This is a genomic window from Micromonospora sp. NPDC051141 (assembly GCF_044455765.1).
GTDB lineage: Bacteria > Actinomycetota > Actinomycetes > Mycobacteriales > Micromonosporaceae > Micromonospora.
In genome coordinates, this window is record NZ_JBITFD010000001.1 from 283269 (window position 1) to 340939 (window position 57671).

At 76.2% G+C, this 57671-nt stretch carries 9 protein-coding genes (2 of these 9 cut by a window edge); 8 read left to right on the forward strand and 1 reads right to left on the reverse strand.

Annotated elements, in window-relative coordinates; translation table 11 throughout:
* The 3 genes in view from ACIA6B_RS01370 to ACIA6B_RS01380 are tightly spaced (at most 30 nt apart) and all read left to right on the forward strand, a layout consistent with a single transcriptional unit that may run on beyond the window.
* Window positions 1-145, forward strand: partial view of an SDR family NAD(P)-dependent oxidoreductase gene (locus ACIA6B_RS01370; protein ID WP_396769790.1) — the final stretch only. The gene continues 14456 nt to the left of window position 1, outside the view; the window shows 145 of its 14601 coding nt (coding positions 14457-14601); its start codon lies beyond the left edge, outside the window; it ends in the stop codon at window positions 143-145.
* A gap of 29 nt (window positions 146-174) precedes the next feature.
* Entirely contained in the window at window positions 175-1737 is a 1563-nt protein-coding gene (locus ACIA6B_RS01375) for a bifunctional 3-(3-hydroxy-phenyl)propionate/3-hydroxycinnamic acid hydroxylase (RefSeq protein ID WP_396769792.1), read from the forward strand.
* 30 nt (window positions 1738-1767) lie between these two features.
* Window positions 1768-2655 carry a class I SAM-dependent methyltransferase gene (locus tag ACIA6B_RS01380; protein ID WP_396769794.1) on the forward strand — a complete coding sequence of 296 codons (888 nt, stop codon included), beginning with the start codon at window positions 1768-1770 and terminating at the stop codon, window positions 2653-2655.
* Between the two features lie 54 nt (window positions 2656-2709).
* Here the strand turns inward: ACIA6B_RS01380 and ACIA6B_RS01385 are convergent, their stop codons facing one another.
* Window positions 2710-3465 carry a thioesterase II family protein gene (locus ACIA6B_RS01385; protein WP_396769796.1) on the reverse strand — a complete coding sequence of 252 codons (756 nt, stop codon included), beginning with the start codon at window positions 3463-3465 and terminating at the stop codon, window positions 2710-2712.
* A gap of 232 nt (window positions 3466-3697) precedes the next feature.
* On the opposite strand from ACIA6B_RS01385, the gene ACIA6B_RS01390 reads away from it, so the two are divergent.
* From ACIA6B_RS01390 to ACIA6B_RS01410, 5 genes are all read left to right on the forward strand, one after another.
* Window positions 3698-9133 carry an SDR family NAD(P)-dependent oxidoreductase gene (locus ACIA6B_RS01390; RefSeq protein WP_396769798.1) on the forward strand — a complete coding sequence of 1812 codons (5436 nt, stop codon included), beginning with the start codon at window positions 3698-3700 and terminating at the stop codon, window positions 9131-9133.
* Window positions 9134-9154: 21 nt separating this feature from the next.
* Entirely contained in the window at window positions 9155-23125 is a 13971-nt protein-coding gene (locus tag ACIA6B_RS01395) for a type I polyketide synthase (RefSeq protein ID WP_396769800.1), read from the forward strand.
* Entirely contained in the window at window positions 23122-24003 is an 882-nt protein-coding gene (locus ACIA6B_RS01400; RefSeq protein WP_396769802.1) for a metallophosphoesterase family protein, read from the forward strand. Before ACIA6B_RS01395 ends, ACIA6B_RS01400 begins: the two co-directional genes overlap by 4 nt.
* Before the next feature lie 194 nt (window positions 24004-24197).
* Window positions 24198-47870, forward strand: coding sequence for a type I polyketide synthase (locus ACIA6B_RS01405; RefSeq protein WP_396769804.1), 23673 nt, complete (start codon window positions 24198-24200; stop codon window positions 47868-47870).
* 21 nt (window positions 47871-47891) lie between these two features.
* Window positions 47892-57671: the 5' end (the start) of a type I polyketide synthase gene (locus ACIA6B_RS01410; RefSeq protein ID WP_396769806.1), read on the forward strand. The gene runs 19890 nt beyond the window's last position; the window shows 9780 of its 29670 coding nt (coding positions 1-9780); the start codon lies at window positions 47892-47894; the stop codon falls past the right edge of the window.

The window sequence follows — 57671 nt, forward strand, 5'->3', positions numbered from 1 at the left end:
CACCCAGGTGGCGGCGCGGCTGGAGGTGCTGGTCGCCAAGTGGCGGACCATGCGCGGCGCCTCCGCCACCGACGACGACCTGGACCTCGACCGGGCCAGCGACGACGAGATCTTCAGCCTGATCGACACGGAACTCGGGCTGTGACGGCCCAGGCGGACGAACGAGGGACGGCGATGACCGACGTACTGATCGTGGGCTACGGCCCGGTGGGCCAGGTGGCCGCGATCCTGCTGGCGCAGCGCGGCTTCACCGTGCGGGTGCTGGAGAAGTGGACCACCCCGTACAGCATGCCGCGCGCCGTCTCCTACGACGGCGAGGCCAGCCGGATCCTCGCCGCCTGCGGTGTGGCCGACCGGCTCGGCGACGTGACCGAGCTGTCCGGCGAGTACACCTGGAAGAACGGCTTCGGCCGGACGCTGCTGCACGTGCGCGCCGCGCCGGACGGCCCGTCCGGGTGGCCCGACTCCACGTCGTTCTACCAGCCCGGCGTGGAGGAACGACTCGCCGAACGCGGCGCGGAACTGCCCGGCGTGCAGGTGCGGCGGGGCGTCGAGGTGACCGGCCTGACCGATCACGGCGACCGGGTCGAGGTGACCGCCGTGGACGGCGACGGCGGCCCGCACACCTACACCGCGTCCTGGGTGCTCGGCTGCGACGGCGCGAACAGCTTCGTCCGGGGCTGGCTCGGCGCGACCGTCACCGACCTGGACTTCACCCACGACTGGCTGGTCTGCGACGTGGTGCTGCACACGCCGCGCGAGTTCACCCCGAACAACCTCCAGATCTGCGATCCGGCACGCCCCCGTACCGCCGTCTCCGCCGGACCGAACCACCGGCGGTGGGAGTTCATGCGGGTGCCGGGGGAGACGCTGGCGGAGTTCCGCACCGAGGCCAGCGCGTGGCGGCTGCTCGGCCTGTTCGACATCACCCCGGACAACGCCCGGCTGGACCGGTACGGCGTCTACACCACCCAGGCCTGCTCCGCCGACGTGTGGCGGCGCGGCCGGGTGTTCCTGGCCGGCGACGCCGCGCACGTCATGCCGCCGTTCCTCGGGCAGGGCATGAGTTCCGGCTTCCGCGACGTGGTCAACCTGGCGTGGAAACTCGACCTGGTGCGCCGCGGCCGGGCCGGGGAGGCGCTGCTCGACACGTACCAGGTGGAACGACGCGCGCACGTGCAGCACGCGATCCGGATGTCGATGGACTCCGGGGCGGTGATCTGCGAGACCGACCCCAAGAAGGCCGCCGGGCGGGACTCGGTGATGCTGGCCGCGCTGCGCCGGCGTACCCAGCAGCGGCACGTCCGCTCGCTGCGCGAGGCGATCGTCGACGGGGTGCTGCACCGCGCCGACGACGGCACGCCCACCCCGCGCGCCGGTGAACCCGCGCCGCAGGGCCGGGTGACCGTCGACGGGCGCACCGGCGGCTTCGACGACGTGGTGGGCGTCGGCTTCACGCTGCTCACCCGGGAACCCGCCACGCTGGACGACGACGCGGTCGCGTTCCTCGACGACCTCGGCGCGTACCGGCTGGTGGTGCGGCCGGCCGACGACGACGCGGCGGCCGGCGACCTGGCCGACCTCGACGGCGTCTACTCGACCTGGCTGGGCGGCGCGGACGCCGCGCTGATCCGGCCGGACTTCTATCTCTTCGGCGTGGCCGCCGGCCCCGACGCCGCCGCCACCCTGGTGGCCGACCTGCGCCGCCAGGTCGCCGCGCCCGCCCTGCAGCCCTGACCAACCCCCGCACAGCCCTGAGGAGCTGACATGCTGGAGAACCTCCGCACCCTCGGCCGGGTCATCCGGACCCTGGCCACCAAGGACCCGGTGACCCGGGTCCGCCGGTTCTACGAGATCCAGTCGCCGGACGTCGAGTTCGCGGCCCGCACCTCCCGCTACATGAACGTCGGCTACTGGGAGGAGGGCGTCACCAGTATCGACGTGGCCGGCCAGGCGCTTGCCGACAAGCTCGCCGACGCGGCCGGGTTCAAGCCCGACGACACCGTGGTCGACGTCGGCTTCGGCTACGGCGACCAGGACTTCGCCTGGCTGCGGGACCGCCGGGTGGCGAAGGTGCACGGCATCAACGTGACCCCCCGGCACGTCGAGCACGCCCAGGAACGGGCCCGCCGCGAGGGCCTCGCCGATCGGGCCGACTTCCAGCTCGGCACCGCCACCGCGCTGCCGTTCCCGGACGCCAGCGTGGACCGCGTGGTGGCGCTGGAGTCGGCGTTCCACTTCCACCCGCGCAGCGCGTTCTTCGCCGAGGCGTTCCGGGTGCTGCGGCCGGGCGGCACCATCGCCACCGCCGACATCATCCCGCTGAGCAACGACACGGCGCGCATGTCGATCAGCTCGGGCCCGCTCAGCTTCGTGAAGTTCAGCCTGCCGGACGAGAACTGGCACGACCGCAAGACCTACGGCGAGCAGCTCGCCGCCGCCGGCTTCGGCGCCGTGGAGGTGCACTCCATCGCGGACCGCACCTGGGAGGGCTGGCGCCGGTTCCAGTCCGCCCGCCCGTCCGACCCGGCGTTCCGGGCCGCCGCCGACGGCAGCGCGGTCAAGGGGATGGCCAACCACTGGCGCGACACCGAGCTGATCAAGAAGGAGCTGGGTCTGCTCGACTACGTCATCGCGGTGGCGCAGAAGCCGTGAACCGCCACGGTCCCCGCCGCCCGGACCGGGCGGCGGGGACCGGCGTGTGTGGAATCAGCGGACCGCCGCGCCGGTCAACGCCGCCGAGAGGGTACGCAGGATCGCCGGCTGGTGGGACGCCAGGAAGAAGTGCCCGCCCGGGAAGACGTGCAGGTCGAACGCGCCGGTGGTGTGCGCCGACCACGCCCTCGCCTCGTCCACCGTGGTCTTCGGGTCGGCGTCCCCGGTGAACACCGTGACCGGGCAGCTCAGCTTCGGCCCCGGCGCGTACGTGTAGGTCTCCGCCGCCCGGTAGTCGCTGCGGATCGCCGGCAACGCGGCACGCAGCATGTCCGGGTCGCCGAGCACCGCCGAATTGGGACCGCTGAGCTTCTTCACGTCGGCCAGCAGCCCCTCGTCGTCGAGCAGGTGCACCGTCTCGTGCCGGTGACACGACGGCGCCCGACGGCCGGACGGGAACAGGTGCGCCACCGCCCCACCCTCGGCCTCGATCAGCCGCGCCACCTCGAAGCCCAGCGTCGCGCCCATGCTGTGCCCGAAGAACGCCAACGGCCGGTCCCGCCAGGGCCGCAGCACGTCGGCCACCTGCCGGGCCAGCTCACCGATGCTCGGCACGCACGGCTCGTGCCGGCGGTCCTGCCGGCCCGGGTACTGGACGCTGAGCACCTCCACGGCCGGCGACAGCGCCCGGGACACCGGGAAGAAGAAGCTCGCGGAGCCCCCGGCGTGCGGCAGGCACACCAGCCGCGGGGCGTTGTCCGGGGCCGGATGGAACCGGCGAACCCAGAGGCCGTTGTCGTGGTCGGTCATCGTCACGCGGTCCTTCCGGCGGTGGCGCCCGCGACCCGGGCGCCAGGGCGGTCCACCGGACGCTAACCGGGCCGCCGCCGGTCCGGCCACCCCCCTAGCCCGCCGGGCGTACGGGTTAGGGGTTGTCGCAGCTCAGCGCGACGCCATAGCTTCCCCGCAAAGGGGACCCGTGGCTCCCGGATGACGCGTGCGCGCCGGACGACGGCAGGGTCCCCGCCGACCGAGGGTCAGGTTGATGGACACCGAAGAGAAGCTCCGGGAGTACCTGAAGAGGGTCACCACCGACCTGCGGCGGACCCGGCAACGGCTCCGCGACGTGGAGGACTCCGCCCGCCAGCCGATCGCCGTGGTCGGCATGGCGTGCCGCTTCCCCGGCGGAATCGCCTCGCCGGACGCGCTGTGGGACCTGGTGTCGGCCGGTGGGGACGCGATCGGCCCGTTCCCCGACGACCGGGGCTGGGACCTCGCCACGCTCTACGACCCGGAGCGGGAACGCCCCGGCACGTCCTGCGTGCGCGACGGCGGCTTCCTGACCGACGCCGCCGGCTTCGACCCGGCGTTCTTCGGCGTCTCGCCCCGCGAGGCGCTCGCCATGGACCCGCAGCAGCGGCTGCTGCTGGAGGTGTCCTGGGAGGCGTTCGAAGCCGCCGGTGTCGACCCGACCGGGCTGCGCGGCGCACGCGTCGGCGTGTTCGCCGGGCTGACCCACGCCGACTACGCGGCCGGCGCCGCCGACGTGCCCGACGGGGTCGCCGACTACCTGGGGCTGGGCAGCGCCGGCAGCGTCAGCTCCGGCCGGGTGTCGTACGCGTTCGGGTTCGAGGGGCCGGCCGTCACCGTCGACACCGCCTGCTCGTCGTCGCTCGTCGCGCTGCACCTGGCCGTGCAGTCGCTGCGCGCCGGCGAATCCGACCTGGCCCTGGCCGGCGGCGTGACGGTGCTGCCGACCCCGTCGATCTTCGTGGACTTCACCCGGCAGAACAACCTGTCCCGGGGCGCCCGCTGCCGGGCGTTCGCCGACGCCGCCGACGGCACCGCGCTCGGCGAGGGCATCGGCGTGCTCCTGGTCGAGCGTCTCGCCGACGCCCAGCGGCTCGGCCACCGGGTCCTCGCCGTGGTGCGTGGCTCGGCGGTTAACCAGGACGGCGCGTCGAACGGGCTGACCGCGCCGAACGGTCCGTCGCAGCAGCGGGTGATCCGGGCCGCGCTCGCCGATGCCCGGGTGTCCGCCGCCGAGGTGGACGTGGTGGAGGCGCACGGCACCGGCACCACGCTGGGTGACCCGATCGAGGCGCAGGCGCTGCTCGCCACGTACGGGCAGGAGCGGGAGACGCCGCTGCTGCTCGGCTCGATCAAGTCCAACATCGGCCACACCCAGACCGCGGCCGGCGTGGCCGGCGTGATCAAGATGGTGCAGGCGATGCGGCACGGCACGGTACCGGCCACGCTGCACGTCGACGCGCCGTCGACCAAGGTGGACTGGACGGCCGGCGCGGTCGAGCTGGCCACGTCCGCGCGCCCCTGGCCGGCCGCCGACCGGCCCCGCCGCGCCGCGGTGTCGTCGTTCAGCATCTCCGGCACCAACGCCCACGTGATCCTGGAAGCGCCCACCCCGGCCGAGGACGAGCCACCGGCCACGCTCGACGCGGCGGCGCTGCCGGTGCTGCCGTGGCTGGTGTCGGGGCGGTCGTCGGACGCGCTGGCGGCTCAGGCGGCGCGGCTGCGCGACCACCTGCGCGCGAACACCGACCTGTCGCCGGCCGACGTCGGCTTCTCGTCGGCGACCACGAGGGCCGCGTTGGCGCACCGGGCGGTGGTGGTCGGCGCCGACCGCGACACGCTGCTGGCCGGCCTGGCCGCGCTGGCCGAGGGCGGTGCGGCTCCCGGACTGGTGACCGGCGAGGCGTCGCCGGGTCGGCGGGCGGTGTTGTTCACCGGTCAGGGTGCGCAGCGCGCCGGCATGGGTCGGGAGTTGTATGCGGCGTTTCCGGTGTTCGCGGAAGCGTTCGATCGGGTGTGTGCGTCGTTCGAGGGTCGGCTGGAGCGGCCGGTGCGGGAGGTGGTGTTCGACGGGGGTGGCCTGCTGGACCAGACGGTCTACGCGCAGGCGGGGTTGTTCGCGGTGGAGGTGGCCCTGTGGGAGTTGCTGTCGTCGTGGGGCGTGACGGCCGACTATCTGGCGGGGCATTCGATCGGTGAGGTGACGGCCGCTCATGTGGCGGGTGTGTTGTCCCTGTCGGACGCGTGTGTGCTGGTGGCGGCGCGTGGGTCGTTGATGCAGGCGTTGCCGGCCGGTGGCGGGATGCTGGCGGTGGGCGCGTCGGAGGCGCGGGTCCGGGCGTTGGCGTCCGGGGTGGACGTGGCGGCGGTGAACGGTCCGTCGTCGGTGGTGCTCTCCGGTGCGATCGAGGATCTGGACCGGCTCGCGGGGGAGTGCATCGCCGAGGGTTGGCGGGTGAAGCGGCTCACCGTCAGTCACGCGTTCCATTCGCGGTTGATGGAGCCGATGCTGGCCGGGTTCCGGGCCGCGATCAGTGGTCTGGACTGGCACAGCCCGCGTGTGCCGATCGTGTCGAACCTGACGGGTCGGCTCGTCGATCCGGTGGAGATCGCCGGTCCGGAGTACTGGGTGCGGCACGTGCGCGAGGCGGTGCGGTTCGCCGACGGGGTGGCCACGTTGCACGAGTTGGGGGTGAGCACGTTCCTGGAGGTGGGTCCGGACGCGACGTTGACGGCGATGGCCGCCGACATCCCGGTCGACCGGCCGGTGCAGGACGTTCCGGCGTTGCGGCGCGACCAGGACGAGGTGACCGCGCTGACCACGGCGCTGGCCCGGTTGCACGTGGCCGGCACGCCGGTGGACTGGGCGGCCTGGTTCACCCGCGACGGGCGGCGGCCGGCCACCGTCGACCTGCCCACCTACGCGTTCCAGCACCAGCGCTACTGGATCGACGCCCGCGCCGCCGGCCACGACGCCGCCGGCCTGGGCGCCCGCGCCGCCGGTCACCCGCTGCTCGACACCGCGCTCGCCACCGCCGCCGGTGACGTCCGCGTCCACGGTGGCCGGCTGTCCGCGCGTGCCCAGCCGTGGCTCGCCGACCACGTCGTGCGCGGCCGGATCGTCGTCCCCGGCACCGCGCTGGTCGAGCTGGCGCTGCACGCCGGCGCGCAGGCCGGCTGCGACACCGTCGAGGAACTGACGCTCGCCGCGCCGCTCGTCCTGCCCGACGACGGCGCCCGCACGCTCCAACTCCAGCTCGCCGCGCCCGACGAGGACGGCCGACGCCGGATCACCGTCCACTCCCGGCCCGCCGACGATTCGCACGCCGACTGGACCGCCCACGCCGACGGCGTCCTCGCCCCCGGCGCGGGCGAGCCCGCCGAGCCGCTGACCGCCTGGCCACCGCCCGGTGGCGTGGCCGTGCCGGTCGAGCCGATCTACACCCGGCTCCGCGAACTCGGCGTCGTCCACGGGCCCACGTTCCGCGGGCTGCGCGCCGCCTGGCGTACGCCCGACGGGGTCTTCGCGGAGGTGGAACTGCCCGACGGCGCCGCCACCACCGGCTATGCGCTGCACCCGGCGCTGCTCGACGCCGCGCTGCACGTCGTCGGCCTCGCCGACGACCCGGCCGCCGACGAGACCGGCGCCCGGCTGCCCTGGGCCTGGAGCGGCGTCACGCTCACCGCCGAGGGCGCCACCCACCTGCGGGTACGGCTGACCCGCAGCGGCCCGGCCAGCACGCTCACGCTCGCCGACGCGGCCGGCGCACCGGTGGCCCGCATCGACGCCCTGGTGTCCCGGCCGCTCGCCGTCGACCAACTCGAGCCCGGCGCCGCCGACCTGCCCCTCTACGACCTGCGCTGGAACCCGGTGCCGCTGCCGACCCGACCGGCCACCGGAATCGTGCCGCTTGACCCGGGGACCCGCCTCGCCGGGACCGCCGACGACGCCCGGCTGGTGCTCGCCCCCGCCCGCGACCCCGCGCCCGACGACCCGCTCGCCGACACCCGCGCCCGGCTCGCCGACACGCTCACGCTGATCCAGGACTGGCTGGCCGACGACCGGCCCGCCGACCGGCGGCTCGTCGTGCTCACCCGCGGCGCGGTACCCGCCGACGGTGACGTCACCGACCTGGCCGGCGCCGCCGTCTGGGGGCTGGTCCGCGCGGCGCAACTCGAACACCCCGGCCGGTTCGTCCTCGCCGACCTGGCCGGTGACGACGACGCCGACCTGCTCGCCCGCGCGCTCGCCGCCGACGAACCCCAGTTCGCGCTCCGCGACGGCCGGCTGCTCGTGCCGCGCCTCGCCCCGGCCGAACCCGACCCGACCGGCGCCGTGGACCTCGTTCCCGACGGCACCGTGCTGATCACCGGCGCGACCGGCGCGCTCGGCGACGTCGTCGCCCGGCACCTCGTCAGCCACCACAAGATCCGGCACCTGCTGCTGGTCAGCCGGCACGGCGCCGACGCCCCCGGCGCGGCCGACCTGCTCGCCGACCTCACCCGCCTCGGCGCGCGGGTCAGCCTCGTCGCCGCCGACGTGGCCGACCGCGACCAACTCGCCGGCCTGCTCGCCGCCGTGCCCGCCGAACATCCGCTCGCCGGTGTGGTGCACGCCGCCGGCGCGCTCGACGACGCCGTGGTCACCGCGCTCACCCCGGACCGCACCGAGACGGTGCTGCGCCCCAAGGCCGACGCCGCCTGGCACCTGCACGACCTCACCCGCCACCTCGACCTGCCCATGTTCGTGTTGTTCTCCTCGATCGCCGGGCCGCTCGGCGCACCCGGGCAGGGCAACTACGCGGCGGCGAACGCGTTCCTCGACGGCCTCGCCCACCACCGCCGCGCCGCCGGGCTCGCCGCCACGTCACTGGCCTGGGGGCCCTGGGCGGAAACCGGCGGCATGACCCGGGACCTGGGTGTCGCCGGCCGGGACCGTCTCGCCCGCCAGGGCATCGTCCCGCTCCCCACCGACCGGGCGCTGGCGCTGTTCGACGCCAGCCGACGCGGCCGGCAGCCGCTGCTGCTCCCGGTCCACCTCGACCTGGCGGCGCTGCGGACCCGCACCGGCCGCGACGAGCTGCCGGCGCCGCTGCACGGCCTCGCCGGTGGGCCCGCGCGCCGCGCCGCCGCGACGACAACGGGCGGCCTCGCCGACCGGCTCGCCGGGGCGTCCGCCGAGGACCGGGCCCGCCTGGTCGCCGAGCTGGTCGCCGGCCAGGTCGCCGACGTGCTCGGGTACGCGTCACCGGCCGCCGTCGGACCCGACCGCTCCTTCACCGAACTCGGCTTCGACTCGCTCACCGCCGTCGACCTGCGCAACCGGCTCACCGCCCGGACCGGGCTCACCCTGCCGGCGACGATGGTCTTCGACCATCCCACCCCGGCGGCGCTGACCGGGCACCTGCTGGGCCGGCTCGGACCGGCCGCGACCGCGCCCACCGTCCTGGACGAGCTGGACCGCCTCGAAGCCGCGTTCGCCGCCACCGGATCCGACGCGCTCGCCGAGCTGACCGCCGACGACGAGACCCGTACCGCCGTCGCGGCCCGGCTCCGCACCCTGCTCGCCCGCTGGGACGGCGACGGCGGCGAGGTGGCCGCCAGCCTCGACGACGCCAGTGACGACGAACTGTTCGACTTCATCGACAGCCGCTTCGGCCGGTCCTGACCCGCGACAGGTGAATACCCGATGGCGAACGAAGCCAAGCTCCGTGAGTACCTCAAGCGCGTCACCGCCGACCTGCACGAGACCAGCGAACGGCTGAGGGCGGCCGACGCCAAGGACCACGAACCGATCGCCATCATCGGGATGAGCTGCCGCTACCCGGGCGGCGTCCGCTCACCCGAGCAGTTGTGGGAGCTGGTCGCCGCCGGCGGCGACGGCATCACCGGCTTCCCCACCGACCGGGGCTGGGACACCGAGCGGGCGTACGACCCGACCGGGGAACGGCGGGGCAGCACGTACGCCCGGGAAGGCGGCTTCCTGCACGACGCCGGGAACTTCGACCCGGAGCTGTTCACCATCTCCCCGTACGAGGCGCTGGCCATGGACCCGCAGCAGCGGCTCATGCTGGAGGCGTCCTGGACGGCGATCGAGGACGCCCGGATCGACCCGCTGTCGCTGCGCGGCAACCGGGTCGGCGTGTTCGCCGGCATGATGTACCACAACTACGCGGCCGGGCTCGACGAGGTGCCGGACACGGTCGACGGGTTCATCGGCGGCGGCACGGCCAGCAGCGTGCTCTCCGGCCGCGTCGCCTACACGCTCGGCCTGGAGGGCCCGGCGCTCACCGTCGACACCGCCTGCTCGTCGTCGCTCGTCGCGCTGCACCTGGCCGTGCAGTCACTGCGCTCCGGCGAATCCGCGCTGGCCCTCGCGGGCGGCGTCACCGTGATGACCACGCTGGAGACGTTCGTCGACTTCAGCCGGCAACGCGGCCTCGCCCCGGACGGCCGGTGCAAGTCGTTCGCCGACAGCGCCGACGGTACCGGCTGGTCCGAGGGCGTCGGTGTGCTGCTGCTGGAACGCCTCTCCGACGCCCGCCGCCACGGCCACCGGGTCCTCGCCGTGGTACGCGGGTCGGCGGTGAACTCCGACGGCGCGTCGAACGGGTTGACCGCGCCGAACGGGCCCGCCCAGCAGCGGGTCATCCGGGCGGCCCTCGCCTCGGCGCGACTGTCACCGGTCGAGGTGGACGTGGTGGAGGCGCACGGCACCGGCACCAGACTGGGTGACCCGATCGAGGCGCAGGCGCTGCTGGCCACGTACGGGCAGGAGCGGGCCGAGCCGTTGCTGCTCGGGTCGGTGAAGTCGAACCTGGGCCACACCCAGGCCGCCGCCGGGGTCGCCGGGATCATCAAGATGGTCCTCGCCATGCGGCACGGACTCGTGCCGCAGACCATCCACGTCGACGCCCCCTCCTCCCACGTCGACTGGTCGGCCGGCGCGGTGGACCTCGTCACGTCGGCGCGTCCCTGGCCGGCGGTGGACCGGCCGCGCCGGGCGGCGGTGTCGTCGTTCGGCATCTCCGGCACCAACGCCCACGTCATCATCGAGGCCCCGGAACCCGAGCCGTCGCCGGAGACGCCGCCGGCCGGGTTGCCGCCGACCACCCCGTGGGTGCTGTCGGCGCGGTCGGCGGCGGCCCTCGCCGGCCAGGCCGCACGGCTGGCCGACCACCTGCGGGCGCACGCCGAGCTGCCCCCGGCCGAGGTGGGCTGGTCGCTCGCGACGACCCGCGCCGCGCTGGAACACCGCGCGGTGGTGCTCGGCCCGGACCGGGAGTCGCTGCTCACCGGCCTGTCCGCGCTCGCCGACGGTGCGTCGGCGGCGGGCGTGGTGACCGGCGAGGCGTCGCCGGGCCGGCGGGCCGTGCTGTTCACCGGTCAGGGCGCGCAGCGCGCCGGCATGGGCCGGGAGTTGTACGCGGCGTTTCCGGTGTTCGCGGACGCGTTCGACCGGGTGTGCGCGTCGTTCGCGGGCCGGCTGGAGCGGCCGGTGCGGGACGTGGTGTTCGACGGCGGTGACCTGCTGGATCGGACCGTCTACACGCAGGCCGGGTTGTTCGCGGTCGAGGTGGCGTTGTGGGAGCTGCTGTCGTCGTGGGGGGTGACCGCGGACTTCCTGGGCGGGCATTCGATCGGTGAGGTGACCGCCGCGTATGTGGCGGGGGTGTTGTCGCTTGAGGACGCGTGTGCCCTGGTGGCGGCGCGGGGTGCGTTGATGCAGGCGTTGCCGGCCGGTGGCGGGATGCTGGCGGTGGGGGCGTCGGAGGCCCAGGTCCGGGAGCTGTTGGTGTCCGCCGTCAGTGGTGGCGGCTCGGAGCAGGGAGCCGGCCGGGGGGCGGTTTCGGGCTCCGGCGGTGGTGTGGATGTGGCGGCGGTGAACGGACCGTCGTCGGTGGTGCTCTCGGGCGCGGTCGAGGAGCTAGACCAACTGGCGGGGGAGTGCGGGCAGCGGGGTTGGCGGGTGAAGCGGTTGAAGGTCAGTCACGCGTTCCACTCCCGGCTGATGGAGCCGATGCTGGCCGACTTCCGGGCCGCGATCGCCGGCTTGGACTGGCGGGCCCCCCGTGTGCCGGTGGTGTCGAATCTGACCGGTCGGCTCGCTGATCCCACCGAGATTGCCGGTCCGGACTACTGGGTGCGGCACGTGCGCGAGGCGGTGCGATTCGCCGACGGGGTCGCCACGCTGCACGAGCTGGGTGTGAGCACGTTCCTGGAAGTCGGCCCGGACGCCACCCTGACCGCGATGGCCGCCGACACGCCGGTCGACCGGCCGGTGCAGCACATTCCGGCGTTGCGGCGCGACCAGGACGAGGTCACCGCGCTCACCACGGCGGTGGCCCGGTTGCACGTGACCGGCACACCGGTGGACTGGGCAGCCTGGTTCACCCGCGACGGGCGGCGTCCGGCCACCGTCGATCTGCCCACCTACGCGTTCCAGCACCAGCGCTACTGGCTCGACGCCCGCACCCGCCACCACGGCGACGACCCCGACGACGACACGGCGTTCTGGCAGGTGATCGAGAACGAGGACGTGGACGGCCTCGCCGCCGCGCTCGCCGTCGACCCCGACACGCCGCTCGCCGACGTGCTGCCCGCGCTCTCCGCGTGGCGACGCCGCCGGGAGAGCGAAGCCACGCTCGACTCCTGGCACTACCGGGTCACCTGGCGGCCACTGCCGGACCCCACCGGGCCCGACGCCGGTGACCTGCTTCTCGTCGTACCGGCCGAGGTGGACGAGGTGGGCCGGCGGTGGGTCGACGCGCTGACCGGGCCCGGCGTCCGGGTCCTGACCGTGCCGGCCGGTCACGGTCGCGCCGACCTGGCCCGGGAACTCACCGCCTCGCCGCCGGCCGGGACCGTGCTGTCGCTGCTCGGCCTGGCCACCGGCGCCCACCCGGACAGCGTCTCCGTGCCCGCCGGGCTCGCCGGCACGGTCACGCTCGCGCAGGCGCTCGGCGACGCCGGCAGCACCGCCCGGCTCTGGGTCGCCACCCGCGACGCCGTCGCCGTCGACCCCACCGACCCGGCCGTCGACCCCGACCAGGCGCTGCTCTGGGGACTCGGCGGCGCGCTGCGCGCCGAACACCCGTACCGCTGGGGTGGCCTCGTCGACCTGCCGCCGACGCCCGACCCGCGCGCCGTACCCCGGTTGCGCCGGCTGATCGGCGGCGAGCCGGCCGAGGACCAGGTGGCGGTACGCGCGGCCGGCGCGTACACCCGACGGCTGGTCCGGGACACCCGAACCGCCGCCGCGCCGCGGGGCTGGACCCCGCGCGGCACCGCGCTCGTCACCGGCGGTACCGGCGCGCTCGGCGCGCACGTCGCCCGGGCCCTCGCCGCCGCCGGCGTCGCGCACCTGCTGCTGATCAGCCGGCGCGGCCCCGACGCGCCCGGCGCGGCCGAGCTGCGCGACGAACTGACCGCCCAGGGCGCCCGCGTCACGATCGCGGCCTGCGACGCCGCCGACCGGGACGCGTTGCGCGACCTCCTCGCCGCCGTCCCCGCCGACGCGCCGCTGCGCACCGTCGTGCACACCGCCGCCGCCCTCGACGACACCGTCACCGACGCGCTCACCGTCGACCGGATGGCCACCGCGCTGCGCGCCAAGGTCGACGCGGCCCGCCACCTCGACGAGCTGACCCGCGACCACGACGTCACCGCGTTCGTGCTCTTCTCCTCCCTCGCCGGCACCATGGCCGGCCCCGGCCAGGGCAACTACGCGCCCGGAAACGCCTGGCTCGACGCGCTCGCCCACCGCCGCCGCGCCGAGGGGCTGCCCGCCACCGCCGTCGCCTGGGGGCTCTGGGCCGACGGCGGCGTCAGCGCCGGCGAGTTCGAACGCCGGATGGCCCGGGGCGGCGTCCGCGCCATGGACCTCGAGCGCGCGATCCGCGCGTTCCACCGGGCGCTCGACCGCGACGAGACCCACCTCGTCGTCGCCGACGTCGACTGGGACCGGATCGCCGCCGCCCCCGGCCAGCGACCCGACCCGCTGCTCCGCGACCTGCTCACCACCACCCCCGTCGCCGCCGAGGAGGACCGTTCCGCCGCGCTGCGGCGTCGGCTCGCCGGCCGTACCCCGGCCGAACAGCAGGACGCCCTCGGCGAGCTGGTCCGGAGCGAGATCGCCGCCGTCCTCGGACACGGCGGCGCCGACCGGGTGCCGCACCGACGCGCGTTCCGGGACCTCGGCTTCACCTCCCTCACCGCCGTCGAGCTGCGCAACCGGCTCGACGCCGCGACCGGACTCACGCTGCCCGCCACGCTGGCGTTCGACCATCCCAACCCCGAGGCCCTCGCCGCCCACCTGCGCGCCGAGCTGGCCGGCGGGCCCGCCGGGACCACCACCACGGCGGTACGCCCGGTCGACGACGACCCGATCGTCATCGTCGGCATGGGCTGCCGCTTCCCCGCCGGGGCCGCCTCCCCGACGGAGTTCTGGCGGATGCTCACCGACGGCGTCGACGCCATGACCGACCTGCCGCGCGACCGGCACTGGGACCTGACCGCGCTGCCGCCGGACGTCACCCGGGGCGCGTTCCTGGACGACGCCGGCGCGTTCGACGCCCAGTTCTTCGGCATCTCGCCCCGCGAGGCGGTCGCCATGGACCCGCAGCAGCGGCTGCTGCTGGAAACGTCCTGGGCGGCGATCGAGGACGCCCGGATCGACCCGTCCTCGTTGCGCGGCAGCCGGGTCGGCGTCTTCGCCGGCACCAACGGACAGGACTTCGACCACCTCATCCGGTACGGCGGCGAACACCTCGCCGGTTACGGCGCGACCGGCGCCTCCGCCAGCGTGCTCTCCGGCCGCGTGTCGTACGCGCTCGGCCTCGAAGGGCCGGCGCTGACCGTGGACACCGCCTGCTCGTCGTCGCTGGTGGCGCTGCACCTGGCCGCCCAGTCGCTGCGCGCCGGCGAATGCGACCTCGCGCTCGCCGGTGGGGTGACCGTGATGGCCACCCCCGGCGCGTTCGTCGAGTTCTCCCGACAGGGCGGGCTCGCCGCCGACGGGCGGTGCCGGTCGTTCGCCGAGGGCGCGGACGGCACCGGCTGGGGTGAGGGCGTCGGTGTGCTGCTGGTGCAACGACTCTCCGACGCCCAGCGCGACGGCCGGCGGGTCCTCGCCGTGCTGCGGGGTTCGGCGGTGAACTCCGACGGCGCGTCGAACGGGTTGACCGCCCCCAACGGGCCCGCCCAGCAGCGGGTCATCCGGGCCGCGCTCGCCGACGCCCGACTGTCCGGCGCCGACGTGGACGTGGTGGAGGCGCACGGCACCGGCACCAAACTGGGTGACCCGATCGAGGCGCAGGCGTTGCTGGCCACGTACGGGCAGGAGCGGGCCGAGCCGTTGCTGCTCGGGTCGGTGAAGTCGAACCTGGGACACACCCAGGCGGCTGCCGGCGTCGCTGGGATCATCAAGGCGGTCCTGGCCATGCGACACGGCGTGGTGCCGGCCACGCTGCACGTGGACGCCCCCTCGTCCAAGGTGGACTGGTCGGCCGGGGCGGTGGACCTCGTCACCTCGGCGCGTCAGTGGCCGGCGGTGGACCGGCCGCGTCGGGCGGCGGTGTCGTCGTTCGGCATCTCCGGCACCAACGCCCACGTGATCCTGGAAGCGCCCACGCCGGTCGACGACGCGCCCACACCGGTTGACGACGTACCCACGCCGGACGCGGTCGCCCCGCTGCCGGTCACGCCGTGGCTGCTGTCGGCCCGCTCGGCCCCGGCCCTCGCCGGGCAGGCGGCCCGGCTGCTCGACCACCTGCGCGAGCACGCCGAGGTCACACCGGCCGAGGTCGGCTGGTCGCTGGCCGCCACGCGCGCCGCGCTGGAGCATCGGGCGGCCGTCGTCGCTCCGGACCGGGAGTCGCTGCTCACCGGCCTGTCCGCGCTGGCCGACGGGCATGCCGCCCCGGGTGTGGTGACCGGGGCGGAGCGGTCGGGTCGGCGGGCGGTGTTGTTCACCGGTCAGGGTGCGCAGCGCGCCGGCATGGGTCGGGAGTTGTATGCGGCGTTTCCGGTGTTCGCGGATGCGTTCGATCGGGTGTGTGCGTCGTTCGAGGGTCGGCTGGAGCGGCCGGTGCGGGAGGTGGTGTTCGACGGCGGTGACCTGCTGGACCAGACGGTCTACACGCAGGCGGGGTTGTTCGCGGTGGAGGTGGCCTTGTGGGAGTTGCTGTCGTCGTGGGGTGTGACGGCCGATTATCTGGCGGGGCATTCGATCGGTGAGGTGACGGCCGCGCATGTGGCGGGTGTGTTGTCCCTGTCGGACGCGTGTGTGCTGGTGGCGGCGCGTGGGTCGTTGATGCAGGCGTTGCCGGTCGGTGGCGGGATGCTGGCGGTGGGTGCGTCGGAGGCGCAGGTTCGGGAGTTGCTTTCGTCCGGCGTCGGTGGTGGTGCGGAGTCGGGAGTCGGCCTGGGGGCGGTTCCTGGTTTCGGGGTGGATGTGGCGGCGGTGAACGGTCCGTCGTCGGTGGTGCTGTCCGGGCCGGTCGAGGATCTGGATCGGGTCGCGGGGGAGTGCGCCGCCGAGGGTTGGCGGGTGAAGCGGTTGACGGTCAGTCACGCGTTCCATTCGCGGTTGGTGGAGCCGATGCTGGACGGGTTCCGGGCCGCGATCAGTGGTCTGGACTGGCAGAGCCCGCGTGTGCCGATCGTGTCGAACCTGACCGGTCGGCTCGTCGATCCGGTGGAGATTGCCGGGCCGGACTACTGGGTGCGGCACGTGCGCGAGGCGGTGCGGTTCGCCGACGGGGTGGCCACGTTGCACGAGTTGGGCGTGAGCACGTTCCTGGAGGTGGGTCCGGACGCGACGTTGACGGCGATGGCCGCCGACACCCCGGTCGACCGGCCGGTGCAGCACATTCCGGCGTTGCGGCGCGACCAGGACGAGGTGACCGCGCTGACCACGGCGGTGGCCCGGTTGCACGTGACCGGCACACCGGTGGACTGGGCGGCCTGGTTCACCCGCGACGGACGCCGACCGACCACCGTCGACCTGCCCACCTACGCGTTCCAGCGCACCCGGTACTGGCCGGAGACCGCGCCCGTCACGCGGACCGGCGGTGGCGACCTCGACGACCGGTTCTGGGCGGCGGTGGAACGGGAGGACCTCACCGGCCTCGGCGACGAGCTACGACTCACCGCCGACCAGCCGCTGCGGGACCTGCTGCCGGCGTTGGCCCGTTGGCGGCGGGCAGGACGGGACCGCGTCACCGTCGACTCCTGGCGCTACCGGGTGGAGTGGCGGCCACTGGCCTCCGTACCCCCGACCGGCCTGACCGGGACGTGGCTGGTGGTGACCACGGCCGACCAGGTCGAGCACCCGCTGGTCGCCGGCCTGGCCACGCACGGCGCCCACGTCGTGCCGGTGGTGCTCGACGCGCCCACCGATCGGCGGGAGACGGCCGACCGGCTCCGCGCCGCCGCCACCGGCGGCGACGTCGCCGGGGTGCTGACGCTGCTCGACCCGCAGCCCGGGGCGGCACTGGCCACGGTGCAGGCGTTCGCCGACAGCGACCTCACCGGCCGGCTGTGGTGGGTGACCCGGGGCGCGGTCGCGGTAAGCGCCACGGACACCGAAACCGATCCGGTCGCGGCGGGGACCTGGGGGCTCGGCCGGGTGGCGGGGTTGGAGGAGCCGGCCCGTTGGGGTGGTCTGGTGGATCTGCCGGTCGTGTTGGACGACCGGGTGGTGCGTCGGGTGTGTGGCGTGTTGGCCGGCAATGAGGATCAGGTGGCGGTGCGGTTGTCGGGGGTGTTCGCCCGGCGGTTGGTGCGGGCCGGGAACGATGCGGTGCGGCGGGAGTTCCGGTTTTCCGGGACGGTGTTGGTGACCGGTGGTACGGGGGCGTTGGGTGCGCGGGTCGCGCGGTGGGCGGCTGACAGTGGTGCCGAGCATGTGGTGTTGACGAGCCGGCGTGGGCCGGACGCGCCGGGTGCGGGGGAGTTGGTCGAGCGTCTGGGTGCCGGCGGTGTCCGGGTGACGGTGGCGGCGTGTGACGTGGCCGACCGGACCGCGCTGGCCGGGCTACTCGACGGGCTGGCCGCCGAACCGGTCCGCGCTGTCGTGCACGCCGCGGGCGCGCCGCAGTTCACCCCGCTTGCCGACGTCACCGCCGACGAGCTGCGCGACGTGCTGCGTGCCAAGGTCGACGGCGCGGCGAACCTGGACGCGTTGCTGCCGGAGGTGGACGCGTTCGTGGTGTTCTCCTCCATCGCGGGCGTGTGGGGCTCCGCCGGGCAGGCCGGTTACGCCGCCGCGAACGCGTACCTCGACGGGCTCGTCGCCCGGCGGCGTGCCCGTGGCGCGGCCGGCACCGCCGTGGCCTGGGGACCGTGGGCCGGTGGCGGCATGGCGGAAGGCGGCGAGGCGCGGGAGCACCTGGCCCGACGTGGCCTGCCCGCCATGGACCCGGATCTGGCGGTGGCCGCCCTCCAGGGTGCGCTCGACCGGGACGACACCGCCGTGGTCGTCGCCGACGTCGACTGGGAACGGTTCGCCGCCTCCTTCACCGCGCTCCGCTCCAGCCCGCTGCTCGACGAACTCCCCGACGCCCGGCCCGCCCTGACCACGCCCGCCGAGGGCCCGTCACCCCTCGCTCGCCGGCTCGCCACGCTGACCCCCGCCGAACGCGCCGGCCACCTGCTCGACCTGGTCCGGACCCAGGCCGCGGCGGTGCTCGGCCATCCGGCCGCCGACGCGGTGGCCGCGGACCGGGCGTTCCAGCAGCAGGGCTTCGACTCGCTCACCGCCGTCGAGCTGCGGAACCGGCTGACCGCCGAGACCGGCCTGACGCTGCCGAGCACGCTCGTCTTCGACCAGCCGACCCCGGCGGCTCTGGCCGCGTACCTGGCCGCCACCCTGACCGGGGAGCCGGCGGACACCGAGACCCCCGGCGCCGCCGTCGCGGTCGACGGTGACCCGATCGTCGTCGTCGGCATGGCATGCCGCCTTCCCGGCGGCGTGACCGGCCCGGACGAACTGTGGGAGCTGCTCGCCGCCGGACGGGACGGCATCGCCGACTTCCCGCTCGACCGGGGCTGGGACCGGTTCCTCGCCGGCCGTCTCTCCGACACCTCGTTCCCCCGGCAGGGCGGATTCGTCTACGACGCGGCGGCGTTCGACGCCGACTTCTTCGGCATCTCCCCCCGCGAGGCCCTCGCGATGGACCCCCAGCAGCGCCTGCTGCTGGAGACGTCCTGGGAGGCGGTCGAGTCGGCCGGCATCGACCCGGGTCGGCTGCGCGGGGAACGCGTCGGCGTCTTCGCCGGCGCCAGCTTCCAGGGGTACGCCTCGACCGCGATGGGCCGCGACCAGGACGTCGGCGGGCACCTGCTCACCGGTACCGCCACCAGCGTGCTGTCCGGCCGGGTGACGTACGCGCTCGGCCTCGAAGGGCCGGCGGTGACCGTGGACTCGGCCTGCTCGTCGTCGCTTGTCGCGCTGCACCTGGCCGCCCAGTCGCTGCGCAGCGGGGAGTGCACGCTGGCGCTGGCCGGTGGCGTGACCGTGATGGCCTCGCCGGCCACGTTCGTCGAGTTCTCCCGGCAGGGCGGCCTGGCCCCGGACGGGCGGTGCCGGTCGTTCGCCGAGGGCGCCGACGGCACCGGCTGGGGTGAGGGCGTCGGTGTGCTGCTGGTGCAACGACTCTCCGACGCCCAGCGCGACGGCCGGCGGATCCTCGCCGTGCTGCGCGGCTCGGCGGTCAACTCCGACGGCGCCTCGAACGGACTGACCGCGCCGAACGGGCCCGCCCAGCAGCGCGTCATCCGGGCCGCGCTCGCCTCGGCGCGCCTCACCACCGCCGACGTGGACATGGTGGAGGCGCACGGCACCGGCACCACGCTCGGTGACCCGATCGAGGCGCAGGCGTTGCTCGCCACGTACGGGCAGGACCGCGCCGAACCGCTGCTGTTGGGCTCGATCAAGTCCAACATCGGGCACATCCAGGCGGCGGCCGGCGCGGCAAGCGTCATCAAGGCGGTGCTGGCGTTGCGGCACGGCGTGGTGCCGGCCACGCTGCACGTCGACCGACCGTCGTCCAAGGTCGACTGGTCGGCCGGCGCGGTGGACCTCGTCACGTCGGCGCGTCAGTGGCCGGCGGTGGACCGGCCGCGCCGCGCGGCGGTGTCGTCGTTCGGCATCTCCGGCACCAACGCCCACGTCATCCTTGAGGAGCCACCGGCGGTCGAGGCCGAGCAGTCTCGGGCCAGCGTCGCGCTGCCGGTCGTGCCGTGGCTGGTGTCGGGCCGCTCGGCGGAGGCCCTGGCGGGCCAGGCGGTCCGGTTGCGCGACCACCTGCGGCGGCACCCCGAGATGTCGCCGGTCGAGGTCGGCTTCTCGCTGGCGACCGCACGGGCCGGGTTGACGCACCGGGCGGCGGTGATCGGTACGGATCGGGACGCGCTGCTCGCCGGCCTGGCGGCCGTCGCCGAGGATGCGTCCGCGCCCGGTGTGGTGACCGGCGAGACGTCCTCGGGTCGGCGGGCGGTGTTGTTCACCGGTCAGGGTGCGCAGCGGGCCGGTATGGGTCGGGAGTTGTATGAGGCGTTTCCGGTGTTCGCGGATGCGTTCGACCGGGTGTGTGCCGGGTTCGAGGGTCGCGTGGACCGTTCGGTGCGGGAGGTGGTGTTCGACGGGGGTGACCTGCTGGACCAGACCGCCTACGCGCAGGCGGGGTTGTTCGCGGTGGAGGTGGCCCTGTGGGAGTTGCTGTCGTCGTGGGGTGTGACGGCCGATTATCTGGCGGGGCATTCGATCGGTGAGGTGACGGCCGCTCATGTGGCGGGTGTGCTGTCCCTGTCGGACGCGTGTGCTCTGGTGGCGGCGCGTGGGTCGTTGATGCAGGCGTTGCCGGCCGGTGGGGGAATGCTGGCGGTGGGGGCGTCGGAGGCGCAGGTCCGGGAGTTGCTGTCGTCCGGTGGTGGTGCGGAGTCGGGAGTCGGCCTGGGGGCGGTTCCTGGTTTCGGGGTGGATGTGGCGGCGGTGAACGGTCCGTCGTCGGTGGTGCTGTCCGGGTTGGTCGAGGATCTGGACCGGGTCGCCGACGAGTGCATTGCCAGGGGTTGGCGGGTGAAGCGGTTGACGGTCAGTCACGCGTTCCACTCGCGGTTGATGGAGCCGATGCTGGCCGGGTTCCGGGCCGCGATCAGTGGTGTGGACTGGCAGAGCCCGCGTCTGCCGATCGTGTCGAACCTGACCGGCCGGCTCGCCGACCCCGCCGAGATCGCCGGTCCGGACTACTGGGTGCGGCACGTGCGGGAGGCGGTCCGGTTCGCCGACGGTGTCGCCACGCTCCACGAACTGGGCGTGAGCACGTTCCTGGAGGTGGGTCCGGACGCGACGTTGACGGCGATGGCCGCCGACATCCCGGTCGACCGGCCGGTGCAGCACGTTCCGGCGTTGCGGCGCGACCAGGACGAGGTGACCGCGCTGACCACGGCGCTGGCCCGGTTGCACGTGGCCGGCACGCCGGTGGACTGGGCGGCCTGGTTCACCCGCGACGGACGCCGACCGGTAATCGTCGACCTGCCCACCTACGCCTTCCAACGCACCCGGTACTGGCTGTCCGAGGAGGACACCCCGCAGCCGGCGCCGGGCGGAGGCGGCGAGGCGGACGCCGAGTTCTGGGCCGCCGTCGAACAGGCCGACCTCACCACCCTCGACCCGGAGTTCCGCACCGAGCGGCCGGTCGCCGAACTGCTGCCGGCGCTCGCCCGGTGGCGGACCGCCGGCCGGCGACGCGCCACCGCCGACTCGTGGCGCTACCGGGTCGACTGGTCGGGCGTACCCGAGCCGACCGCGACGCTGACCGGGACCTGGCTGCTGCTGATGCCGTACGCCGGCATCGACGACACGCTTGTCGCGGCCCTGACCGACGGGATGACCTCGGCCGGCGCGAGCGTGCGGCCGGTCCGGCTGGACGGGCCGGACGACGACCGGGAACTGCTCGCCAAGGCGCTGCGCGACGCCGACCCGGCCGCCGGCGTGGTGTCGCTGCTCGCGCTCGGCGGCGCCGGTGCCGGCGCGGCGCTGGCCACCGTGCAGGCCGCCGCGGAGGCGGGCCTCTCCGGTCCGGTGTGGTGGGTGACGCGGGGTGCGGTGGCGGTGGGTGCCACCGACGGGCCGGTGGATCCGGTCGCGGCGGGGACCTGGGGGCTCGGCCGGGTGGCGGGGTTGGAGGAGTCGGGCCGTTGGGGTGGTCTGGTGGATCTGCCGGTTGTGTTGGACGACCGGGTGGTGCGTCGGGTGTGTGGGGTGCTGGGCGGCAACGAGGATCAGGTGGCGGTGCGGTTGTCGGGGGTGTTCGCCCGGCGGTTGGTGCGGGCCGGGAACGATGCGGTGCGGCGGGAGTTCCGGTTTTCCGGGACGGTGTTGGTGACCGGTGGTACGGGGGCGTTGGGTGCGCGGGTCGCGCGGTGGGCGGCTGACAGTGGTGCCGAGCATGTGGTGTTGACGAGCCGGCGTGGGCCGGACGCGCCGGGTGCGGGGGAGTTGGTCGAGCGTCTGGGTGCCGGCGGTGTCCGGGTGACGGTGGCGGCGTGTGACGTGGCCGACCGGACCGCGTTGGCCGGGCTGCTGGCGAACATAGCCGAACCGGTCCGCGCTGTCGTGCACGCCGCCGGTGCCGCCCAGGCCACCCCGCTCGCCGCGATGACCGGCGCGGAACTGGCCGATGTGCTGCGCGCCAAGGTCGACGGCGCGGCGAACCTGGACGCGTTGCTGCCGGAGGTGGACGCGTTCGTGGTGTTCTCCTCCATCGCGGGCGTGTGGGGCTCCGCCGGGCAGGCCGGTTACGCCGCCGCGAACGCGTACCTCGACGGGCTCGTCGCCCGGCGGCGTGCCCGTGGCGCGGCCGGCACCGCCGTGGCCTGGGGACCGTGGGCCGGCGCCGGCATGGCCCAGGGCGAACAGCGGGACCAGCTCGCCCGACGCGGCCTGCCCGCGCTCGACCCCGACCTCGCGGTGACCGCCCTCCAGGGCGCGCTCGACCGGGACGACACCGCCGTGGTCGTCGCCGACGTCGACTGGGAGCGGTTCGCCGCCTCGTTCACCGCCCGCCGGCCCAGCCCGCTGCTCACCGGCATCCCGGAGGCCACCGCCGACCCCGCCGGCACCCCGGCGGCCGACACGGACGCCCCGGCGGCGCTGCGCGACCGCCTCGCCGCCGCCGGCCCGACGGAACGGGACCGGATCCTGCTCGACCTGGTACGCGCCGAAGCCGCCACCGTGCTCGGGCACCGCACCCCGGCCACGGTCCGGGCCGGACGCGGTTTCCTGGACCTCGGCTTCGACTCGCTCACCGCGGTCGAGCTGCGCAACCGGCTCACCGCCGCAACCGGCCTGGCGCTGCCCACCACGCTGGTCTTCGACCACCCCACCCCGGCCGCGCTCGCCGAGCACCTGGGTCGGGAACTGCGGCCCGGGGCGGACGGCGTCACCGCCGAGATCGACCGCCTGGCGCGGCTGCTCGACGCGGTGCCCGACGAGCGGCGTGACGCGCAGGTCACCCAACGGCTGGAGGAGTTGCTGTCCCGCTGGCGGGGCGATGCCGCGCCGCCGGCCGCCGCGCCGGTCGCCGACGACCTGGCCGACGCCGGTGAGGACGACATCTTCGCCATCATCCAGCGAGAGTTCGGCAAGTCGTGACCGGTGCCGGAGCTAGGGGTGCGGACGGGGCTAGGGGTGGTCGGCTGCTCGCCATCAGCGACCTGCACGTCGGGTACGCCGAGAACCGTGAGCTGGTCGAACGGCTGCGCCCCGAGGGCGACGACGACTGGCTGATCGTCGCCGGGGACGTCGGCGAGTACCTGCACGACGTCGAATGGGCGCTCGGGCTGCTCGCCCGGCGCTTCGCCCGGGTGGTGTGGGCGCCCGGCAACCACGAGCTGTGGACGCCCCGCGACGACCCGGTGCAGTTGCGCGGCGAGGCCCGCTACCGGCACCTGGTGGCGCTGTGCCGGCGGCTCGGCGTGCTCACGCCCGAGGATCCCTACCCGGTGTGGGACGCCGACGGCGACCCGGTGCTGGTGGTGCCGCTGTTCGTCGGGTACGACCACTCGTGGCGGCCACCGGGCACCTACAACCGGGCCCAGGCGCTGGCGCTGGCGTACGAGACGGGGGTGGTGTGCACGGACGAGATCCTGCTGCACCCGGACCCGTACCCGAGCCGGGACGCGTGGTGCCGGGCCCGGGTGATCCGCACCGAACGGCGGTTGGACGCCGAGCGCAACGGCCTGCCCACCGTGCTGGTCAACCACTACCCGCTGGTCCGCGAGCCGACCCGGATCCTGCGTCACCCCGAGTTCGCCCAGTGGTGCGGCACCGACCTCACCGCCGACTGGCACCTGCACTACGACGCCCGCGTCGCCGTCTACGGCCACCTGCACATCCCGCGCAGCACCCGCTACGACGGCGTCCGCTTCGAGGAGGTGTCCGTCGGCTATCCCCGCGAGTGGCGTCGCCGCGCCGCCCCGGCGGGCCGGCCCCGGGCCATCCTCCCGGCGCTCGCCGGGCAGCTCCGCTGACGGTCCACCGGCCCGGCTCGGACACCTGCCGGGGCCGGTGAATGAGGGGTCCGTAGGGGTTGGGTCGCAGGTCAGCGCTCAGTAGCGTCCACTCACGGTGACGGGCCGGGTGCCGGCGTACCCCCGTGTGCCGCACCGGCGGCTACCTCGGTGTTCGACGGAATCGATCGGCAGCAACTGCGGGCGGGTGGATCATGGCGGACGAAGAGAAGCTTCTCGAACACCTCAAGTGGGTGACCACCGAGCTCCGTCAGGCGCACCGGCGCCTGCGGGAGCTGGAGGAACCCGAGCCGATCGCCGTGGTGGCCATGGCCTGCCGGTTCCCCGGCGGCGTGAGTACCCCGGAACAGCTCTGGGACCTGGTCGCCGCCGGCACCGACGCGACCGGGCCGTTCCCCACCGACCGCGGCTGGGACCTGGCGGACCTGTACGACCCGGACCCGGACCACCAGGGCACCTCGTACAGCGACCGGGGCGGCTTCCTCACCGACGCCGGGCACTTCGACCCCACCCCGTTCGGCATCAGCCCGCGCGAGGCGCTCGCCATGGACCCGCAGCAGCGGCTGCTGCTGGAGACCGCCTGGGAGGTGTTCGAACGGGCCGGCATCGACGCCGGCACGCTGCGCGGCAGCCGCACCGGCGTGTTCGTGGGCACCGCCGGGCAGGACTACGCGTCCGTGCTGCGCCGGCTGCCCGCCGGCGTCGAGGGGTACGTGCTGACCGGCACCGCCGCCAGCGTCATCTCCGGCCGCCTCGCCTACACGTTCGGCCTGGAAGGGCCGGCCGTCACCATCGACACCGCCTGCTCGTCGTCGCTCGTCGCGCTGCACCTGGCCGCGCAGGCGCTGCGCGACGGCGAGTGCACCCTGGCGGTCGCCGGTGGCGCCAGCGTGATGGCCACCCCGGGCGGCTTCGTCGAGTTCTCCCGCCAGCGCGGCCTGGCCGCCGACGGCCGGTGCAAGGCGTTCTCCGCCGCCGCCGACGGCACCGGCTGGGCCGAGGGCGCCGGCCTGGTGCTCGTCGAACGGCTCAGCGACGCCCGCCGGCTCGGTCACCCGGTGCTGGCCGTGATCCGCGGCAGCGCGGTCAACTCCGACGGCGCCAGCAGCGGGCTCACCGCCCCCAACGGGCCCGCCCAGCAGCGCGTCATCCGGGAGGCCCTGGACAACGCCGGACTCGCCCCGGCCGACGTCGACGTGGTCGAGGCGCACGGCACCGGCACCACGCTCGGCGACCCGATCGAGGCGCAGGCGCTGCTTGCCACGTACGGCCGGGACCGGCCCGCCGACCGGCCGCTGCGGCTCGGCTCGCTGAAATCGAACCTCGGCCACACGCAGGCCGCCGCCGGCGTCGCCGGCGTGATGAAGATGGTGCTGGCGCTGCGCCACGGCCTGCTCCCCGCCACGCTGCACGCCGACGAGCCCACCCCGCACGTCGACTGGTCGGCCGGCGCGGTCGCGCTGCTCACCGAGGCCCGACCCTGGCCGGCCGACCCGGAGCGGGTCCGCCGGGCCGCCGTCTCCTCGTTCGGCATGAGCGGCACCAACGCCCACCTGGTCATCGAGGAGGCCCCGGCGGTCGAGCCGGCACCCGAACCGACGGCCACCGTGGACCGGCCGGTCGTGCCGGTGCTGCTCTCCGCCGCCGACCCGGCCGCGCTCGCCGCGCAGGCCGGCCGCTGGGCGGCCCGGCTGGATGCCGACGCCGCGCCCCGGCCGGTGGACGTCGCGTACGCGTCGGTCACCACCCGGACCACGCTGGACCGGCGGGCCGTGCTCGCCGCCGCCGACCCGGACGGCCTGCGGGCCGCGCTGCGGGCACTGGCCGCCGGTGAACCGGCCGGCGCGCTTGTCACCGGCGAGGCGACCGACCGCGGCCCCACCGCGGTGCTCTTCTCCGGGCAGGGCGCGCAACGCGCCGGCATGGGCCGCGAGCTGTACGCGCAGTTCCCGGTGTTCGCCGCCGCACTGGACGCGGTGTGCGCGCACCTGGACCGGGCGTTGCCCCGGCCGCTGAAAGAGGTGCTGTTCGCGGCCGAGGGCACGCCCGAGGCGACGCTGCTGGACGAGACCGCGTTCACCCAGGCCGGTCTGTTCGCGGTCGAGGTGGCGCTGTTCCGCCTCGTCGAGTCGTTCGGCGTCACCCCGGACCTGCTGGCCGGCCACTCGATCGGCGAGGTCACCGCCGCGTACCTGGCCGGGGTGCTGTCGCTGAGGGACGCGTGCCTGCTGGTGGCGGCCCGGGGCGCGCTGATGCAGGCGCTGCCCACCGGGGGCGGCATGCTCGCCGTCGCCGCCACCGAGGAGCAGGTCCGCGCCGACCTGGCCGGACACGCCGACCGGGTCGGGATCGCCGCGGTCAACGGCCCGTCGTCGGTGGTGGTCTCCGGCGCGGTCGACGCGCTTGACGAACTGGCCGCCCGCTGGACCGGGCAGGGCGTCCGGGTGCGGCGGCTCGCCGTGTCACACGCGTTCCACAGCCCGCTGATGACGCCGATGCTGGACCGGTTCCGCGCGGTGCTGGCCCGGCTGGACTTCGCCGCCCCGACCGTGCCGGTGGTGTCCAACCTGACCGGCGCGCTCGCCGAGGGCGACGACCTGTGCACCCCCGACTACTGGGTGCGGCACGTCCGCGAGGCGGTCCGGTACGCCGACGGCGTGGCCGCGCTGCACGCCGCCGGCGCGGACACCTTCTTGGAGATCGGCCCGCGCAGCGTGCTCACCGCGTTGACCGCCGAGGCGCTGCCCGACGCCGACGACGTGCTCACCGTCGCCGCCCAGCGACGCGACCGGCCGGAGACCGAGGCGCTGCTCGCGGCGCTCGCCGAACTGCACGTGCACGGCGTGCCCGTCGACTGGACGCCCTGGTTCGCCGACACCGGCGCCCGCCCGGCCGACCTGCCCACGTACGCGTTCCAGCGGGAGCGGTTCTGGCCGGACGCGCCGGCCTGGCAGGCCGGGGACGTGTCCGGGGCCGGGCTCGGCGTGGCCGGGCACCCGCTGCTCGGCGCCGCCGTCCGGCTCGCCGGTGACGACGAGGTGGTGCTCACCGGGCGGCTGTCCGTGTCCACCCACCCGTGGCTGGCCGACCACGTGGTCGCCGGCGCGGTGGTGGTGCCCGGCACCGCGCTGCTGGAGCTGGTGGTGCGTGCCGGCGACGAGGCCGACGCCGGCCGGATCCGCGAGCTGACCGTGGCCACCCCGCTCACCCTGCCGGCCGCCGGCGCGGTCCGGGTGCAGGTGCGGGTCGGCGCCGCCGACGACACCGGCGGCCGACCGGTGACCGTGCACGCCCAGCCGGACGACGACCCGGACGCCGAGTGGGTGCGGCACGCCGAGGGCCTGCTGGAACCGGCCGCCGCCGGGGAACCCACGGTCGGCGCGTGGCCGCCCGCCGGGGCGTCCGAGGTGGACGTCACCGACTGGTACGACGCGTTCGCCGCGCACGGCCTGGCGTACGGGCCGGTGTTCCGGGGCGTCCGCCGGGTCTTCTCCGGCCCGGACGAGGCGTACGCCGAGGTGACGCTCCCCGACGGGGCCGACCCGACCGGATTCGGCGTGCACCCGGCGCTGCTCGACGCGGCGCTGCACCCGATCAGCCTGCTCGACGCCGGCTCCGGCGACGGTCCCCGGGTCCCGTTCGCGTTCGAGGGCGTGCAGGTGCACGCGGCCGGCGCCCGGGCGCTGCGGGTGCGGCTGACCCGCGCCGGCTCGTCGGTGCGGCTGGTCGCGGTGGACGCCACCGGCGCGCCGGTGGTCTCGGTGGACGCGCTCACCCTGCGGGAGCTGGGCGGGTCCGCGCCGGCCACCGCCGCCGACCGGTCCCTGTACGCGCTGACCTGGCCGGTCGAGCCGGTCACCGCGCCGGCCACCGCGCCGGTGTGGGCGGCGCTGCGGACGACCGACGGGAACCCGGCCGGCCCGTCCACGTCCGACAACGGTGACGTGGCGGAGTATCCGGACGTGGCGGCGCTCGTCGCCGCGGTGGCGGCCGGTGGCCCGGCCCCGGCGGCGGTGCTGGTGCGCCTGCCCGCCGGTCCGGCCGGCGACCGGCGCACCGACGACGGGTCCGCCGAGGGCCCGGCCGACGACCAGCCCGCCGACGCCGGGGGCACGACGGCAGCCGCGACCGGTGCCGGCGTCGGCCTGCCGGACCGGGTCCGGTCCGTGACCACCGCCGTGCTGGCGACGCTCCAGGAGTGGCTGGCCGCCGACGCGCTCGCCGACTCGCGCCTGGTGGTGCTCACCCGGGGCGCGGTCACGGCCACCGACGACGACCGGATCACCGACCTGGCCGGCGCGGCGGTGTGGGGGCTGCTGCGCTCGGCGCAGTCCGAGCACCCGGGCCGCATCGTGCTTGTCGACCTGGACCGGGAGCCCGACGCCGAGGCGCTGTCGGCGCTGGCCGGAGTGGTCGCCGACCCGACGGCGACCGGCGGTCAGGTGGCGCTGCGCGGCGACGCGGTGCGCGTACCCCGGTTGGCGCGCCCGGCCGACGACGAGCTGAACCCGCCGGACGGCCGGTGGCATCTCGCGGCGGTCGCGCCCGGCACGCTGGACGGCGTCGCGCCGGTGCCGGCGCCGGTCGCCGAGCCGGGACCCGGCCAGGTCCGCATCGCGGTGCGGGCCACCGGCGTGAACTTCCGCGACGTGCTCATCGCGCTCGGCATGTACCCCGATCCGGCCGCCCGGATGGGCAGCGAGGGCGCCGGCGTGGTCCTGGCCGTCGGCCCGGACGTCACCGACCTGACCCCCGGCGACCGGGTGCTGGGCATGTTCGAGCCCGGGTTCGGGCCGGAGGTCCTCGCCGCCCGTGAGCGGGTGGCCCGCATCCCGGCCGGCTGGACGTTCACCGAGGCGGCGTCCGTGCCGCTGGTGTTCCTGACCGCCTGGTACGCGTTGCGGGACCTGGCCGACCTGCGGTCCGGTGAGTCGGTGCTGATCCACTCCGGTGCCGGCGGCGTGGGCATGGCGGCGATCCAGATCGCCCACCACCTCGGCGCGACGGTGTACGCGACGGCCAGCCCCGGTAAGTGGGGGACCCTGCGAGGGCTGGGTGTCGCGGACGAGCGGATCGCGTCGTCGCGGACCACCGACTTCGAGCCGGCGTTCGCGGCGGCGTCCGGTGGCGCCGGTGTGGACGTGGTGCTGGACGCGCTGGCCGGTGAGTTCGTGGACGCGTCGCTGCGGTTGCTGCCGCGCGGCGGCCGGTTCGTCGAGATGGGCAAGACGGACCTGCGGGACCCGGCGGTGGTGGCACGGGAACATCCGGGCGTCGGCTACCGGTCGTTCGACCTGAACGACGCGGGTGGGGCGCGGATCGGGGAGATGCTGGCCGAGCTGCTGGCGCTGTTCGAGCGCGGTGTGCTGTCGCCGCTGCCGGTGCGGGCCTGGGATGTGCGGCAGGCGCGGACCGCGTTGCGGCACCTCAGTCAGGCCCGGCACGTCGGCAAGGTGGTGCTCACCGTGCCGGCGTCGGTCGACCCGGACCGGGTCACGCTGGTGACCGGCGCGTCCGGCGCGCTCGCGGGCATCGTCGCCCGGCACCTCGTCGCTTCCGGCCGGTCCCGCAACCTGCTCCTCGCGGCCCGCCGCGCGCCGGCCGACGACCCGGCGTACGCGGCGCTCGTCGACGAGTTGACCGGGGCCGGTGCGAGCGTCCGGGCCGTCGCGGTGGACCTCGGCGACCCGCCGCGGGTGACCGCGCTGCTGGCCGGTGTGGACCTGACCGCCGTGTACCACTGCGCGGGTGTGGTCGCCGACGCGACGATCGCGTCGCTGGACGCCGACGCCGTCGACCGGGTGCTGCGGCCCAAGGTGGACGCCGCCTGGGCGCTGCACCGGGCCACCGCCGGTCACGACCTGGCCGAGTTCGTGCTGTTCTCCTCGTTCGCCGCGACGCTCGGCTCACCCGGGCAGGGCAACTACGCCGCCGCGAACGCGTTCCTCGACGCGCTCGCCACCCACCGCCACGCGACCGGACTGCCCACCACCAGCATCGGCTGGGGCATGTGGGCCACCAGCAGCGCCATGACCGCCCACCTCGACCGGGACGACGCGCGTCGGCTGCGCCGCCTCGGCATGACCCCGCTCACCGCCACCGAGGGCGCCGCGCTGCTCGACGCCGCCACCCGCCGCGCCCGGCCCGCCGTCGCGGCGGCCCGGCTGCGGCTCACCGGCGACGCCGACCGCTACCCGGCGATCCTGCGCGGGCTGGCCCGCACCGGCGTCCGCCGCGCCGCCGCACAGGCCACCGGCGGCGGCGAGAACGGCTGGGCCGAGCGGCTCGCCGGCCTGGCCCCGGACGAGGCGACCGCGGTGCTCGTCGAGTTGGTCCGGGCGCAGGCGGCGGCGGTGCTCGGGCACCCGTCGGCGCAGGCGGTGCCCGGCACGCGGGCGTTCAAGGACCTCGGGTTCGACTCGCTGACCTCGGTGGAGCTGCGTAACCGGCTCGCGTCGGCGACCGGGCTGCGGCTGCCCGCCACGCTGGTCTTCGACCACCCCACCCCGGAACGCGTCGCCGGCCTGCTGCGTGGGCAGCTCGCCGCCGCCGCGCCCGCCGCGCCGGCCACCCGTGCCGCCGGGCCCGCCCGCGCCGACGAACCGCTCGCCATCATCGGCATGGCCTGCCGCTACCCGGGCGGCATCGCCACCCCCGAGCAGCTCTGGGACCTGGTCGCCGCCGGCGGGGACGCGATCGGCGGGTTCCCCGCCGACCGGGGCTGGGACCTCGACGCGCTCTACGACCCGGACGCCGACCGGGCCGGCACGTCCACCACCCGCCACGGCGGCTTCCTCGCCGACGCCGGCGACTTCGACCCGGCGTTCTTCGGCATCAGCCCGCGCGAGGCCCTGGCCATGGACCCGCAGCAACGGCTGCTGCTGGAAACCGCGTGGGAGGCGTTCGAGTCCGCCGGCCTCGACCCGGCCACCCGCGCCGGCACCGCCACCGGCGTCTTCGTCGGCGCCGCCTCCTCCGGCTACGCCGCCGACGGCGCCGAAGGGCTCGAAGGCCACCTGCTCACCGGCACCGCCGGCAGCGTCGCCTCCGGCCGGCTCGCCTACACGTTCGGCCTGGAAGGGCCGGCCGTCACCGTCGACACCGCCTGCTCGTCGTCGCTCGTCGCCCTGCACCTGGCCGCGCAGGCGCTGCGCTCCGGCGAGTGCGACCTGGCGCTCGCCGGCGGTGTGGCGCTGATGGCCACGCCCGGCATGTTCTCCGAGTTCTCCCGGCAGGGCGGCCTGGCCCCGGACGGCCGGTGCAAGGCGTTCGCCGCCGGCGCGGACGGCACCGGCTGGGGTGAGGGCGTCGGCATCCTGCTGGTGCAGCGCCTCGCCGACGCGCGCCGCGACGGACGCCACGTCCTCGCCGTGGTACGCGGCACCGCCGTCAACTCCGACGGCGCGTCAAACGGCCTGACCGCGCCGAACGGCCCGTCGCAGCAACGCGTCATCCGCGCCGCGCTGGCCAACGCGCGGCTGTCCCCGGCCGACGTGGACGTGGTCGAGGCGCACGGCACCGGCACCACGTTGGGTGACCCGATCGAGGCGCAGGCGCTGCTCGCCACGTACGGGCAGGACCGCGAGACGCCGCTGCTGCTCGGCTCGATCAAGTCGAACATCGGCCACACCCAGGCCGCCGCCGGCGTCGCCGGGATCATCAAGATGGTCCTCGCGATGCGGCACGGCGTGGTGCCGCCGACGCTGCACGTGGACGCGCCCTCGTCGCACATCGACTGGAGCGCCGGCGCGGTCACCCTGGTCACGGACGCCGCGCCCTGGCCGGCCGTCGACCGGCCCCGCCGCGCCGCCGTCTCCTCGTTCGGCATCTCCGGCACCAACGCGCACGCCGTCATCGAGGCGGCCCCCGTCGCGCCGCCGCCCGGCCCCGCGCCCACCGCCGGCCCCGGCCTGGTCGCCGCCGACGCCGTGCCGCTGCTGCTGTCCGCCCGCAGCGCCCGCGCGCTGCCCGCCCAGGCCACCCGGCTGCGCGACCACCTCGACGCCCACCCCGACCTGGACCTCGCCGACGTCGGCTGGTCGCTGGCCACCGGCCGCGCCCACCACCCGTACCGGCAGGTCACCGTCGCCGCCGGCCGGGACGACGCGCTCACCGCGCTCACCGCCGCCGCGCCGCCGACCGCCCCCGCCGACGGTCCGCCGAAGGTCGTCTTCGTCTTCCCCGGCCAGGGCTCCCAGTGGCCCGGCATGGCGCTCGACCTGCTCGACAGCTCCCCGGCCTTCCGGGACCGGATGCGCGAGTGCGCCGCCGAGCTGGCCGGGCTCGTCGACTGGACACCCGAGGACGTGCTGCGCGGCGCACCCGACGCCCCGCCGCTGGACCGGGTCGACGTGGTCCAGCCGCTGCTGTTCGCCGTGATGGTGTCCCTCGCGGAGGTGTGGCGCTCCTGCGGCGTACGCCCCGACGCGGTGATCGGCCACTCGCAGGGCGAGATCGCCGCCGCCTGCGTGGCCGGCGCGCTCACCCTGCCCGACGCGATGCGGCTCGTGGTGGCCCGCAGCCGGGCGCTGCTCGCCCTCTCCGGCCGCGGCGGGATGGTCTCCGTGCCGCTGTCCGCCGCCGACACCGCCGACCTCGTCGCGCCCTGGGGCGACCGGCTCGGCGTCGCCGCGCTCAACGGCGCCACCGTCACCGTCGTCTCCGGCGACGCCGACGCCGTCGACGAGCTGCTCGCCGTCGCCGCCGACCGTGACCTGCGGGCCCGGCGGATCGCCGTCGACTACGCCTCGCACTGCGCGCACGTCGACGCGGTCCGCGACGACCTGGCCGCCGCGCTCGGCACGCTCACGCCGCGCCCGAGCCGGGTGGTGTTCCACTCCACCGTCACCGGCGAGCCGATCGACACCACCGACCTGGACGCCGACTACTGGTTCCGCAACCTGCGCGAACCGGTCCGCCTCGCGCCGGTCGTGGACGCGCTGATCGACACCGGACACCGGGCGTTCGTCGAGATCAGCCCGCACCCGGTGCTCAAGGTCGTGGTGCAGGACGCGCTCGACCGGACGCCCGCCGGGACGCCCGGCGTCGTCGTCGGCTCGCTGCGCCGCGACGAGCACGGCCCCCGCCAGCTCCTCACCGCGCTCGGCGGCCTGCACACCGCCGGCGTACCGGTCGACTGGGCGGCCGTCTTCGCCGGCTCCGGAGCCACCCGGGTCGACCTGCCTCCGTACGCGTTCCAGCGGGAACGGTTCTGGCCCGAACCGGGCACCACGCACGGCGGCGACGTCACCGGCGCCGGTCTCGGCGCCGCCGGGCACCCGCTGCTCGGCGCCGCGGTTCGGCTGGCCGACGCGGACGAGGTGGTGCTGACCGGACGGCTCTCGCTCGCGGCGCAGCCGTGGCTGGCCGACCACGCGGTCGCCGGCACCGTGCTGTTGCCCGGCACCGCGCTCGTCGAGTTGGCGGTCCGGGCCGGCGACGAGGTCGGCGCCGCCCGGGTCCGTGACCTGACGCTCGTCGCCCCGCTGGCCCTGCCGGACACCGGCGGCGTCCGGGTGCAGGTACGCGTCGGCGCGCCCGACGACGCCGGCACCCGCCCGGTGACCGTGCACGCCCAACCCGACGGGAGCACCGACGACGGGTGGACCCGGCACGCCGAGGGTGTGCTGGAACCGGCCACCGCCGACGAGTCGACGCTCGACGCCTGGCCCCCCGCCGACGCCGCCGAGGTGGACCTCACCGGCTGGTACGACACGCTCGCCGGGCACGGCCTGGCGTACGGGCCGGCGTTCCGGGGCCTGCGCCGGGCCTGGACCGTCGACGGCACGGTCTGCGCCGAGGTCGCCCTGCCGGACGGGCCGGCCGACCGCGCCGGCCGGTTCGAGGTGCACCCGGCGCTGCTCGACGCCGCGCTGCACGCGATCGGCCTGCTGCCCGGCGCCGACGCGACGCCCGGACCGCGGGTGCCGTTCACGTTCGGTGGCGTGCAGGTGCACGCGGCCGGCGCGGCGGTGCTGCGGGTGCGGCTGTCCCGCGCCGGTGACGCGGTGCGGCTGGTCGCCGCCGACGAGACCGGCGCGCCTGTGGTGTCGGTGGACGAGTTGGTGCTCAAGGAACTGGGCGCGTCCGTCGTGCCGGCCGCCGCCGACCGGTCCGTCCTCGAGGTGACCTGGACGGAGCGGGACGTCACGCCGGCGGACCGGCCGACGGCCTGGGCGACGCTGACCGGCGTCGACGGCGCGGCGTACCCCGACATGGACGCGCTGGTGGCCACCGTCGCGGCCGGCGCGCCGGCCCCCGAGGCGGTGCTGCTGCCGGTCGGGGACGGCGGAGAGGCCGCCGAGGGCGCGGCCGGTGACGGCCGGACCGACACGGCCGGCGGGGACCTGCCGGACCGGGTGCGGTCGGTGACGCTGGCGGTGCTGGCGGCGGTGCGGAGCTGGCTGGCCGCCGACGACCTGGCCGACTCGCGACTGGTGGTGACCACCCGGGGCGCGGTGGCGGCCCGGGACGGCGACCGGATCACCGACCTGGCCGGCGCGGCGGCGTGGGGGCTGCTGCGGTCCGCGCAGTCCGAGCACCCGGGTCGGATCGTGCTGGCCGACCTCGACCGGACGCCCGACGCCGACGTGCTGGCGCTGCTCGCCGCCGCGCCGGCCGGCGGACAGGTCGCGCTGCGCGACAGCGACGTGCTCGTCCCGCGCGTGGTTCGGCCGGCCGGTGACCGGCTCGTCCCGTCGACCGAACGCTGGCACGTGGCGGCCGTCGAGCCCGGCACCATCGACGGCGTCGCCCTGCGGCCGACCGACACGCCGCCGCTCGCGGCCGGTGAGGTGCGGGTGGCGGTGCGGGCGGCCGGGGTGAACTTCCGGGACGTGTTGATCGCGTTGGGGATGTATCCGGACGCGTCGGCGGTGATGGGTAGTGAGGGCGCGGGCGTGGTGGTGGAGGTCGGTCCGGGGGTGTCCGGGTTGGCCGTGGGTGATCGGGTGTTCGGGTTGTTCGAGCCGGGTTTCGGTCCGGTGGTGGTGGCGCGGGGGGATCGGATCGCGCGGGTGCCGGATGGGTGGTCGTTCGTCGAGGCGGCGTCGGTGCCGGTGGTGTTCCTGACCGCGTGGTACGCGTTGCGGGATCTGGCGGACCTGCGTTCCGGTGAGTCGGTGTTGATCCACTCGGGGACGGGTGGGGTGGGGATGGCGGCGATCCAGATCGCCCGGCATCTGGGTGCGACGGTGTACGCCACGGCGAGTCCTGCGAAGTGGGGCACGTTGCGGGGTTTGGGGGTGGCGGCGGAGCGGATCGCGTCGTCGCGGACCACGGAGTTCGAGCGGTCGTTCCTGGCCGCCAGTGGTGGCGCCGGTGTGGACGTGGTGCTGGACGCCCTGGCGGGGGAGTTCGTGGACGCGTCGTTGCGGTTGCTGCCGCGCGGCGGCCGGTTCGTGGAGATGGGCAAGACCGACCTCCGCGACCCGGACCAGGTCGCCGCCCAGCACCCCGGCGTCACGTACCGGGCGTTCGAACTCAACGGGGCCGGCGGCGAACGCCTCGGCCAGATGCTCACCGAACTGCTCGACCTGTTCGAGACGGGCGCGTTGCGGCCCCTGCCGGTCCGGACCTGGGACGTGCGGCAGGCGCGGACCGCGCTGCGGCACCTCAGCCAGGCCCGGCACGTCGGCAAGGTCGTGCTCACCGTGCCGGCGCCCGCCGAGCCGGACCGCGTCACGCTCGTCACCGGCGCGTCCGGCACCCTCGCCGGCCTGGTCGCCCGCCACCTCGTCGCCACCGGTCGGACCCGCAACCTGCTCCTCGCGGCCCGCCGGTCCCCGGCCGACGACCCGGCGTACGCGGCGCTCGTCGACGCGCTGACCGACGCCGGGGCCACGGTCCGCGCCGTCCCGGTCGACCTGACCGAACCCGGTCGGGCCGCCGAGCTGGTGGCCGGCGTGGACCTGACCGCCGTGTACCACTGCGCCGGCGCCATCGCCGACGCGACGATCGCGTCGCTGGACGCCGACGCCGTCGACCGGGTGCTGCGGCCCAAGGTGGACGCCGCCTGGGCGCTGCACGAGGCCACCGCCGGCCGGGACCTGACCGCGTTCGTGCTGTTCTCGTCCATCGCCGCCACGCTCGGCTCACCCGGGCAGGGCAACTACGCCGCCGCGAACGCGTTCCTCGACGCGCTCGCCACCCACCGCCGGGCGAACGGACTGCCGGCGGCCAGCCTCGCCTGGGGACTCTGGGCCACCACCAGCACCATGACCGCCCACCTCGACGACGGCGAGCACCGCCGCGCCATCCGCGCCGGCAGCGCCCCGCTCACCGACGCCGAAGGGCTCGCGCTGCTCGACGCCGCCCAGCGGCACGGCGGCGCGCACACCGTGCTCCTGAACGTCCCGACCAGCCCCGACCCGGCCCGCGTGCCGGAGCTGCTGCGCGACCTGATCCGACCGGCCCGGCGGCGGGCCGCCGCGCGTACCGGAGGGGAGCTGTCGCTGGCCGACCGGCTCGCGGCGCTCCACCCCACCGCCCGGCACAACCAGCTCCTCGACCTGGTCGCCGGCAGCGTCGCCGCGGTGCTCGGCCACCGGTCCGCCGACGGCGTCGACCCGCAACGCCCGTTCAAGGAACTCGGCTTCGACTCGCTGACCTCGGTGGAGCTGCGCAACCGGCTCGCCGCCGCCACCGGGCTGCGACTGCCCGCCACCGTGGCGTTCGACCACCCCACCCCGGTCGTGCTCGCCGAGCACCTCGACCGGGAAATCGGCGGCCGGGCCGCGCCGGCCGTCGCGCCGGCCGGCGCCGCGACCACCGCCGTCGACGAGCCGATCGCCGTCGTCGGCATGGCCTGCCGGTTCCCCGGCGAGGTCCGCAGCCCCGAGGACCTGTGGGACCTGGTCACCGCCGGCGCGGACGTCATCGCGCCGTTCCCCACCGACCGGGGCTGGGACCTGGCCGGCCTGCTGAACGACGGCGACGACCGGCCCGCGCCCCGGCACGGCGGCTTCCTGTACGACGCCGCCGACTTCGACGCCGCGTTCTTCGGCATCAACCCGCGCGAGGCGCTCGCCATGGACCCGCAGCAGCGGCTGCTGCTGGAGACGTCGTGGGAGGCGCTGGAACGTGCCGGCGTCGACCCGTCCACCGTGCGCGGCAGCAGCACCGGCGTCTACGTCGGCCTGATCTACCACGACTACGCCGGCACCGCCGTCGGCGCCGACGACGAACTCGACGGGTACGTGGGCAACGGCAGCGCCGGCAGCGTCGCCTCCGGCCGCATCTCCTACCTGCTCGGCCTGGAAGGCCCGGCGGTCACCGTCGACACCGCCTGCTCGTCGTCGCTCGTCGCGCTGCACCTGGCCGCCCAGGCGCTGCGCCAGCAGGAGTGCGGCCTGGCGCTGGCCGGCGGCGTCACGGTCATGTCCAGCCCCGGCATGCTCGCCGAGTTCTCCCGCCAGCGCGGCCTGTCCCCGGACGGGCGGTGCAAGGCGTTCGGCGCCGACGCCGACGGCACCGGCTTCGCCGAGGGCGTCGGCATGCTGCTGCTGGAACGCCTCTCCGACGCCCGCCGCAACAACCGCCGGATCCTCGCCGTGCTGCGCGGCAGCGCGGTCAACCAGGACGGCGCCAGCAGCGGCCTCACCGCCCCCAACGGCCCCTCCCAGCAGCGGGTCATCCGGCAGGCGCTGGCCAACGCCCGGCTGTCCCCGGCCGACGTGGACGTGGTCGAGGCGCACGGCACCGGCACCGCGCTCGGCGATCCGATCGAGGCGCAGGCGCTGCTCGCCACGTACGGGCAGGACCGGGAAACGCCGCTGCTGCTCGGCTCCGTCAAGTCGAACATCGGGCACACCCAGGCCGCCGCCGGCGTCGCCGGCATCATCAAGATGGTCCTGGCGATGCGGCACGGCGTGGTGCCGCCGACGCTGCACGCCGACGAGCTGTCGCCGCACGTCGACTGGACCGCCGGCGCGGTCACGCTCGCCACCGCGGCCACGCCCTGGCCGGCCGTCGACCGGCCCCGCCGCGCCGCCGTCTCCTCGTTCGGCATCTCCGGCACCAACGTGCACGCCATCCTGGAACAGGCCCCCGAACCGGCAGCCGCCCCCACCACGCCACCGGCCGTCACCGGCGACCTCGGCACCCCGTGCGTGCTCTCCGCCCGCACCCCGGACGCGCTGCGCGCCCAGGCCGACCGGCTGGCCGCCTGGATCGAGACGAACCCGGCGGTGCCGCTGACCGACCTGGCACACGCGCTCGCCACCGGACGGTCCGCGTTCGAACACCGGGCCGTGCTGCTGCCCCGCGACCGGTCCGACCTGCTCGCCGGCCTGGCCGCCGTCGCCGCCGACGAACCGTCGTCCACTGTGGTACGCGGCACCGCCGGCACCGGCCGGCTCGCCGTGCTCTTCTCCGGTCAGGGCGCCCAACGCCCCGGCATGGGTCGTGAGGCGTACCGGGCGTTCCCGGTCTTCGCCGCCGCGCTGGACGAGGTGTGCCGGCACCTCGACCCGTTGCTGCCGCAGCCGCTGCGCCCGGTGCTCTTCGCGCCCGAAGGGGCGCCGGAAGCGGCGCTGCTGGACCGCACCGAGTTCACCCAGCCGGCGCTGTTCGCCGTCGAGGTGGCGCTGTTCCGCCTGGTCGAGTCGTTCGGCATCACCCCCGACGTGGTCGGCGGGCACTCCGTCGGCGAGATCACCGCCGCGTACGTGGCCGGGGTGCTCTCCCTGCCCGACGCCGCCACGCTGGTCGCCGCTCGCGGCCGGCTCATGCAGGCGCTGCCCGACGGCGGCGGCATGCTCGCGGTCGCCGCGCCCGAGGACGAGGTGACCGCCGCGCTCGCCGGGTACGCCGACCGGGTCGGCGTCGCCGCCGTCAACGGCCCGTCGGCAGTGGTCGTCTCCGGCGCCCTCGACGCCCTCGACGAACTCGAACGCGCCTGGCGGGAGCGCGGGTTGCGGACCCGCCGGCTGCGCGTCAGCCACGCGTTCCACAGCCCGCTGATGACGCCGATGCTTGACGGGTTCCGGGCCGTCGTCGACGGGCTCACCCTCGACCCGCCGCGCCTGCCGGTGCTGTCGAACCTGACTGGCGGCGTCGCCGAGCCGGACGCGCTGCGCGATCCCGACTACTGGGTGCGGCACGTCCGCGACGCGGTCCGCTTCGCCGACGGCATCGCCGACCTGCGGCAGCGCCACGTCGGCACGTACCTGGAGGTCGGGCCGGACGGGGTGCTCGCCGGCATGATCCGCGACTGCCTCGGCGACGACGCGACGCCGGTGGTGGTGCCGACGCTGCGCGCCGGGCGAACCGAGGGGGCCGCGCTGCTCACCGCGCTCGCCGAGGCGTACGCCGGTGGCGTGCCGGTGGACTGGACGCCGCTGACCGGCGGCGGGGCGCCGCTCGACCTGCCCACGTACCCGTTCCAGCGGCGGCGCTTCTGGCCCGACGCCACCGGCTGGCGGGCCGGTGACCTGACCGGCGCCGGGCTGGCCGCGCCCGGCCACCCGCTGCTCGGCGCCGCGGTGCGGCTGGCCGGCGCGGACGAGACGGTGCTGACCGGCCGGCTCGCGGTGTGCGCGCAGCCCTGGCTGGCCGAGCACGTCGTGGCCGGCGCGGTGCTGCTGCCCGGCACCGCGCTGGTGGAGCTGGTGGTGCGCGCCGGCGACGAGGTCGGCACGCCCCGGGTACGCGACCTCACCGTTACCGCGCCGCTGGTGCTGCCCGCCACCGGCGGGGTCCGGGTGCAGGTGCGGGTCGGCGCCGCCGACGACACCGGCGGCCGGGACGCCGCCGTGTACGCCCAGCCGGACGACGACCCGGACGCGGAGTGGACCCGGCACGCCGAGGCGGTGCTGGAGCCGGCCGCCGCTGCCGAGCCCGACCTCGCCGCCTGGCCGCCGCCCGGCGTCACCGAGACGGACCTGACCGGCTGGTACGAGACGCTCGTCGGCCACGGCCTGACCTACGGGCCGACGTTCCAGGGCCTGCGCCGGGCCTGGACCGGCCGCGACGAGGTGTACGCCGAGGTGGCGCTCCCGGACACCACGGTGGCCGGGTTCGCGGTGCACCCGGCGCTGCTGGACGCCGCCCTGCACCCGATCGGCCTGCTGCCGGGCGGAACCGGGACGACCGGGCCGCGCGTGCCGTTCGCGTTCGAGGGCGTCCAGGTGCACGCCGCCGGCGCCCGGCTGCTGCGCGTCCGGCTGACCCGCGCCGGTGCCGGGGTGCGCGTGGTGGCGGTCGACGAGACCGGCGCGCCGGTGGTGTCGGTCGACTCGCTGGTGCTGCGCGAACTGGCCGGCGCTCCGGCCCCCGGCGCGGGCTCCCGCTCGCTGTACGCGGTGACCTGGCCGGTCGAGGAGATCCCGCCGGCCGAGGCGGACCCGACCTGGGCGGCGCTCGCCCCGGCCCGGCCGGACGACACCGACGCGGACCGCCCGGCCCGGGGCCGGAAGACGACCCGGCGCGGCGCCGGCCGGCCGAACACCGGATCCCCGACCGCCGGCTGGATCGACCCGACCGGGGCGGTGCCGGCGTTCCCGGACGTCGCGGCGCTGGTGGCAGCCGTCGAGGCCGGCACGCCCACCCCCGACGCGATCCTGCTGCCGGTCGGTCTCCCGGCGCGCACCGCCGACGCCCTGACCGGCACGGCGGGCAGCGGCGTGGTCGATGCGGTGGCCGACGGCGTGGCGGGCATGGACGGTGCGGTCGATCGGGCGGGCGTCCACGGGGACGTGCCGGCCCGGGTGCGGTCGCTGACGGCGGCGGTGCTGGCGGCCGTGCAGGCGTGGCTGGCCGCCGACGTGCTCGCCGACTCGCGGCTGGTGGTGGTGACCCGGAACGCGGTGACCACCGGCGACGACCGGGCCGTCGACCCGGCCGCCGCGGCGGTGTGGGGACTGCTGCGCTCGGCGCAGTCCGAACACCCGGACCGGATCGTGCTCGTGGACGCCGACGCCGCCCTCGACCGACACGCGTTCGGCGTGCTGGCCGCCGTGGTGGCCGACCCCGCCACCGTGGGCGGTCAGCTCGCGTTGCGCGGCGACCGGGTGTGCGTACCCCGGTTGACGCGACCGGCGGGTGCGGAGTTGGCGCCGCCGGCGGCGGGTGCCTGGCACGTCGCCGCCGCCCGGCCCGGCACGCTCGACGGCGTCGAGATCGTCCCGGCCACGCCGGCCCCGCTCGCGGCCGGTGAGGTGCGGGTGGCGGTGCGGGCGGCCGGGGTGAACTTCCGGGACGTGTTGATCGCGTTGGGGATGTATCCGGACGCGTCGGCGGTGATGGGTAGTGAGGGCGCGGGCGTGGTGGTGGAGGTCGGTCCGGGGGTGTCCGGGTTGGCCGTGGGTGATCGGGTGTTCGGGTTGTTCGAGCCGGGTTTCGGTCCGGTGGTGGTGGCGCGGGGGGATCGGATCGCGCGGGTGCCGGATGGGTGGTCGTTCGTCGAGGCGGCGTCGGTGCCGGTGGTGTTCCTGACCGCGTGGTACGCGTTGCGGGATCTGGCGGACCTGCGTTCCGGTGAGTCGGTGTTGATCCACTCGGGGACGGGTGGGGTGGGGATGGCGGCGATCCAGATCGCCCGGCATCTGGGTGCGACGGTGTACGCCACGGCGAGTCCTGCGAAGTGGGGCACGTTGCGGGGTTTGGGGGTGGCGGCGGAGCGGATCGCGTCGTCGCGGACCACGGAGTTCGAGCGGTCGTTCCTGGCCGCCAGTGGTGGCGCCGGTGTGGACGTGGTGCTGGACGCCCTGGCGGGGGAGTTCGTGGACGCGTCGTTGCGGTTGCTGCCGCGCGGCGGCCGGTTCGTGGAGATGGGCAAGACGGACCTGCGGGACCCGGCGGTGGTGGTGCGGGAACACCCGGGCGTCGCGTACCGGTCGTTCGACCTGAACGAGGCCGGTGGCGAGCGCATCGGCCAGATGCTGGGCGAACTGCTCGCGCTCTTCACCAGCGGCGCGTTGCGGCCCCTGCCGGTCCGGACCTGGGACGTGCGGCAGGCGCGGACCGCGTTGCGGCACCTCAGTCAGGCCCGGCACGTCGGCAAGGTGGTGCTCACCGTGCCGGCGTCGGTCGACCCGGACCGGGTCACGTTGGTGACCGGCGCGTCCGGCGCGCTCGCGGGCATCGTCGCCCGGCACCTCGTCGCTTCCGGCCGGTCCCGCAACCTGCTCCTCGCGGCCCGCCGCGTGCCGGGCGACGACCCGACCTACGCCGCCCTCGTCGACGAGCTGGAGACGGCCGGCGCGACCGTCCGGGCCGCCACCGTCGACGTGGCGGACGACACCCAGGTCGCCGCGCTGCTGGCCGGTGTGGACCTGACCGCCGTGTACCACTGCGCGGGCGCCATCGCCGACGCGACGATCGCGTCGCTGGCTGCCGACGCCGTCGACCGGGTGCTGCGGCCCAAGGTGGACGCCGCCTGGGCGCTGCACCGGGCCACCGCCGGTCACGACCTGGCCGAGTTCGTGCTGTTTTCGTCCATCGCCGCCACGCTCGGCTCACCCGGGCAGGGCAACTACGCCGCCGCGAACGCGTTCCTCGACGCGCTCGCCACCCACCGCCACGCGACCGGACTGCCCGCCACCAGCATCGGCTGGGGCGCGTGGGCCACCGGCGGCATGGCCGGGCGGCTCGACGCCGGTGACCGGCAGCGACTCGGGCGGATCGGCATGACCGGGCTCAGCGCCGCTGAGGGAGCGGCCCTGCTCGACGCCGCCGCCGCGCAACCGCTGCCCGCGGTGGTCGCCGCCCGGCTGCGCGTCACCGGCGACCGGACGCAGCTCCCGCCGCTGCTGCGGCTGCTGGCCCCCACCGGCGTACGCCGGCAGGCCCGCACCGCGGACACGAACACCACCGGCTGGGCCGAGCGGCTCGCCGGCCTGGCCCCGGACGAGGCGACCGCGGTGCTCGTCGAGTTGGTCCGGGCGCAGGCGGCGGCGGTGCTCGGGCACCCGTCGGCGCAGGCGGTGCCCGGCACGCGGGCGTTCAAGGACCTCGGGTTCGACTCGCTGACCTCGGTGGAGCTGCGTAACCGGCTCGCGTCGGCGACCGGGCTGCGGCTGCCCGCCACGCTGGTCTTCGACCACCCCACCCCGGAACGCCTCGCCGAACACCTGCACGAGCGACTCGGCCACCGGCCGGCCGCCGTCGCCGCCGCGACCCGGGCCACCGCCGCCGAGGACGACGACCCCATCGCCATCATCGGCATGGCCTGCCGGCTCCCCGGCGGCGTCACCAACCCGGACCAACTGTGGGACCTGGTCTCCACCGGCGGCGACGGGATCGCCGCATTCCCCGCCGACCGGGGCTGGGACCTTGACGCGCTCTACGACCCGGACGCCGACCGCGCCGGCACCTCCACCACCCGGTACGGCGGGTTCCTCGCCGACGCGGCCGACTTCGACCCGGCGTTCTTCGGCATCAGCCCGCGCGAGGCCCTCGCCATGGACCCGCAGCAGCGGCTGCTGCTGGAAACCTCGTGGGAGGCGTTCGAGTCCGCCGGCCTCGACCCGCACGACCGCACCACGACCACCGGTGTCTTCGCCGGACTGATCCACCACGACTACGCCGGCCGGCTCGACGCCTCCGCCGAACTGGAGGGCTACCTGGTCAACGGCACCGCCGGCAGTGTCGCCTCCGGCCGCGTCGCGTACGTCTTCGGGCTGGAAGGGCCGGCCGTCACGGTGGACACCGCGTGTTCGTCGTCGCTTGTCGCGCTGCACCTGGCCGCGCAGGCGCTGCGGGCCGGGGAATGCGACCTGGCCCTCGCGGGCGGCGTGACCGTGATGGCCACGCCCAGCGCGTTCGTCGGCTTCTCCCGCCAGCGTGGGCTGGCCCCGGACGGGCGGTGCAAGTCGTTCGCCGCCGGCGCCGACGGCACGAGCTGGGGCGAGGGCGTCGGCATGCTGCTCGTCGAGCGGCTCAGCGACGCCCGCCGTCGCGGCCACCGGGTCCTCGCGGTGGTGCGGGGCACGGCGGTGAACCAGGACGGCGCGTCGAACGGGTTGACCGCGCCGAATGGTCCGTCGCAGCAGCGGGTGATCCGCCAGGCCCTGGCGAACGCGCGACTGAGCACCGCCGACGTGGACGCGGTGGAGGCGCACGGCACCGGCACCACGTTGGGTGATCCGATCGAGGCGCAGGCGTTGCTGGCCACGTACGGGCAGGACCGGGAGACGCCGCTGCTGCTCGGGTCGGTGAAGTCGAACCTGGGCCACACCCAGGCGGCGGCCGGGGTCGCCGGGATCATCAAGATGGTCCTCGCCATGCGGCACGGGATCATGCCGCCGACGCTGCACGTGGACGAGCCGTCGCCGCACATCGACTGGACGGCCGGGGCGGTGAGCCTGGCGACCGAGGCGATGCCGTGGCCGGTGGTGGACCGGCCGCGTCGGGCGGCGGTGTCGTCGTTCGGGATCTCCGGCACCAACGCGCACGTCATCCTGGAACAGGCCACTGACGTCGTCGAGCCGGCGGGCTCCGGTGAGTCGACCGGTGGGCCGGTGCCGGTGCTGCTGTCGGCGCGTACCGACGCGGCGCTCGCCGCGCAGGCCGACCGCTGGGCGCGCTGGCTCGCCGGCGACGAGACGCTCCACCCGGTCGATGTCGGATGGTCGGCGCTCACCACCCGGCCGACGCTGGAGCAGCGGGCCGTACTCGGCGTCACCGACCGGGACGACCTGCTGGCCGCGCTGCGCGCGCTGGCCGGTGGCACGTCCTCCGGCGCGGTGACCACCGGCCCGGCCGGCCCGCGTGGGCGAGTGGCGGTGCTGTTCTCCGGGCAGGGTGCGCAGCGTGCCGGCATGGGTCGGGAGTTGTCCGAGGCGTTCGGTGTGTTCGCGTCCGCGCTGGACGAGGTGTGCGCGCACCTGGACCCGTTGCTGCCGCAGCCGTTGAAGCCGGTGCTGTTCGGTGACGGCGATCTGGTGGACCAGACGCAGTTCACGCAGGCCGGGTTGTTCGCGGTCGAGGTGGCGTTGTTCCGGCTGGTGGAGTCGTTCGGGGTGATCCCGGACTTCGTGGGTGGGCACTCGATCGGTGAGGTGACCGCCGCGTACGTGGCGGGTGTGTTGTCGCTGCCGGACGCGTGTGCGCTGGTCGCGGCGCGGGGTCGGTTGATGCAGGCGTTGCCGGCCGGTGGTGGGATGCTGGCGGTCGCCGCGCCGGAGTCCGAGGTGGCCGCATCGGTCGTGGACCGCGCGGACGTGGGGATCGCGGCGGTGAACGGGCCGTCGTCAACCGTGCTGTCCGGGCCGGTCGACGCGCTTGACGAGATCGAGCGCGCCTGGCGGGATCGGGGTGTGCGGGTGCGCCGGTTGACGGTGTCGCACGCGTTCCACAGCCCGCTGATGGAGCCGATGCTGGCCGAGTTCCGGGCCGTCCTGGACGGGCTGACGTTCGCCGCCCCGGCCCTGCCGGTCGTGTCGAACGTGACCGGTGCGGTGGCCGGGGACGAGATCACCACTGCCGACTACTGGGTGCGGCACGTACGCGAGGCGGTCCGGTACGCCGACGGGGTGACCGCACTGCGGGCGGCCGGGGCGGACACGTTCCTGGAGATCGGTCCGCAGAGCGTGCTCACCGCGCTGACCGCGGAGATCCTGCCGGACGACGACACGGTGGTCGCCACCGCCGTGCAGCGCCGGGACCGGGACGAGGCGGGCGCGTTGCTGGCCGGCCTGGCGGAGCTGCACGTGCACGGCGTCCAGGTCGACTGGACGCCGTGGTTCGCCGGCACCGGCGCGACCCGCGTCGACCTGCCCACCTACGCGTTCCAGCACGAGCGGTTCTGGCCGGACACGCCGACCCGCACCGACGCCTCCGACGCCGAGTTCTGGGCCGCCGTGGAGAGCGGCGACCTCACCGCGCTCGCCGGTCACCTCGCCGACGACGCCCTCGACACGCTCGCCCCGGCGCTGCCCGCGCTCACCACGTGGCGGCGGGCCCGCACCCGGCGTACGCCGGCCGACCGGTGGGCGTACCAGGTCACCTGGAAGCGGCTCGACCCCGACGAGCGGCCCGCCACCGGCGGCGCCTGGCTGGTCGTCGCCCCGGCCGGCGAACCCGCCACCGCCGACGTCGCCGCCGCGCTGGCCGGCGCGGAGCTGCGCCCGGTCAGCGTCGACCCGGCCACCACCACCCGGATCGACCTCGCCGCCGCGCTCGGCAAGGCGCTCGCGGACGGGCCGGTCGACGGCGTGGTCTCGCTGCTCGGCCTGCACGACGCGCCGCACCCGGACCATCCGGCGCTGCCCGCCGGCACCGCCGCCACACTGCTGCTGATCCAGGCGCTGCACGACACCGGCGACACGCCGCCGCTGTGGTGCCTCACCCGGGACGCGGTCGCCACCGACGGCGGCGACCCGGTGCACGGCGTCGCCCAGGGCGGCCTGTGGGGCCTGGCCCGGGTCGCCGGGCTGGAACTGCCCCGGCTGCGCGTCAACCTGCTCGACCTGCCCGCCGGCGACACCGACCCGGCCCGGCTCGCCGCCGCGCTCACCAGCGACGGCGACGAGGACCAGGTCGCGCTGCGCGGCGGCGGCCTCTACGCGCGCCGCCTGGTCCGCGCCACCCCGGCCACGCCGGCCGCCGCCGACCGGTGGCAGCCCCGCGGCACGGTGCTGGTCACCGGCGGCACCGGCGCGCTCGGCGCGCACGTCGCCCGCTGGGCGGCCGGCGCCGGCGCGGAGCACCTGGTGCTCACCAGCCGGCGCGGCGACGCCGCCCCCGGCGCGGCCGAGCTGCGCGACGAGCTGACCGCGACCGGCGTACGCGTCACGATCGCCGCCTGCGACGTGGCCGACCGGGACGCGGTCGCCGCGCTGCTGACCCGACTCGACGCCGACCCGGCGCCGCTGACCGCCGTCGTGCACGCCGCCGGGCTCAACGACGTGGCACCGCTGCTCGACACCGACCCGGACCGGCTGGCCGGGGTGCTGACCGGCAAGACCGCCGGCGCGGTGCACCTCGACGAGCTGCTCGGCGACCGGCCGCTCGACGCGTTCGTGTTGTTCGCGTCCATCGCCGGGGTGTGGGGCAGTGGCGGGCAGGCCGGCTACGCGGCCGGCAACGCCCACCTCGACGCGCTGGCCGCCCGGCGGCACGCCCGCGGCCTCGCCGCCACCTCGGTGGCCTGGGGACCGTGGGCCGACGGCGGCATGGCCACCGACGACGCGCAGCGGGAACTGGCCCGACGCGGCCTGCGGGCGATGGCTCCGGCCGACGCGGTGCACGCCATGCGCGTCGCGGTCGGGCGCGGCGACGCCACCCTCACCGTGGTCGACGTGGACTGGGCGACGTTCGCCCCCGCGTACGCGTCGAGCCGCCCCCGGCCGTTCCTGGCCGACCTGCCCGAGGCCCGGCAGGCGATCCGCGCCGCCGCGGAGGTCCCCGCCGACGGTGGCGCGGCGCTGCGCGACCAGCTCCGCGACCTGTCCGCCGAGGACCGGGACCGGCGGCTCGTCGAGCTGGTCCGCGCCGAGGCGGCAGCCGTGCTCGGCCACGGCGGCCCGGAGCGGGTCAAGCCCCGGCGGGCGTTCAAGGACCTCGGCTTCGACTCGCTGACCGCGGTCGAGCTGCGGAACCGGCTCAACCGGGCCACCGGCCTGTCGCTGCCCACCACGCTGGTCTTCGACCACCCCGACCCGACCGCGCTCGCCGACCACCTGCGCGCCACGCTGCTGCCCGACGCGTCGACCACGCCGACGGCGGACCCGGCCGAGACCGCGGTACGCGAGGCGTTGGCCACCGTCCCGCTCGCCCGCATCCGCGAGGCCGGGCTGTTGGAGCTGCTGCTCGGCCTCGCCGACGGCGACGGCCCGCCGCCCGAGCCGGACGCCGCGGAGGTCGACCTCGACGACCTCGACACCGACACCCTGATCCGGCTGGCCCTCGACGGCTCCGAGTCCTGACGCCCACGTACGGAGTAGATGATGTCCACGTCCGCAGACAAGGTCGTCGAGGCGCTTCGGGCCTCCCTCAAGGAGACCGGCCGGCTCAAGCAGCTCAACCAGCAGCTCACCGCCGCCGCCCGGGAGCCGATCGCGATCGTCGCGATGTCCTGCCGCTACCCGGGCGGGGTGTCCACCCCGGAGCAGTTGTGGGAGCTGGTGGATGCCGGCGGCGACGCGATCGCCGGCTTCCCCACCGACCGGGGCTGGGACCTGGCCAACCTCTACGACCCGTCCGCCGACCGGGTCGGCCGCTCCACCACCCAGCAGGGCGGCTTCCTCTACGACGCGGCCGGCTTCGACGCCGAGTTCTTCGGCATCAGCCCGCGTGAGGCGCTCGCCATGGACCCCCAGCAGCGGCTGCTGCTGGAAACCTCGTGGGAGGCGTTCGAGACCGCCGGCATCGCCCCCTCGTCGGTACGCGGGCAGAAGGTCGGCGTGTTCGTCGGCACCGCCGCCAACGGCTACGGCGTCGCCGCCGACGGCGGCGCGACCGACGCCGACGAGGGCTACCTGCTCACCGGCACCGTCACCAGCGTCGTCTCCGGGCGGATCGCGTACGCGCTGGGCCTGGAAGGGCCCGCCGTCACCGTGGACACCGCCTGCTCGTCGTCGCTCGTCGCGCTGCACCTGGCCGCGCAGGCGCTACGGGCCGGCGAGTTCGACCTGGCGCTCGCCGGCGGCGTGACGGTGATGGCCAGCCCCAGCGCGTTCGTCGGCTTCTCCCGCCAGCGCGGTCTCGCCTCCGACGGACGGTGCAAGTCGTTCGCCGCCGCCGCCGACGGCACCGGCTGGGCCGAGGGTGTCGGCCTGCTGCTCGTCGAACGGCTCGCCGACGCCCGCCGCAACGGCCACCCGGTCCTGGCGGTGCTGCGCGGCAGCGCCGTCAACCAGGACGGCGCGTCCAACGGGCTCACCGCCCCCAACGGCCCCTCCCAGCAGCGGGTCATCCGGCAGGCGCTCAGCAACGCCCGGCTGGACACCGGCGACGTGGACGCGGTCGAGGCGCACGGCACCGGCACCACGCTCGGCGACCCGATCGAGGCGCAGGCGCTGCTCGCCACGTACGGGCAGGACCGCGACGGCCGGGACCCGCTCTGGCTGGGCTCGATCAAGTCGAACCTGGGCCACAGCCAGTCCGCCGCCGGCGTCGCCGGCGTGATCAAGATGGTGCAGGCCATCCGGCACGGCCGGCTGCCCGCCACGCTGCACGTCGACACGCCGTCGCCGCACATCGACTGGTCCGCCGGCGCGGTGGAGCTGCTCACCGAGGCCCGGAGCTGGCCGGCGGTGGACCGGCCGCGCCGCGCCGCGATCTCCTCGTTCGGCATCAGCGGCACCAACGCCCACGTCATCCTGGAACAGGCCGACCCGACGCCCACCCCGGCGCCCGACACCGACCGGCCGCCCCTGGTCGCCGGTGCCGCCACCGTGTGGCCGCTCTCCGCCCGGTCCGCCGACGCGCTGCGCGAGCAGGCCGCCCGACTGGCCCGCCACGTCCGCGACCACGCCGACCTCGACCCGGCGCGGCTGGCCTGGTCGCTGGTCACCACCCGGTCGGTGTTCGAGCACCGGGCCGCCGTGGTGGCCGCCGACCCCGAGCAGCTCCTCGCCGGCCTGGACGCGGTCGCCGCCGGCACCCCCGCCGCCACCGTCGTCACCGGTCAGGCCGGCGAGCCGGGGGAGGGACCGGTCTGGGTGTTCCCCGGCCAGGGCGCGCAGCACGTCGCCATGGCCGCCGAGCTGATCGGCGCCGCGCCGGTCTTCGACGAGGCGCTCGCCGAGTGCCAGGCCGAACTGGACCGCTGGCTCGACGTCGACGTGGTCGCCGTGCTCACCGGCGGTGACGACTCGTGGCTGACCCGCTCCGAGATCGCCCAGCCGGCGCTGTTCGCGGTCGGCGTGGCGCTGGCCCGGCTCTGGCGGCACGCCGGGATGAGCCCGCGCGCCGTGATCGGCCACTCCCAGGGCGAGATCGTCGCCGCCCACGTGGCCGGCGCGCTCACCCTCGCCGACGCGGCCCGGGTGCTGGCGCTGCGCCTGCGGGCGCTGGCCGACGTCGCCGGCACCGGCGCCATGGCCGCCGTCGACCTGCCCGCCGCCGAGCTGGCCGCCCGCCTGCCCGAGGGCGTCACCGTCTCGGTGGTCAACGGCCCCGCCACCACGGCCGTCGCCGGGCCGCCGCAGGCCGTCGCCGACCTGATCGCCACGCTTGTCGCCGACGGCGTACGCGCCCGGCCGGTGGCCGTCGACTACGCCTCGCACTCGCCGGCCGTGGCGCCGGTCGCCGACCGGCTCCGCACCGAACTGGCCGGCCTGACGCCACGCCCCGGCGACGTGCCGATCATCTCCACGGTCACCGGCGACCGGCTCGACGGCACCCGCTTCGACGCCGACCACTGGGCCGACAACCTGCGCCTGCCGGTGCTGTTCGATACCGCCGTGCGGACCGCGATCGACGCCGGGCACACCGACTTCGTCGAGGTGTCCCCGCACCCGGTGCTCACCATGTCGGTCGCGGCCATCCTGGACGACACCGGCACCACCGGCCGCGCGCTGTCCACGCTGCGGCGCGGCGACGACGCCCGGCTGCGGCTGCTGACCAGCATCGCCCACGCCCACGCGCACGGCCTGCCGGTGGACCTGGCCCAGGTCCTCGCTCCCGCGCCGGTGCTCACCGGCCTGCCCACGTACGCGTTCCAGCGGCGGCGCTACTGGCCGGAGCGGATGGCGGGGACCGCCGCCGGCCCGGTCGGCCCGGACGTCGTCGACGTGGAGTTCTGGTCGGCGGTGGAACGCGCCGACGTCGCCGCGCTCACCGCCGGCGACGCCGACCCGGAGGTGCTCGCCCCGGCGCTGCCGCTGCTGTCGTCCTGGCGTCGCGCCCGGCTCCAGCGGGCCGTGCTGGACGGCTGGTCGTACCGGGTGGTGTGGCAGCCGGCCACCGCCGTCGCCACCCCGGCCGTCGCCGACCTGCTGGTGGTGTCGCCGGCCGGCGACGACCGGGCGGACGCCTGGTCGGCCGCGCTCGCCGCCGCGCTGCCCGACGGGTCGACGCTGCGCACGCTGCCCGTCGACCCGGTCCACGCCACCCGCGCGGAGCTGGCCGCGTCGCTCACCGACGAACCGACCGTGATCGTGTCGCTGCTCGCGCTCGCCGACGCCGACCACCCGGGCCACCCGGGCGTCTCCACCGGCCTGGTCGCCACCACCCGGCTGGTGCAGGCCGCCCAGGACGCCGGCCGCACCGCCCCGCTGTGGTGCGTCACCCAGGGCGGCGTGGGCACCGGCCCGGCCGAGCCGGTCACCAGCGCCGCCCAGGCCGCGCTCGGGGGCCTGGCCCGGGTGATCGGCCTGGAACACCCCCGGCAGTGGGGCGGCGTGCTCGACCTGCCCGCCGCGCCCGACGCGGCGACCTGGGCCGAGGTGGCCCGCATCCTCACCGGCGGCGGTGACGAGGACCAGTACGCGGTCCGCCCGTACGGCACGTTCGTCCGCCGGCTGGCCCGCACCACCGCCCGCACCGCCGGGCAGCTCGCCGGCTGGCAGCCGCGCGGCACCGTGCTGATCACCGGCGGCACCGGCGCGATCGGCGCCCAGGCCGCCCGCTGGCTGGCCGCCAACGGCGCCGAGCACCTGGTGCTCACCAGCCGCCGGGGGCTCGACGCCGCCGGGGCCCGCGAGCTGGTCGACGAGCTGACCGCCGACGGGGTACGGGTCAGCGTGGTCGCCTGCGACCTGGCCGACCGGGAGCAGGTCGCCGCGCTGGTCGCCGGCCTGGACGACGTCGCGCCGCTGACCGCCGTGCTGCACGCCGCCGGCATCACCCGGCTCACCGCGCTCGTCGACACCGACCTGGACGTGTTCGATCACGTGATGGCCGGCAAGGTCGCCGGCGCCGCGTACCTCGACGAGCTGCTCGGTGACCGGCCGCTCGACGCGTTCGTGCTGTTCGCGTCCATCTCCGGCGTGTGGGGCAGCGGCGGCCAGGGCGCGTACGCGGCGGCGAACGCCTACCTGGACGCGCTCGCCGAGCAGCGTCGCGCCCGGGGACTGACCGCGACCTCGATCTCCTGGGGCGCCTGGGCCGAGGGCGGCATGGCCACCACCGAGGAGGCGCAGCGGCTGCTCAGCCGGCGCGGCCTCAACCCGATGCAGCCGGCCGCCGCGCTGCTGGCCCTGCGCCGGGCCGTCGAGCACGGCGAGACCACGCTGGTCGTCGCCGACGTCGACTGGGCCCAGTTCGCGCCCGCGTACGCCTCCGCCCGGCCCCGGCCGCTGCTCGCCGACATCCCGGAGGCCCGGGACGCGCTGACCGAGCGGCCCGCCACCGCCGACGTCGACGACCGGGCCGGCGGACTGCGCCGGGAACTGCTCGACCTGCCCCGCGCCGACCGGGAACGCCGCCTCACCGACCTGGTCCGCGACCACGCCGCCGCGGTCCTCGGCCACGCCGGCAGCGACGCGGTACGCCCCCGGCGCGCGTTCCGCGACCTCGGCTTCGACTCGCTGACCGCGGTGGAGCTGCGTAACCAGCTCACCGCCGCCACCGGCCTGTCGCTGCCCACCACCGTCATCTTCGACTACCCCAGCCCGGCCGTGCTGGCCGGTCAGCTCGCCACGCTGCTGCGGCTGCCCGACGCCGGCGACGCCCCCGCCGACGCCCCCGCCGGCCCGGCGACCGCCGACGAGCCGATCGCGATCGTCGGCATGAGCTGCCGCTACCCGGGCGGTGTCGCCGACCCGGACGGGCTGTGGGAGCTGGTCGCCGAGGGCCGCGACGGCATCACCGAGTTCCGCACCGACCGGGACTGGGACCTCGACCGGCTCTACGCCGACGACCCGGACGCCCCGGGCCGCTCGTTCACCCGCCACGGCGGGTTCATCGACCGGGCCACCGAGTTCGACCCGGACTTCTTCGGCATCAGCCCGCGCGAGGCGCTCGCCATGGACCCGCAGCAGCGGCTGCTGCTGGAGGCCACCTGGGCGGCGTTCGAGCAGGCCGCGCTCAACCCGGACACGCTGCACGGCACCGCCACCGGCGTGTTCGTCGGCGCGTCCCCGTCCGGCTACGGCGCCGGCGACGAGACCCGCGACCTGGACGGCTACCGGCTCACCGGGGGCGCGCACAGCGTCATCTCCGGCCGGGTCGCCTACACGTTCGGGCTGGAGGGCCCGGCCGTCACCGTGGACACCGCCTGCTCGTCGTCGCTCGTCGCGCTGCACCTGGCCGTGCAGTCGCTGCGCCAGGGCGAGTGCGACCTGGCCCTGGCCGGCGGCGTGAACGTGCTGGTGACCCCCGGCGCGTTCGTCGAGTTCACCCGTCAGGGCGGGCTGGCCGCCGACGGCCGCTGCCGGTCGTTCGCCGCCGCCGCCGACGGCACCGGCTGGTCCGAGGGCGTGGGTGTGCTGGTGGTGGAGCGGCTCTCCGACGCGCGCCGCAACGGCCACCGGGTGCTCGCCGTGGTCCGGGGCTCCGCCGTCAACCAGGACGGCGCGTCCAACGGCCTCACCGCCCCGAACGGGCCGTCCCAGCAGCGGGTCATCCGGGCCGCGCTCGCCGCCGCCGGGCTGACCACCGCCGACGTGGACGCGGTCGAGGCGCACGGCACCGCCACCACGCTCGGCGACCCGATCGAGGCGCAGGCGCTGCTGGCCACGTACGGGCAGGAGCGGGCCGGCGAGCCGCTGTGGCTGGGCTCCATCAAGTCGAACATCGGGCACAGCCAGGCCGCGGCCGGCGTCGCCGGGGTGATCAAGATGGTGCAGGCGTTGCGCCACGGCGTGCTGCCCCGCACGCTGCACGTGGACGCGCCGACCCCGCACGTCGACTGGTCGGCCGGCGCGGTGGAGCTGCTCACCGAGGCCCGGCCGTGGCCGGCGGTGGACCGGCCCCGCCGGGCCGCGGTCTCCTCGTTCGGCGTCAGCGGCACCAACGCCCACGTCATCATCGAGCAGCCGCCGGCCGTCGAGCCCGAGGTGGCCGACCGGCCCGCGCCGCCGCCGCTGGTGCCGGTGCTGGTGTCGGCGCGCGGCGACGGCGGGCTGGCCCGGCAGGCGGCCCGCTGGGCCGACGCGTTCGCCGCGCCGGACCGCCCCGACCTGGCCGCCGTGGGCCGCACGTCGCTGACCGCGCGGACCGCGCTGGAGCACCGGGCGGTGCTGCTCGCCGCCGACCACGACGAGTTGACCGCCGGGCTGCGGGCGCTCGCCGCCGGCGCGGCGGCCGACAACCTGGTCACCGGCCGCGCCACCGACCGGGGCCCGGTCGCGGTGCTGTTCTCCGGGCAGGGCGCGCAGCGTGCCGGCATGGGCCGGGAGTTGTCCGAGGCGTTCGGTGTGTTCGCCGCCGCGTTGGACGAGGTGTGCGCGCAGCTCGATCCGTTGCTGCCGCAGCCGTTGAAGCCGGTGCTGTTCGGCGACGGCGACCTGGTGGACCAGACGCAGTTCACGCAGGCCGGTCTGTTCGCGGTCGAGGTGGCGCTGTTCCGGCTCGTCGAGTCGTTCGGGGTCACCCCGGACTTCGTGGGTGGGCACTCGATCGGTGAGGTCACCGCGGCGTACGTGGCGGGCGTGTTGTCGCTGCCGGACGCGTGCGCGTTGGTCGCGGCGCGGGGTCGGTTGATGCAGGCGTTGCCGGCCGGCGGCGGGATGTTGGCGGTCGCCGCGCCGGAGGCCGAGGTGGCCGCGTCGATCGAGGCGCACCCCGCGCTGGGGATCGCCGCGGTGAACGGGCCGTCGGCAACCGTGGTCTCCGGTGACCTCGGCGCGCTGGACGAGCTGGCACACGCCTGGCGGGAGCAGGGGGTGCGGGTCCGCCGGTTGACGGTGTCGCACGCGTTCCACAGCCCGCTGATGGAGCCGATGCTCGCCGAGTTCCGCACGGTCCTCGACGGGTTGAGCTTCGCCGCGCCGCTGCTGCCGGTCGTGTCGAACCTGACCGGCGCGCTGGCCGACCCGACCGAGATCACCACCGCCGACTACTGGGTGCGGCACGTGCGGGAGGCGGTGCGGTTCGCCGACGGCGTGACCGCGCTGCGCGCCGCCGGGGTGGACACGTTCCTGGAGATCGGCCCGCGCGGCGTCCTCACCGTGCTGGTCCGCGACACCGCCGACGACCCGACCGGGCTGGCCGTCGCCACCCAGCGCGCCGACCGGCCCGAGCCCCGCGCGCTGCTCACCGCGCTGGCGGAACTCTTCACCGGCGGCGTGCCCGTCGACTGGACCCCGCTGTTCGCCGGCGCCCCGGCCACCGCCGCCGACCTGCCCACCTACGCGTTCGGCGGCGACCGCTACTGGTTGCGCCCGGCCGGGCCCGCCGCCGACGTCACCGGGGCCGGCCTCGGCGCCGCCGGCCACCCGCTGCTCACCGCCGCCGTCCGGCTGGCCGGCGAGGACGCCGCCGTGCTCACCGGCCGGCTGTCCCTGTCGACCCAACCGTGGCTCGCCGACCACGAGGTCGCCGGCGCGGTCCTCGTCCCCGGCACCGCGCTCGTCGAACTCGTGCTGCGCGCCGGCGAGGAGTTCGGCCCCTGCCGGGTCCGCGAGCTGACCGTCGCCGCGCCGCTGGTGCTCCCCGCCCGGGGCGGGGTGCGGGTGCAGGTGCGGGTCGGCCCCCGCGACCACGCCGGCTGGCGCACCGTCGCGGTGCACTCGCAGCCCGACGACGACCCCGACGGCGACTGGGTTCGGCACGCCGAGGGCCTGCTCAGCGCCGCCGCTCCCACCGAGGGGGCCGGCCTCGGCGCGTGGCCCCCGCCGCACGCGGTCGAGACCGACCTCACCGGCTGGTACGACGCGCTCGCCGGCCACGGCATGACCTACGGGCCGGCGTTCCAGGGCCTGCGACGGGCCTGGACGACAGGCGACGACACCGTCTACGCCGAGGTGACGCTGCCGTCCGCCGGCCCCGACCAGGTCGGCGGGTTCGGCGTGCACCCCGCGCTGCTCGACGCCGCGCTGCATCCCACCGCGCTGCTGCCCGGCGACGGCACCACCGGCCCGAAGGCGCCGTTCGCGTTCACCGGCGTCCAGGTGCACGCCGTCGGCGCCCAGACGCTGCGGGTCCGGCTCACCCGGACCGGCACGGCGGTACGGCTGCTCGCCGTCGACCCCACCGACCGGCCCGTCGTCACCGTCGACGCGCTGGTGCTGCGCGAGCTGACCGGCGTCACGCCGCCGGCCGCCACCCGCGCCGCCCGGTCGCTGTTCCGGGTCGCCTGGGTGGCCGAGGCGCTCACCCCGGCCACCCCGCCCGCCACGGCGGTGCTCGGCGCGCCGCTGCCCGCCCTGCCCGACGCCGCCGCACACCCGGACGTGGCCGCGCTGGTCGCCGCCGGCGGCGTACCCCCGCTGGTGGTGCTGCCGGTGCCACCGGCCGGGCCGACGCCGGCCGCGGTCCACGCCGCCACCACCGGCGTGCTCGCCACGCTGCGCGCCTGGCTGACCGCCGACGCGACCGCCGACGCGCGGCTCGTCGTGACCACCCGCGACGCGGTGCCGGCCACGCCCGACGACCGCGCCGCCGACCTGGCCGGCGCCGCCGTCTGGGGCCTGGTCCGCTCCGCCCAGTCCGAGCACCCCGGCCGGATCGTCCTGGCCGACCTGGACCGCGACCTCGACGCCGACGTGCTGGCGCTGCTCGCGACCGCCGCCGGTGACCCGGCCGCGGCGCAGCTCGCGGTCCGCGGCGACACCACCCACACCCCCCGACTGGTACGCGCCGACGCCCCACCCGCGACCACCCCGGCCACCTACGACGGCACCGTCCTGGTCACCGGCGGCACCGGCGCGCTCGGCGCGCTGCTCGCCCGCCACCTGGTCGCCGAGCGGGGCGTCGACTCGCTGGCCCTGGTCAGCCGGCGCGGACCCGACGCCGACGGCGCGGCCGACCTGGTCGACGAGCTGACCGCGCTCGGCGCCCACGTCCGCGTGCTGGCCTGCGACCTCACCGACCGCGACGCGGTCGACCGGCTGGTCGCCGACCTCACCGCCGCCGGCCGGCTCGCCGGGGTGGTGCACACCGCCGGCGTGCTCGACGACGCCGTGATCACCGGCACCGACGCCGACCGGCTGGCCCGGGTGCTCGCCCCCAAGGTGGACGCCGCCTGGCACCTGCACGAGGCCACCGCCGGCCTCGACCTCGACCTGTTCGTCACCTACTCGTCGATCGCCGGTGTGCTCGGTTCCCCCGGCCAGGGCGCGTACGCCGCCGCGAACGCCTACCTCGACGCGCTCGCGGTCCACCGCCGCGCCCAGGGCCGACCCGCGCACGCGCTGGCCTGGGGCATGTGGGACACCGACGGGATGGCCGCCGGCCTCGACAGCGCCGACCGTTCCCGGGTGGCCCGCGCCGGGCTCGGCGTGATCACCGAGGCGGTCGGCGTCGCGCTCTTCGACACCGCCGTCGCGTCCGACACCGCCGCGCTCGTGCCGGCCGTGCTGGACCTGCCGGCGCTGCGCGCCGCCGCTGGCGTACCCCCGATGTTGCGTGCCCTGGCCGGCGCGCCCGCCCGGCGACAGGCCGGCGCGGCGGCCGACGGCTGGGCCGACCGGCTCGCCCGACTCACCGACGACGAGGCCCGCGCCGAGGTGGGCCTGCTGGTCCGGGGCCTGGTCGCGCAGGTGCTCGGCCACGGTGGCGCGGACGCGGTGCCGGCCGACCGGGCGTTCCAGGAACTGGGCTTCGACTCGCTGACGGCGGTGGACCTGCGCAACCGGGTCAACGCCGCCACCGGGCTGCGGCTGGCGTCCACGCTGGTC

Coding starts and splice junctions, on each gene's coding strand:
- ACIA6B_RS01375 (WP_396769792.1), top strand. CDS start 175: ATGACCGACGTACTGATCGTGGGCTACGGCCCGGTGGGCCAGGTGGCC.
- ACIA6B_RS01385 (WP_396769796.1), bottom strand. CDS start 3,465: ATGACCGACCACGACAACGGCCTCTGGGTTCGCCGGTTCCATCCGGCC.
- ACIA6B_RS01395 (WP_396769800.1), top strand. CDS start 9,155: ATGGCGAACGAAGCCAAGCTCCGTGAGTACCTCAAGCGCGTCACCGCC.
- ACIA6B_RS01380 (WP_396769794.1), top strand. CDS start 1,768: ATGCTGGAGAACCTCCGCACCCTCGGCCGGGTCATCCGGACCCTGGCC.
- ACIA6B_RS01405 (WP_396769804.1), top strand. CDS start 24,198: ATGGCGGACGAAGAGAAGCTTCTCGAACACCTCAAGTGGGTGACCACC.